The organism is Georgenia sp. SUBG003, from assembly GCF_000715355.2.
Taxonomy (GTDB): Bacteria; Actinomycetota; Actinomycetes; order Actinomycetales; family Actinomycetaceae; genus Georgenia.
In genome coordinates this window covers 3353118-3409162 of record NZ_CP180204.1, presented here as the reverse complement: position 1 = coordinate 3409162, position 56045 = coordinate 3353118, and the positions used below count along the sequence as shown (strand labels likewise).

The window sequence follows — 56045 nt, the reverse complement described above, 5'->3', positions numbered from 1 at the left end:
CGCGCCGCCCGGAGGCGCGAGGCGGCCGAGGGTCCTACGAGGTCCAAACCAATTCGGCGTACCGTGTTCCGGAAATCACACCTGGCCTCGCCGGCAGTGCCGACGACGAGGGCCCTGAGTCTGAGGAAAACGCATGTCGGAGAAGTCTGCGCCACCCACGACCGAGCTGCCACCGAGCTCCGTCGACCCCGCCGTCGCGGAGAGCGAGGACCGCAGGTGGACGCCCGCCAAGATCGCCCTCTGGGCGGCCATCGCCCTGCTCGGCGGCGTCGCCTGGTCCGTCCTGGCGATCTCCCGCGGCGAGACGATCAACGCGATCTGGTTCGTCTTCGCGGCCGTGAGCACGTACCTGATCGCGTACCGGTTCTACGCCAAGTACATCGAGCGGAAGGTCACCCGGCCGGACGACTCGCGCGCCACCCCGGCCGAGTACAACAACAACGGCCGTGACTACATGCCGACCGACCGCCGGGTCCTCTTCGGCCACCACTTCGCCGCCATCGCCGGCGCCGGGCCTCTGGTCGGGCCCGTGCTCGCCGCGCAGATGGGCTACCTGCCCGGGACGGTCTGGATCATCGTCGGCGTCGTCCTGGCCGGTGCCGTCCAGGACTACCTGGTCATGTTCTTCTCGATGCGCCGCGGCGGGCGGTCGCTCGGGCAGATGGCCCGCGAGGAGCTCGGCGTCGTCGGTGGCACGGCCGCCCTGCTCGCGACCCTGGCGATCATGATCATCATCGTCGCCATCCTCGCGCTGGTGGTCGTCAACGCCCTGGGCGAGTCTGCATGGGGCGTGTACTCGGTCGCCCTGACCATCCCCATCGCGCTCTTCATGGGCGTCTACCTGCGCTACATCCGGCCCGGGAAGGTCATGGAGGTCTCGGTCATCGGCTTCGCGCTGCTGATGTTCGCGATCATCTCCGGCCGCTGGGTCGCCGAGTCCGCCTGGGGCGCCGAGCTCTTCCACCTGGACCGCACCACGATCGCGTGGGCCATCATCGTCTACGGCTTCGTCGCGGCCGTGCTGCCGGTGTGGCTGCTGCTGGCGCCGCGCGACTACCTCTCCACGTTCATGAAGATCGGTGTCATCGCGCTGCTCGCCGCGGCGGTCGTCGTCGTCCGCCCGGAGATCAGCGTGCCGGCCGTCTCCGAGTTCGCGGGGCGCTCCGACGGCCCGGTCGTCGCCGGGTCGCTGTTCCCGTTCCTCTTCGTCACCATCGCGTGCGGCGCCCTGTCCGGCTTCCACGCCCTCATCTCCTCGGGCACCACGCCCAAGCTCGTCGAGAAGGAGAAGCAGACCCGCTTCCTCGGCTACGGCGGCATGCTCATGGAGTCCTTCGTCGCGATCATGGCGCTGGTCGCCGCGATCTCGATCGACCGCGGCATCTACTTCGCGATGAACTCCTCCGCCGCCGCCACCGGGGGAACCGTCGAGGGCGCCGTCGCCTTCGTGAACTCCCTCGGCCTGACCGGCGTGAACCTGACGCCGGACGCGCTGACCAGCCTCGCGGCGAACGTCGGGGAGGAGTCGGTGGTCTCCCGCACCGGCGGCGCCCCGACCCTCGCCGTCGGCATCGCGACGATCATGAACCAGTGGTTCGGCGGGACCGCCCTGATGGGCTTCTGGTACCACTTCGCCATCATGTTCGAGGCGCTGTTCATCCTCACCGCCGTCGACGCCGGCACGCGCGTGGCCCGGTTCATGCTCCAGGACGCGATCGGGAACTTCGTCCCGAGGTTCAAGGACACGTCCTGGCGCCCGGGTGCCTGGATCGGCACCGCGCTCATGGTGGCGGGCTGGGGCTACATCCTCATTCTCGGCGTGACCGACCCGCTCGGGGGCATCAACACCTTCTTCCCGCTGTTCGGCATCTCCAACCAGCTGCTCGCGGCCATCGCGCTGGCCGTGGTCATGGCGATCGTCGCGAAGCGCGGCACCTTCAAGCACCTGTGGGTCGTGGTGCTGCCGCTGGCGTTCGCCACCGTGGTGACCGTCACCGCGTCCCTGTACAAGATCTTCTCGCCGGTCCCGACGGTCGGGTACTGGGCGCAGCACAACGCGTTCCGGCAGGCGCTTGCCGACGGGCAGCAGAGCTTCGGCACTGCCACCTCCGTCGAGGCGATGCAGGCCGTCGTCCGCAACACGTTCGTCCAGGGCACCCTGTCGGTCGTGTTCCTCGTGCTCACGATCACCGTCATCGGTGCGGCCGTGGTCGCCACGGTGAAGTCGTTCCGCACCCGCGGCGTCCCGGAGAACGAGGACCCGCGGGTCGAGTCGCGCATCTACGCGCCGTCCGGGCTTGTCCCGACGCCGGCGGAGAAGGAGCTGGAGGCGAGGTGGAAGGCGCTCCCGGCCGAGCTCCAGCCTGCTCGGGCCCGGCACTAGCCGTGGGCGCGCTGGCAGAGGCGTGGCGCGGCGTCGTCTGGTACCTGCGGGGGATGCTCGGGGCGGACGCGTACCAGCGCTACCTCGAGCACCACACCCGGACCCACCCGGACACCGAGCCGCTCTCCGAGCGCGCGTTCTGGAAGGACAAGATGGACTGGGAGGACCGGAACCCGCAGGGCCGCTGCTGCTAGGTGTACCCGGCCGTCAGGTTGGTGACACTCGGCTGAGGGGCGGGAGGCCTCCGAGCGCGCTGTGGCGGCGTTCAGTGTTGTAGGTGTGGAGCCAGGGGGCAAGGGCGTCGCGGCGGTGCTGGTTGCTGGTGAAGACGTGGCGGTAGGCCCACTCGGTCTGCAGGGTGCGGTTGAACCGCTCTACCTTTCCGTTCTGCCAGGGGCAGTGCGGTTTGATGAACTTCTGGACCGCGCCGAGGTTGGCGACCGCGTCGATGAAGGCACGGCCGTGGCGGTAGGCGAAGGCGTTGTCGGTCATCACCCGCTCGATCCGCGTGATGCCCATGGAGGTGAAGTGGGCCGCGGCCCGGTGCAGGAAGGCGGCGCAGGTGGCGGCCGTCTCGTCCTCGTGGATCTCGGAGTAGGCCATGCGGGTGTGGTCATCGACCATGGAGTGGACGTAGTCGTACCCGATGCGCTTCTTCCGGTCCCGGTTGCCCGCGGCGCGGCCGTGGGCGCGCCAGCCGCCCCCGTCGGGGATCTTCCCCAGCTTCTTCACGTCGACGTGGACCAGCTCGCCCGGCTGGGTGCGTTCGTAGCGGGTGGCGGTGGCCTTGGAGGAGCGGATCTCCTGACCGGTCATCGGGTCCAGGTGGTGCAGGTACGCCGCGCCCGTCCGGCGTAGCACCCGGGAGACCGTGCGGGCGGGCACGCCCAGCTCGGCGCCGATCCAGTCCTGCCCGCGGCGGTGCTCGCGCCGGCAGGCCAGGATCTGGTCCACCACCGGCGGAGCGGGGGCCGGGTGGCCGGCGGGCGCGGGCGTAGCGACCGCGGGGGCCGGGTCGGGCTTCGGGACGGGGACGCGGGGCATCGTGTCTGTCATGTCCTCGCCCCTCAGCGCGGCGCCATGCGCAGGGCACCGTCCATGCGGACCGTCTCGCCGTTGAGGTAGTCGTGGCCGACGATCGCGAGCACGAGGTTCGCGTACTCGTCCGGCCGCGCCAGCCGCGGCGGGAACGGAACGCCGGTGGCCAGCCGGGCACGGAACTCCTCGTCGATCTGCCCCATCATCGGGGTGTCGACGATCCCCGGCGCGATGGTGCACACCCGGATGCCGTGCTGCGCGAGGTCGCGGGCGGCGGGCAGGGTCATGCCGACCACACCGCCCTTGGAGGCCGCGTACGCCACCTGGCCGACCTGTCCCTCGAAGGCGGCCACCGAGGCGGTGTTGACGATGACCCCGCGCTGGCCCTCGCCGTCGGGCTCGGTGGCGGCGATCCGCTCCGCGGCGAGCGCGAGCAGGTGAAACGTCCCGACCAGGTTGACGCCCACGACCTTCGCGAACAGCGCCGGGTCGTGGACGCCCTTCCTGCCCAGAAGGCGCGCGCCCGGTGCGATGCCGGCGCAGCTCACGGCGACCCGCAGCGGCGCCGGCCCGCCGGCGGCCGTCGCGACGGCGGAGGCGAGCTGGTCGTGGTCGGTGACGTCGGCGGCGAGGTGCTCCACGCCGGCGTGCCGTGGCGCCCGCTCGAGCGCGGCGGGCAGGTCGACGGCGTAGACCGCGGCTCCGCCGTCGGCCAGGGCCGCGACGGTGGCCGCCCCGAGACCCGAGGCGCCGCCCGTGACGACGGCGGCAGTACCGGAAAGTTCCATCCGTGAAGCTCCTTCGCTCACGTGCCGGGGGATCGCCCCGCACGCCGGTCAGAAACGCGGCGTCGGAGCGGGAGCTGGGTCCCCGGTTCGTGGCCTGGCCCCGTCGCCGCTCACACCGTACCGGCGACCGCCCATGACCGAAATGCGGATTCGTGCGCGACCGGCTCAGTCGCCCGGGGTCCAGTCCTGCCGACGGAGCCGCTCGAACCCGTCCAGCAGCAGGTCCAGGGCGAACTCGAACTCGAACTGGTCGTCGCAGCCGCCGCCGACCACGGACTCCGTGCGGTGCGCGGCTCCGGCCCCGGCGATCTCGGCGACGTGCGGCCAGCGCGCGACGACCTGGCGGAACATCGCCTCCCGCAGCTCGGGGTCCTCGGGCGGGGGTGCGCTGGGGAACACCTCCTGGGTGAAGCCCCACATGCGGCTGCCGAGCGCATGCATCACGTGGTGGGTCAGCACCGCCGAGAAGCCGCCGCCGCGGAACATCGCCACGAGCGAGTCCATGTGGTCGAGCACCACCGGCGAGGCGCCGGTCCGCGTCTCGATGACCGGCCGCGCCCACGCGTGCCGCAGCAGCACCCGCCGCGCGGAGAGCACCCGCTCGCGCACGGCGGTCCGCCAGCCGGCGGCCTCGAGCGGGGGGTCGATCTCGGAGACGACGACGTCGACCATGCCGTCTAGGAGCTCTTCCTTGCCGGCCACGTGCTTGTACAGCGCCATCGGGACGACGCCGAGGCGCTGGGCGAGGTGGCGCATGCTCAGCGCCTCGATGCCCTCCTCGTCGGCGAGTGCCACCGCGGCCCGGAGCACGCGGTCCCTGCTCAGAGGAGCGCGTCGCGTGGTCCCGACCTGCGCCGTCGCCATCTCGTCCTCCCCGCTGCTGAACATCGGCAGCCGACTGTACCCCTTGACGAGTGTACGTCGTACACCTACATTCTGAGGTGTACGACGTACACCTCAGCGTTCTCACCCGATCACCCGGACCCAGTCGAAAGAAGAAGAGATGACCGCCACCGCGCGCACCGAGACGACACCGAGACCGCGACCGGGCTCGCCCAGAAAGGTCGCGATGCTCGCGGGTGCGCTCTACCTGCTCACCTTTCTGGCGTCGATCCCCGCCGTCTTCGTCCTGGAACCGGTGCTGAGCGACCCCGGCTACATCGTGGGGCCGGGCGAGGACACGCGGGTCCTCCTCGGCGGACTCCTCGACATCGTCAACGCCCTCGCCTGCGTCGGCACCGCCGTCGTGCTGTTCCCGGTGGTCAGACGACAGAGCGAGGCGCTCGCCATCGGGTTCGTGGCGTCCCGCGTGCTCGAGGCCGCGATCATCTTCGTCGGCGTCATGAGCCTCCTCGCCGTCGTGACCCTGCGGCAGGACCTCGGCGCGACCGGCGGCGCGGACGCGGACTCGCTCGTCGCCGTCGGGGCCGCACTGGTCGCCGTCCGGGACTGGTCCTTCCTGTTCGGGCCGGGCCTCGCCGTCGCCAACGCGCTGCTCCTGGGCACGCTGATGTACCGGTCCCGGCTCGTGCCACGTGCGATCCCGCTGATGGGACTCGTCGGGGCGCCCCTGCTCCTCGCGTCGAACACGGCGACGATGTTCGGCGTCAACGAGCAGGTCTCGCTGCTGTCCCTGGTCGCCCTGCCCGGGATCTTCTTCTGGGAGCTGTCGCTGGGCATCTACCTGGTGGTCAAGGGCTTCCGGCCCTCTCCCCTCACTGACGGGCCGGACGTCGGCGGGTCCGCACCGGCAGACCTCCGCACCCTTGCCCGGTGACGAGAACCTTCCGTAGCGTGACGCTCCAGACGACGGAAGGGACGACGATGTCCGGCGAGCTGGCCTTCTTCGAGCTCGGCGTCCGGGACGCCGCACGTGGCCGCAGGTTCTACGAGTCGCTCTTCGGGTGGGCCTTCTCGCCCGGCCCCACCGGGGGCGACGGCGGCATGATCACCACCCCCAACGTCCCGGGCGGGATCCACGGCGGCGACGCCGGCGCGTCCCCGTACCTGTTCTTCCGGGTCGACGACATCGAGGCGGCCGTCGGACGCGTCCGCGAGCTCGGCGGGTCGGTGGACGGCACCGACCTCGACGGCGACGAGGAGGTGCAGGCCTCCTACGGCCGCTTCGTGCTGTGCCGTGACGACCAGGGATCGCCCTTCGGGCTCTACCAGGCACCGCCGGGGGCGTCCACGGCCGGCTGAACGGCCCGGGCGGCCCTGCGCCGCACCAGGAAGGTCTCGATCGCCGTCGTCGTCTTCCCCGTGCCCGGCGCGCCGACGACGAGGAGGTTCCCGGCACCGGCCGGCCAGGCAACGGCGGAAGCCTGGGCGGGGTCCAGCACCGGCGGCGCCGCGGCCGGCGCGGGCAGCACCAGCCGCAACGAGGTTCCTCGGGCCCTGTCGTCCATGTCCCCGATGCCATCACACGCCACCGACATCCGGCCCGAACGGCTCGCGGGACGGCCTGCAGGACGGCCCGCGGATCGCGTCAGCCCGCCGGCCACGGCTGGGGCAGGCACCCCTCGAGCCGCATGGTCTGCTGCAGCATGATCGGCGCCGGCTCGCCGGGAACGGGGCAGGACTCGTGTGGATGGCCGAGCAGGTGACCGACCTCGTGGTTGACGAGGTACTGCCGGTACTCGGTGATGTTCCCGCCGCCGTCGAGGAACGGCGCCGCACCGTCGGACCAGCGCTCGGCGTTGAGGACGGCGCGCGCGTCACGCCCGCAGGAGTACTCGCCCACGGTCCTCAGCGGCCGGCACAGCTCGTCCGTGAGCGCGGGCGAGGCGAGGACGACGCTGATGTCGCTGGGGCCGTCGGTGCGGGAGAAGACCACCGATCCGTCGTGCCCCCAGCCGCGCTCGTCGTTGAGAACGGTCAGGACGAAGTCGGCGAACGCCTCCCCGTCGACCGGCAGCCCCTTCTCGACCTGCACGCGGACGGGCCGCACGGTGCGCGCCTCGCGCGGCGCCTCCTGGGCCCCGGCCACGGTGAGCAGCTCGCCGGAGGCGCTCTGCGGCATCATCCCGGTCGAGGTCAGCCCCGCGCGGGCGCGGAGCGCGAGGCCGAGCTGCTCGACGGTCCGCGAGAGCCAGGGCAGGCCGACGGCCTCGGGCTTCACGGCGCTCCCGGCCTCGTCCTCGAGCATCTCGCGGGTCTCGTCGTCGTCCCGGGCGTCGTCGTCCGCGGTGGAGGGCGGTGCGGCGACGGACGGCGCGCTGACCCCCGGGGCGTCCGGCACCGGGACGGCCGCCGTCGCGGGCACCGCGACGGAACCGAGCGCCACGAGGGAGCGACGGCCAGCAGGGCGGCCGGGAGAGGACGGGAGCTGACAGGCACGGACCCATCCTCCCACCGGGCGGCCGGTCGCCCGGACCAGCCGCCGCGCGCCGGAGGTGCCGGGGAAATTCGCCGTCAGCGCACGTCACCGCCCGGGCGCGTCGGGTCACGTCCTCACGACCTACGATGGACCGAGCCCACCGGACCAGCCTCGTCCGCGCGACGCGCGCCGGTCCGTCACCCACCTGCAGGAGGTACACAGTGGAGATCACCATCGGCGTGCGCAACGTCGCGCGAGAGATCAACCTCGAGTCGACGCAGAGCCCGGAGGAGGTCCTGGCCGCGGTCGACAAGGCCCTCGCGGGGAGCACGTCGCTGGTCCTCCAGGACGAGAAGGGCCGCCACGTCATCGTCCCGGCCGGCGCGCTCGGCTACGTGGAGCTGGGGCCGGCCGAGCAGCGGCGCGTGGGCATCGGGCTGGTCTGAGCCTCGGCCGGCGCGGGCGGACGTCAGGCCGTCAGCCCTAGCCGGTCCATCCGCCGGGCGTGGCCGGCCGAGAGCTGCTTGCGCAGCCACGCGGCGTCGTCGCCGTCGCGCCCGGCCGCGCCCTGGCGGTCCGTGAAGGACCACAGCAGGGGGTGCTCGGCCAGCAGCCGCTGGGCGATGCCGAGCGCCTCGCCCACCACGCGGCGGCCCCACAGGGCCAGGCGGGCGGAGAGCTGCGGGTCGGCGGCGACCACGGGACCGAGCATGGCGACGACGAAGTCCTCGTAGCCGCTGTCCGCCACCACTTCGTCGAGCATCGGCCGCCCGTCGGGCGCGGCGGCGCGCGAGAGCAGCCGCTGAAGATCCGCGAGGACGCCGTAGGAGACGTACGTCCTCACCACCCGCTCCCACCAGTCGCCCGGCGGCGTGCGGCGGTCGAAGTCGTCCAGGACGGTGGTGTACGGGGCCATCGCCGCGTACAGGTCGGTGCCCGCCCCGCGTGCCACCGACTCCAGGTGGTCGAGCCCGGCGAGCTCCCCGGCCGCCATGCGCGAGATCGTCACCTGGGCGTGCAGGTCGGGCGCGTGCTCGGCGTCGGTCGCCAGGCGGGTGAACGCGGCGAGCTGGACGAAGCCGTGGAGCCCCACCATCTCGGCGACGTCGCCCCTCGGGGAGGTCGTCTCGGCAACGTCGTCGGGAGTGTCCAGCATGCTCCCCACCATAGTGACCCGGGCCCGCCCGGCCCGGCCGTGACCGCCACCACGGCCTCAAGGCCTGCCAGGAGCCGGTACCACCCGCTACCCTGGAGCGGTACACGGTTGCCCGGTCGTCTCGTAGAAGCCTGAATCTCAGCCGCCAGCGCGGCACGACATGATCACGATCGGCTGCCACGAGGACGGTACGACGGGCCTTACGCGCCCCGGCCGAGTCACGCCGGTGCGGTGCGGTGCCCGCTGTGCCACGACCGACAGGGCACGAACCACATGACAGAGCAGAGCACCGCCTCGGGCGTGCTGGACGCCACCGACATCCCCGCCGCCGTCGTCGTCGACGAGGCGGCCGCCGACGTGAGCGAGGACGTCTCCGTCGCCGACCTGAAGGAGAAGTCGTTCGCCGACTTCGGCGTCGACGCCCCCATCGTCGACGCACTTCGCGACGTCGGCATCACCCATCCCTTCCCGATCCAGGCGCTCACCCTTCCGGTGGCACTGGCCGGGCACGACATCATCGGCCAGGCCAAGACCGGCACGGGCAAGACCCTGGGCTTCGGCATCCCGCTGCTCCAGCGCGTCGTCGGCCCCGCCGAGGACGGGTGGGACGACGTCGACGCCGCCGGCAAGCCGCAGGCGCTCGTCATCGTCCCGACGCGCGAGCTCGCCAAGCAGGTGGCCGACGACCTGGCCACCGCCGCCCGCCGCCGCAAGTTGCGCATCGTGCAGGTCTACGGAGGCCGCGCGTACGAGCCGCAGATCGACGCGCTGAACAAGGGTGCGGAGGTCGTGGTCGGCACCCCGGGCCGCATGATCGACCTGCTCAAGCAGCGCATCCTGGACCTCTCGCACGTGCGCACCGTCGTCCTCGACGAGGCCGACGAGATGCTCGACCTGGGTTTCCTGCCCGACGTCGAGACCCTGCTCTCGCGCACGCCCGCCTCGCGCCACACCATGCTCTTCTCCGCCACGATGCCCGGCGCCGTCGTGGCCATGGCGCGGCGTTACATGACGCGCCCGACGCACATCCGCGCCCAGGACCCCCGACGACCAGGGGACCACCGTCAAGAACATCCGCCAGGTGGTCTACCGCGCACACGCCCTGAACAAGGTCGAGATGCTCGCGCGCATCCTCCAGGCCGACGGCCGCGGCCTGACGATCGTGTTCACGCGCACCAAGCGCACCGCGGCGAAGGTCGCCGACGAGCTCGCCGAGCGCGGCTTCGCCTCGGGCGCCATCCACGGCGACCTCGGCCAGGGCGCCCGCGAGCAGGCCCTGCGGGCCTTCCGCGCCGGCAAGATCGACGTCCTCGTCGCCACCGACGTCGCCGCCCGCGGCATCGATGTCGACGACGTCACGCACGTGGTCAACTACCAGTGCCCCGAGGACGAGAAGATCTACCTGCACCGCATCGGGCGCACCGGCCGCGCGGGCAACACCGGCACCGCGGTGACCTTCGTCGACTGGGACGACATGCCCCGCTGGTCCCTCATCAACAAGGCCCTCGTTCTGGGCGCCCCTGAGCCGGTGGAGACCTACCACACCTCCCCGCACCTGTTCGCCGACCTGAACATCCCCGAGGGCACCGGTGGCCGGCTCCCCCGCGGGGCCCGCACCCGCGCCGGCCTGGAGGCGGAGGAGCTCGAGGACCTCGGCGAGACCGGCAAGCGGCACGGCGGCCGGGCGCGGGCGCCGGGCGCGGATCAGCGTCGACGCCGGAAGGGCACCGGGTCGTCCACGTACGGCTCCCAGGCGGCCCGTTCCGCGTCGGTCATGCGCCGCGGCCGCTCCGTCTCCTCGTCGATGAGCACGAGTGTGGTCATCGCGCGCACGGCCGGGCCGTCGGAGCCCGCGATCTCGTAGCAGACGTCGATGCTGGCGCCGCCGAGGTGGGAGATCCACAGCTGCACCTCGACCGGGCGCAGCGTGTAGGGCAGCGGGGCGAGGTACTCGATCTCCTGCCGCGCGATGTACGTGTTCGTGCCCGAGCCCGGGCCGGTGGCGAGGATCTTGGTGCCGGGAGCGCCGTGGTGCGGGTGCGCCGGGTCCACGCCGCCGCCGACCGCGTCGAACTGCGCGTCCCCGGGCACGGAGGCCCAGAACGCGGCGATGCGGGCCTCCTCCAGCAGCGTGAAGATCTTCGCGTTGTTGACGTGCTGGTAGCCGTCGATGTCGCTCCAGCGGATGCGCAGCGGGATGGTCAGCCGTGCCATGAGGTCCTCTCTACGTCGTCGGGTGAGGGCGCGTCGGTCGCGCCGGGAAGGCCCGGACTCCGTTCACCCCGGGGGCGTCGGCGGACCTCCCCCGCCGCTGACCGAACGGCCGGTCCCCGCGGGTGCGGGGACCGGCCGTGCGCTGACGGGCGGCGCCGGGCTCGGCGCCTGGGCGGTCAGTCGCGGGTCAGCTTGCGGTAGGTCACCGAGTGCGGGCGGGCCGCGTCGGCGCCGAGCCGCTCGACCTTGTTCTTCTCGTAGGACTCGAAGTTGCCCTCGAACCAGTACCACTTGGCCGGGTTCTCCTCGTCACCCTCCCACGCGAGGATGTGGGTGGCGACGCGGTCGAGGAACCACCGGTCGTGGGAGACCACGACGGCGCACCCCGGGAACTCCAGGAGGGCGTTCTCGAGGGAGCCGAGGGTCTCGACGTCGAGGTCGTTCGTGGGCTCGTCGAGCAGCAGCAGGTTCCCGCCCTGCTTGAGGGTCAGCGCGAGATTCAGGCGGTTGCGCTCACCGCCCGAGAGCACCCCGGCCGGCTTCTGCTGGTCCGGGCCCTTGAACCCGAACGCCGAGACGTAGGCGCGCGAGGGCATCTCGACGTTGCCCACCTGGATGAAGTCCAGCCCGTCCGAGACGACCTCCCAGAGGGTCTTGTCCGGGTCGATGCCGCCACGGCTCTGGTCGACGTACGAGATCTTGACGGTCTCGCCGATCTTGAGGTCGCCGTCGTCCAGGGGCTCGAGGCCGACGATCGTCTTGAACAGCGTGGTCTTGCCGACGCCGTTCGGGCCGATGACGCCGACGATGCCGTTGGGCGGCAGCGAGAAGGACAGGTTGTCGATGAGCAGGCGGTCGCCGAACCCCTTGCGGAGGTTCTTCGCCTCGATCACGACCGAACCCAGGCGCGGGCCCGGCGGAATCTGGATCTCCTCGAAGTCCAGCTTGCGGGTGCGCTCCGCCTCGGCCGCCATCTCCTCGTACCGGGCGAGGCGGGCCTTGGACTTCGTCTGCCGGCCCTTGGCCGAGGACCGCACCCACTCCAGCTCCTCCTTGAGGCGCTTCTGCAGCTTGGCGTCCTTCTTGCCCTGGACCTCGAGGCGGGCGGCCTTCTTCTCCAGGTACGTGGAGTAGTTGCCCTCGTAGGGGTACAGCCGGCCGCGGTCGACCTCGGCGATCCACTCGGCCACGTGGTCGAGGAAGTACCGGTCGTGGGTGACGGCGATGACGGCGCCGGGGTACTTGGACAGGTGCTGCTCGAGCCAGAGGACGGACTCGGCGTCGAGGTGGTTGGTGGGCTCGTCGAGGAGCAGCAGGTCCGGCTGCTCGAGGAGGAGCTTGCACAGCGCCACGCGGCGACGCTCACCGCCGGAGAGCACCGACACGTCGGCGTCCGGCGGCGGGCAGCGCAGCGCGTCCATCGCCTGGGCGAGCTGGGAGTCGAGGTCCCACGCGTTCGCCGCGTCGATGTCCGTCTGGAGCCGGCCCATCTCCTCCATGAGGGAGTCGAAGTCGGCGTCCGGGTCGGCCATCTGCTCGCCGATCTCGTTGAACCGCTGCACCTTGCCGAGGATCTCTGCCACACCCTCCTGGACGTTGCCCAGGACGGTCTTCTCCTCGTTCAGCGGCGGCTCCTGCTGCAGGATGCCCACCGTGTAGCCGGGGGTGAGCCGGGCATCGCCGTTGGACGGGGTGTCGAGCCCCGCCATGATCTTCAGGATCGTCGACTTCCCGGCACCGTTGGGACCGACCATGCCGATCTTCGCTCCGGGCAGGAACGCCATGGTGACGTCGTCGAGGATGACCTTGTCACCATGGGCCTTGCGGGCCCGCACCATGGAGTAGATGTACTCAGCCACTGCTCTCCGCATCGCGTACGTGGGGTCTCGGCCGCCGGACGGGCGGCCGCTTCGGGAACAAGGGTAGGCCACCGGGGCCCGACGCCTCCTCCCGGGGTGCGGGCGCACCGCCCCTGGGATGCGTCACGCGTCGACGGGCGGTAGCACTGCGGCATGACGAACTCTCGCGGGGGCGCCGTGCTTCTCGACGCCGACGGCACGCTGGTCGACTCCAACTACCTCCACGTCGACGCCTGGTCCCGGGCGCTCGCTGACGTGGGGCACCCCGTCGACGCCTGGCGGATCCACCGCTGCATCGGGATGGGCTCCGAGCTTCTGGTGCGAGAGCTGCTCGGGGACGCCGCCCGGGCCGTCGGCGACCGCGTCCGCGAGATCCACTCGGACCTCTACGGCCGGACGGCCGACCGGCTCCGCAGGCTCGACGGCGTGCCGGAGCTCGTCCGGGCGCTGCGCGAGCGGGGACAGCGCGTCGTCGTGTCCACGTCCGCCTCGCCGAGCGAGCTGCGGCACATCAAGGAGGTCCTCGACGTCGACGTCGACGGCATCACCGCGGCCGCCGACGTCGAGGACCCGAAGCCCGCCCCCGACCTCGTCCGGGCGGCCCTGGAGGAGGCCGGCGTCCGGGCGGAGCACGCCGTCTTCGTCGGCGACTCCGTGTGGGACGTGAAGTCCTGCGCCGGCGCGGGCGTGCCGTGCGTCGGTGTCCTCACGGGCGGCATCAGCGCCGGCGAGCTCACCGACGCCGGAGCCGTCGCGGTGTACCGGTCCGTCGCGGAGCTCCACGACCACCTCGACGACTCCCCGCTGGCGCAGCTGTGGACACGGTGAGTCAGGCGAGGACGTAGCTCCCCTCGTCGGCCGGGACCTCGCCCGCCCCGTCGCCGAGGTCCTCGTCCAGGTCGTCGGGCAGCTCCTCGCCGGTGAAGCGGGTGCCGTCCGGTCCAGTCAGTCCGGCTCCGGCGTCGGCGCCCCCGGCCGGGACCCCGCCGTCCACGCCGTCCGGCTGCGCGGCGGCGGAGCCGCGCACGGTCTTGGTGTACGCGCTCGTGCCGTTGGCCAGGTCGGCGCCGATGGCGTCGACCGAGATGACGTTGGCCGATCGTTCACCGTTCTCGCCCTGCCACGTCTCGGTGCGCAGGGTGCCGCGCAGGATCACCGGCATGCCCTTCTTGAGGCTGCCGATGACGTTCTCGGCGAGGTCCCGCCAGGCCTTGACGGTGAACCACTGCGTCTCCCCGTCGCGGAACTCACCGGTGGCGCGGTCACGCACGCGCGGCGTCGACCCGACGCGGAACATCGCGAGGGTCACCCCGCTGGGACCGACGTGACGCACCGGGTCGCTGCCCATCCACCCACGCACGGCGATCTGGATCTCGTTGCTCATGCTCGCTCCTCGGCTCGCGGGCCGGCCGGGCGCCGGCCCATAGCGGAACGCTGCCGCGTGGTGGCGACGCGGTGCCGAGGCGCTCCGCCAGGCTGTGGATCCCGTGGCGCGCGACCGGGCTGTGGACCGTCAGCGCCCGAGCGCGGTGCGGAGCCGGCGGTGGCGGTCGAGCACCTCGCGCGGGGCCGGCTGACGCCGTCGTCGCGCAAGGGCGGACCGGACCCGCCGTCGCCGGCCGCGTGCTGACCGCCACCGGTCACGCACGCGGCCGGGCCGATGTCACAGCCGCGCGGCCTGCCCCGTCCTAGAGATGCCAACCACCAGGGATCCATCTCGGAGGACCGCACCATGACCACCACTCAAGTCCGCACCGCCCCCACGTCCCAGCAGGGCGACCGCCGCCCCGGGCGGTACGCACGCCTGACCGCGATCAGCATCGCGGCCGCCACCGCGGCGAACCTCGGCCTCTACGCCGTCGGCCGACTGACGGACGCCACGCTCCTGATTGACCCGGGCGCCGGCGCGCCCGACCACCTGATCGTCCCGGGCGACGTCGCCTGGAAGACGGCTGCCCCGCTGGCGCTCGGCGCGCTGGTGCTCGCCCTGGTCGGCCGACGTTCCCGCCGGTGGGTGACCGTCCTGATTGTGGCGGGCGCCGCCGTCGCCGCCGTCAGCGTCCCGCTCGTCCTCGCGAACGCCCACGACGCCGTCACCGGCACGCTGCTCGCGAGCATGCACACGATCACCGCGCTGGCGTACGTCGTGATCGGGGCGAGAGCCCGCAGGGACGCCGCCTGACGGAATAACGCGACGGAGCCGGCCGAGCCGCGCTCGGCCGGGGGTCGCCCCCGAGCGACCAGGACGATGCCTCCGGGCGACCGCGACCGACGCCCCCGCACCGATGTGAGGCAGGCGGACCGGTTCCTACCGTCGTCGTCATGCAAGAGAACCCCACGACGACACGGAACCGCCTCGGCCTCTCGGCGCCCACCATCGTCCTGCTCGCGGGCGTCGCGGGCATCCGGGTGCCGCTGCACGACCTCGGCGTCCTCGACGAGGGCACCGTGGCCGCCTTCCTGCTGGCCGTGGTGCCGCTCGGGATCTGGGTGGCCGTCGCCCTGTGGCGGCGGGTGCCGAACCCGGTCCTCACCCTCACCGTCGTCGGCCTGGCCTACGGCGTCGTGCTCGCCACCGTCCACCAGCTGATGTGGGACGTCGCCTTCGACGGCGACGGGCCGCGGCTCGGCGGCAACCTCGCGGGCGTGCTCGACCCCGCGGCCGAGTCGCTGCTGCTGCGCACCGCCTCGGTGCCCAGCTCGCTCCTGACCGGCGCCGCGCTGGGACTGCTCGCCGGCGCGGTGGCCTGGGCGATCCGGCGCGTGACGGCCGGTCCCCGCGGCATCGACCGCCGGAGCGGCGTGTAGGCGCGCCGCTCCGAGCAGGCGCGCGAGCGACGAACTCGCGTCCGCCGTCGTCGGATCAGTTCAGACGAGGTTCGCACCGCCGTCGTCCCGAGGAAGGTTGCCGTTCACGACGGGCTGGAAGGTTTCTCGGCGGCTGGCCAGGGGGGCCGGCCGGATAAGCCGAGGGGAGCCTGTCCGTGAACTCATTCCGTCCGTCCAGATCGCTACCTGCCCGACGACGCCGCCTGACCTTGGGCGCCGTCGCGCTCGCCGTCTCCGGCGCGGTGCTCACGCCCGTCGCCGCGGGCGCCGCGCCCGAGACCGGGTCGGCCACGACCCGGGCCGACTGGGCCGAGACCGCCTACCGGGGGCGGCGTCGACGTCGTCGCCGGCACCGACGCGACCGCCGGGACGATCGACGGCACCGTCTTCGCCGACAAGAACCGCAACTCCGTCCAGGACGGCAACGAGCAGGGGCTGGTCGGCGTGACCGTCTCCAACGGCCGGGACGTGGTCATCACCGACAGCCACGGCCGCTACGAGCTGCCCGCGTTCGACAACATGACCGTCTTCGTCACCCAGCCGCGCGGCTACCAGGTGCCGGTGGACGAGGACAACGTCGCCCAGTTCTTCTACCACCACCTGCCCGAGGGCTCGCCCGAGCTGCGCTACGGCGGCCTCGAGCCCACCGGGGCGCTGCCGGACGAGGTGAACTTCCCGCTCGCCCGGAGCGCCGAGACGCAGTCGCCCGAGCAGCACTGCGTGATCGGCGCGGACGTGCAGACCTACGACCTCGAGGAGGTCGAGTACGCCCGCAACGGCGTGTTCACCGACCTCGCCGAGCGCACCGACTACGCCGGGTGCGGCGCGCTGTTCGCCGGGGACGTCGTCGGCGACGACCTCTCCCTGTTCACCCAGACGCGCGAGCTGACCGGCATGCTCAACGGGCCCGCCCGCTTCCTGCCCGGCAACCACGACCTCGACTTCGACTCCCCGGAGCGCGAGCACAACTTCGACACCTTCCGCGCCCAGCTCGGCCCGGAGTACTACTCCTACGACGTCGGCAAGACCCACGTGGTGGCGCTGAACACCATCGAGTACCCGACGGTGGTGCCGCCGAGGAAGAGCAGCTACACCTACGGGCTCGGCGAGAAGCAGCTGGAGTGGCTGCGCAACGACATCGCCCAGGTGCCGGACAACCGGCTGATCGTCCTCGCCTCCCACAGCCCGCTGCTGGAGTTCTACTACTCCGACTCGCACCGCACGAAGCAGCTGCAGGAGATCTACGCGATCCTCGAGGGCCGCGAGGTCATCGCCGTGAGCGGGCACACCCACATGTCCGAGAACCTGCGCGAGGGCGACCTCATGGCCGGCTGGAAGGACATCGTCGGCGAGGAGGGGCTGCCCTTCACGCACCTGACCGTCGGCGCAGCGTCCGGCCACTGGTACGCCGGACGTGTGCTCGAGGAGGGCTACCCGACCGCGATCCAGCGTGACGGCACCCCGCCCGGGGTCCTCACGCTGGACATCGAGAACACCGAGGTCATCGAGCGCTACACCGTCACCGGCGGGGACGAGTCCGCGCAGCTGGCGCTGGGGCTGAACACCCCCACCTACCGCGACTGGTACGCCGAGAACGTCGCCAAGCCGCGTGGCACCGCCCCGGCGCTGGAGGACCCGCTGGCCGTCACGCGGGAGGACCTGGCCGGCACCAGCTGGCTGACCACGAACTTCTGGATGGGCTTCACCGGCTCCACGGTGCAGGTCGCGATCGACGGCGGCAAGCCCGTCGAGGCGGTCCGCACCCAGCAGCTGCGGGGCGAGACGGTGAACGTCGGCGCCGAGTGGTCCGACCCCGTGGCCATCCAGGAGCAGTTCGTCCACGGCGGCGGCCTGGCCGACCGCACCATGCACCTGTGGCGCCTCGAGCTGCCCGCCGACCTCCCGGCCGGCGAGCACACCGCCGAGGTCACCGCGACCGACGTCCACGGCCGCGAGTACACCGACAGCCTGACCTTCACGGTCACCGGGTAGTCCTCCCGGCCGGGGTCTCGTATCCCGGCCCGTACACGACGGCGCGCAGCCAGACCCACCGGGCCTGGCTGGGCGCCGTCGTCCTGTCCGCGGGGGGGCACCGGCGAGGACCGCGCCGATCACGACGACGACGCCGCTCACCAGCACCGTCGAGCCCGCGGATGCCAGGCGCAGCAGCGGCGCGTCCGTCTGGGAGAAGGCCAGCAGCCCCCACGGGAAGCCGCCGAAGGGCCACCGCGCCCGCAGCTGCTCCGTCGCGACCCAGAGCACGGCAGCCGCAAGGGGCTGCAGCCACGGGCTCGCCGCGACGAGCGGCACCCGGCGGACGAGCACCCACGCCGCGGCGAAGACGCCGACGGCCGCAGCCTCGGCGACCGACAAAGCTACCCAGCCGATCGGCTCCCCCACCGCCTCGTCCGCCCAGTACAGGTGGGGCAGGAAGAAGCCGAGGCCCCACAGGAAGCCGACCACCCACCCCCACGGGACGGAGTCGCGGCGCAGCGCCAGCAGAAGGAGCGCCACGCCCACGTACGCCATGGGCCACCAGGAGCGGTTGGGGAACGCGGTGTCGGTGGCGAGCCCGCCGACGACGGCGAGGACGACCGCCCACAGGCGCGACGGGACGGGGCGGAGCACCAGGTCAGTCTATGTGTGCGTGCCGTGGCGCCGCGGACAGCGACAGACCCGCGCGCCCCTCGGTCCGGCTGGCACCCTTGGGCGTCGAGCCGTTTTCTAACGAGCACGCGGGCCTGGTCACTGTCGAACCCGCTCGGCCGGTACCGGACGCAGCCGTTGCGGCTGCGGCCTTGCCGGCGGGGGAACAGGGCACGAACGTAGCGTCACCGGGCCTGCCGGCACAAGCCGCCCGACGACGCAGATCACCCGTGAAGCGCCAGGTCAGACGGGGTTGCCGGAAAGGACTTCCCGAAAAACTGTCGGCGTGTCGCACCGCGTGTCGTGACCGGTGGGGCAGGAGGTGCGCGGGTTCTCACGCACGGCAGCCGCGGACGTCCGAGCACGCCCCCTCCTCCGGGCGCGCGACCGTCGCGGCTCGGTGCCTGTCACACGCTCGACCACGCCACCACGCCCCGGCGCACGAGGCTCATCGCCTCGTGGGCCCGCACCGCCAGGCGCCCGCTCGGGGCCGCCACGGCCAGCTGGTCCAGCACGTCGAGAACCTGCTTGCACCAGCGCACGAAGTCCCCCGCCCCCAGCTCGGCGGCGTCGAGAGCGGCGGTCAGCGGGGCGCCGGAGGCCCACAGGTGCACCGCCGTGACGAGGCCGAGGTCGACGGGCTCGGTGACGGGGACCCCGCTGAGGCGCTCCAGCTCGGCGAGGTCGTTGCCCAGGCTCACGGTCGCGGCCAGGGCCTGCCCGAGCATGCCGTGCGGGCCGCCCGGCAGGGTGCCGGGCCCTCGCGCCTCCGGCGTCCGTGCCTGGTACACGACCGTCGAGACGATGGCGGCGAGCTCGGCGGCGGAGAGCTGGTCCCAGGCGCCCGAGCGCAGGCACTCGGCGAGCAGGAGGTCCTTCTCGGCGTACAGACGGGCCAGCCACCGGCCGGCCTCGGTCACCTCCGTGGTGCTGTCGCGTCCCTCCAGGTAGCCGAGGTGCGCCAGCACGGCGCAGACCTTGTCGAAGTCCTTGGCGATCGAGCCGGTGCGCTTCTGGATGCGCGAGAGCAGCTCCTCGTGCTCGGCCCGGGCCCGCTCCCACCGGCTCGCCCACCGCGCGTGGTCCTCGCGCTCGGCGCAGCCGTGGCAGGGGTGCGCCCGCAGCCGACGGCGCAGCTCGGTGAGGTCGGCGTCGGGGTCCGCGGGGGTGGACCGGGCCCCGGCGCGAGGGTCGGCCAGGTCAATGCGCCCCTCGGTGAGCGCGTTGCGCAGGGAGGAGGCGAGGTCGCGCCGCTGCGCCGGGTTGCGGGGGTTGAAGTTGCGCGGCACGCGCACCGTCCCGACCCGCTGCACCCCGTGCGGGAGGTCCTGCGCCGTCAGGGTGCGCAGCTGCCGCTCGTCCGTCAGCACCTGCAGCTGCGGGCCGTCGAAGCCCGCGTCCCGGGTCTCGAGCACCACCGCGTGGGCGGTGCGTCGCCCCCGCGGGTACGCGACCACCTCGCCGCGGCGCAGCCCGGTGAGCGAGCCGCGGACCGCGCGCCGCCGGTCGGCCGAGCGCTCCCGGGAGACGTCCGCCTCACGCTGCTTGATCTGGCGGCGCAGCTCCGCGTACTCGGTGAAGTCGCCGAGGTGGCACTGCATCGCCTCCGCGTAGCCGGCGACCGCCTCGGCGTGCTTGCGGGCCTGCCGGGCGAGCCCGACCACGCCCCGGTCGGCCTGGAACTGGGCGAAGGAGGTCTCGAGCACCTCCCGGGCCTGGGCCTGGCTCATGGTGGTGAGCAGGTTGACCGCCATGTTGTACGTCGGGTGGAACGCCGAGCGCAGAGGGTACGTGCGTCGCGAGGCGAGCCCGGCCACGCCGACCGGGTCGATCTCGTCCGAGTACAGCACCACCGCGTGTCCCTCGACGTCGATGCCCCGCCGGCCGGCGCGGCCGGTGAGCTGCGTGTACTCGCCGGGCGTGAGCTGCACGTGCGCGCTGCCGTTCCACTTGACCAGCGACTCGAGCACCACGGACCGGGCGGGCATGTTGATGCCGAGCGCGAGGGTCTCGGTGGCGTAGACGACCTTGACGAGCCCGGCGGCGAAGAGGCGCTCGACGGTCTCCTTGAACACCGGCAGCAGGCCCGCGTGGTGCGCCGCCACGCCGCGCTCGAGCGCCACCGCCCACGCGTCGTAGCCGAGGACGGCGAGGTCCTCCGGCGGGATGCCCGCCCCGGCGTCGTCCACCACGTCACGGATCTGGGCCGCCTCGGCCGCCGTCGTGAGCCGGATGCCGGAGGCGACGACCTGGTGCACGGCCGACTCGCACCCGGCCCGCGAGAAGACGAAGACGATGGCGGGGAGCAGACCCTCCCGGTCGAGTCGTTCGACGACGACGGGCCGCGGCGCCGGGCGGACCCGTGCGGGGAACCGGGTGTCCGCGCCCCGGCCCGCGTGCTGGAGCGCGTGGCACGACGTCGGGACCGCCCTGGCAGTCAACGCGGCGATTCTCGCCTGCGCGGTCCTCGCCCGCCGCCTCGCCCGTGCGGGCAGCCTGCCCGGGCGGCGTACTGCGGGGCGACGGCGGTGGTCACCGCCGGGCTCGCGTGGTGGCCCGGCGGCGGCACCGCGGTCCGGCTGGCCCTCGTGACCCTGGTGCTGATGACGTGGCTGACCGTCGCGGCGCTCTGGCTGCGGGCCGCGACCTCACCCGGTGCTCGCGCTGCGACGGCGGGCTGAGAGCACCACGGAGGTGCGGGGAAGCGCCCCCGGCGCGAGCGGGGCCCTTCGCGGCCCGGGGCCGAGAGACGTAGGCTTGGCGCGGCGGTCAACCGCTTCCACCGGTTCACCGCTAGGCCCACCCGGTTTCGCCACCGGGTGGGCTGCCTTCATCTCCGCCCGGCCAGCCCCTTTTCGCCGCTCGCGCCCGCTCGGGAGATCACCGGCGCGTGAGCCTCGCACGGCGCGCCTCGCCCGCATAGGTTGGCGGTGTGGTCCGTTCAGCGCTCGCCCTCGCCGCCCTCGCCACCACGGCCGTCCCCGGCCTGGACGTGGTCGCGACGCGCCCACCGCAGACCGCCAACAGCGACTACCAGACGACCGGCCTCCTCGACGCCGGAGGACGTCACTGGGTGATCCGGGCGCCGCTGCACCCCGCGGCCGGGGCCGCGCTCGAGGGTGAGGTCGCCCTGCTGGCGAAGCTCACCAAGGAGATCGACGAAGGCCGGCTGCCGTTCGACGTGCCCCGCCCGGTCGGGTTCGCGGCGCTGCCCGAGGGAGGGCGCGCCATGGTGTTCCGGGCCCTGGTCGGCCGGCCGCTGGTGCTCGACCGGCTGACGTCCGGTCCGGGCCTGTCCGCGGAGCTCGGCCGGGCGATCGCGGCCTTCCACGAGCTCGACGACGCGGTGGTCGCCGACGCCGGGCTGCCGGTGTACGACCCGGACTCCTACCGCAAGCGCTGCCTGGCCGAGGTGGACGAGGCCGCGCGCACGGGCCGCGTGCCCTCCGTGCTGCTCAACCGGTGGGAGCACGCGCTCGAGGACGTGACGCTGTGGCGGTTCCGCCCCACCCCCGTGCACGGCGACCTGACGCCCGAGCACGTGCTGGTCAAGGACGGGCGGATCACCGCGATGCTCAGCTTCTCCGAGGTGCACGTCGGCGACCCCGCCGAGGACCTCGCGTGGCTGCTGGCGGCCGCCCCGGAGGACTCCCTCGACGCGATCGAGGAGGCCTACTCCCTCGCCCGGACCGAGAGCGCCGACGCCACGCTGATGGACCGTGCGCTCCTGGTCTCCGAGCTCGCCCTCGCGCGGTGGCTGCTGCACGGGGTGCGGCACGACGAGCAGCCGGTGGTCGAGGACGCCACGGCGATGCTCCGCACGCTCGCCGCCGACGTCGTGGACGCGCCCGCCATCGGCTCCCGCGAGCCGGTGGTGGTCCCGGGCTACGACGCCGGATGGCCCGACGAGGAAGCCGATCACGTCAGCGTCGCCGGACGGGTCCACGCGAATGACGGCGGCGACGTCGACGCGGGCGACTCGGGCGAGGACGAGTACCCCGGGGCCCGCCGCGCCGATGCGGCCGAACGCACGGAGGAGCCGGCAGAGGACGAAGCCACCGACGAGCACGGCGACACCGATCCGGGCGACGAGCACGGCGACACCGATCCGGGCGACGAGCACGGCGACACCGAGCCGGGCGACGAGCACGGAGACGCCCGGGACGGCGGCACCTCGACCGGCACACGCCCTGCCTCGGCCGCCGTCACGGAGGAGCTTCACCTGGGCTCCAACCTCCCCGACTTCCTGCGGGAGGACGAGGGGCGGCGCGAGAGCTGACGGCCGGTTGGCCGCGGTGCCTCAGCCGGCCCGGCCCTCCTCGATCGCGCGGGTGATCCGGGCGACGATCTCGTCCTCGTCGAGCGAACCGGCGTGCACGGTCTCGTCGTGGGCGACGTAGTAGAACGCGGCACCCACCTGCTCCAGGGGCGTGCCGCTGGAGCGCGACCACGCGAGCCGGTACAGCGCCAGCTGCATCTCCCGCTGGGCGAGCTCCTCCGGGCCGCGCGGCGGTCGCCCCGTCTTCCAGTCCACGACGACGATCCCTCCCGGCCCGTCGAAGACGGCATCGATCCGGCAGCGGACGATCGTCCCGGCCACCGGCGTCTCCAGGTCCACCTCGATGGCCACGGGCTCGCGGCGCGCCCACTCCGAGGCCGCGAACGTGCGCTGGAACCGCTCCAGCTCCGCGTCGCTGAGGGCGGGACCCACGTCCTCGCCGCTGCCCTCGACGTCCTGGATGTCGATCAGCGCCGCGCTGCCGTAGAACTGCTCGACCCACTGGTGGAACCGCGTGCCGCGCCGGGAGACGACGGTCGGCTCGCTCGGCACCGGGCGTCGCCTGTCCCGGGCGAAGGCCCGCGGGTCGGCGACCAGGTTGACGACGGCGGAGGCCGAAAGGTGCCCGGCGAGCGTGACCTCCCGCTGACGTGCCGTGGCCTCGGACCGTTCCCTCAGCAGCAACGCCGCCTCGTGCCACCACCGGGCGGCTCGCTCGTCGCCCCCCGGCCTGCTCGTCGCCCCCGGCCTGCCCGTCGCCCGTCGCCCGCTCCGGTGCGCCTGGCCGGGCGGCGGATCGCCGCGACCGCCGGCGCGCGCGGAGCGCACGTGCTGCTGGAGAACGGCGGCAAGGACCCGATCGTCGTCGACGCCGGGGTGGACCCGGCGTGGGCGGCCGGGCAGATCGCCGTCGGCGCGTTCACGAACACGGGCCAGATCTGCACCTCGGTGGAGCGGGTGTACCTCCACGAGTCGGTCGCCGACGACGTGCTCACCGAGCTGGTGCGTCTCGCCGACGACTTGTGCGTCGGCCCGCCGGACGACCCGGGCACGAAGCTCGGCCCGCTCGTCGACGAGGCGCAGCTCGCGGTCGTCACCGAGCACGTGGCGGCGGCCCTGGCCGACGGCGCACGGTGCCTGGCCGGCGGTGCGCCGGCGGAGCGGCCGGGGTGCTTCTACCCGGCGACCGTGCTGGACGGGTGCACCGACGGCATGGCCGTCATGGCGGAGGAGACCTTCGGGCCCGTCGCCGCCGTCACCCGGGTGGCCGACTTCGACGAGGCGCTGCGGCTCGCCGGTGCGGGCCGGTACGGACTGGCCGCCACCGTGCTCACCCCCGACCTGGGGCACGCCCTGCGTGCGGCCGAGGAGCTGGAGGTCGGAACCGTGAAGGTCAACGCCGTGTTCGGCGGGGCGCCCGGCGGCTCTGCCGACCCGCGGCGGGACAGCGGTGCGGGGGCCGGGTACGGGCCGGACCTTCTCGCCGCCATGACGGTGCTCAAGACGGTGCACCTGGAGGCGGCTGACTGATCGGAGGAACCGTGGACCTCGACATCAACCAGCACGAACGTTTCCAGCAGCGGGAGTGGGCCGCGAACCGGCTCGGCTGGGTCCTGCTGGGCCTGTTCATCGTCGCGGGTCTGGTCGGCCTGCTGGGCACCGGTCCGCTCAGCTGGACCACGACGGACAGCCGGAACGGCGTGCTCACCCTCGAGCACGACCGGGTGACCCACTACGAGGCCGACGACACCATCACGCTGACCGTTGCCCCGGACGCCGTGGTCGACGGCACCGTCACGGTGCAGCTCACCGGGTCCTGGCCCTCCGGCGTCGACGTGCAGAGCATCTCGCCCGAGCCGGCGGAGCAGCGCGCCGTGCCGGACGGGCTGGTGCTCGAGGTCCCGGTCGAGGGCGGCGGCGACGTGGAGATCTCGGTCAACTTCCGCGCCCAGGAGATCGGCACGCTGAGCGGCGACGTCGCCGTCGGTGACGACACGGTCTCGTTCTCCCAGTTCGTCATGCCCTGAGGAGGCTCACATGGATGCCGTGCTGCGCGCCGCGGCCGTCTACCTGGTGCTGCTGCTGATCTTCCGCCTCTCCGGCAAGAGGTCGCTCGCCCAGGTCACCACCTTCGACTTCATCATTCTGCTGATCGTCAGCGAGGCCACGCAGCAGGCGCTTCTCGGGGAGGACTTCTCCATCACGCAGGCGGCCCTGGTGATCGCCACGCTGGTGATGCTCGAGCGGATGTCGGACTACTTCTCGTGGCGGATCCCGTGGTTCGCCAGGCTCTCGGAGAGCACACCCGTCGTCCTCGTCGAGGACGGCAAGCCGCTGGAGAAGGTCATGCGCAAGGAGCACATCTCCACCAGCGACATCCTGTCCTCCGCCCGTGAGACGCAGGGCCTGGAGCGGATGGACCAGATCAAGTGGGCCGTGCTGGAGACCTCGGGCGGCATCAGCGTGGTGCCGAGGTCCAACGCCGCCCCGGAGATGTAGCCCGCGAGGTGCCCCCGCGAGCCATCATGGGAGGACGGGCGTGCGGCCCCGCCGTGCGGCCTGTGCCAGGAGTGCGTGCGGCCTGCCCGAGAGCGAGGCAGCCGATGTGGAGGTGATGACGAGGATGGGCCCGGTGCGTCCCGGTGGACCGGCCTTCCTGACCGCGCTGGTTCTGGCGGGATGCGGGGTGCTGGCGGGGTGCGGGGCAGGCGGCGGAGAACCGTCGGCCGGCGCGCCGTCGACCGCACCCCCCGGCGCGGCACCGGCGAGCGCCGTCGTGCCGCCGGCCACTGCGGGTCCCTCCGCCACCGCCGGCCCCTCCGGCAGCGCCGCGCCCGGTGCAACGCCGTCGGCCACGGCAGGCCCGTCGGTCGCCGCCAGGCCCGGTGTCCTGGCGACCGACCTCGTCTCACCCTGGGGGCTCGACTTCCTTCCCGGCGGCGACGCCCTCGTCACCGAGCGCGACACCGGCCGGGTGCTCCGTGTCACCCCCGACGGTGCGGTGACCGTCCTCGGGACCGTCCCGGGGGTCCGCCACGGCGGAGAGGGCGGCCTGCTCGGCATCGCCGCCGCCCCCCGACGTGGCCACCAGCGGCAACGTGTTCGTGTACGCGACCACGGACCTCGACAACCGCGTCCTGCGGCTGCGGCTCAGCGACGACGTCGTCGGGCCGCCCGCGGTCGTGCTCGACGGCATCCCGCGGGCGGGGAACCACAACGGCGGGCGCCTGGCCTTCGGTCCCGACGGGCACCTCTACGTCACCACGGGCGACGCCGGCGAGCCCGGCAGGGCCCAGGACCTCGAGTCGCTCGGCGGGAAGATCCTGCGCATCGACCAGGAGGGCCGCCCGGCGCCGGGGAACCCGTTCGCCGGATCGCCGGTGTGGTCCTACGGGCACCGCAACGTCCAGGGCATCGGCTGGGACGAGGACGGCCGGATGTACGCCAGCGAGTTCGGCCAGAACACCTACGACGAGCTCAACCTCATCGAGCCCGGCGCCAACTACGGCTGGCCCCGGGTCGAGGGTGCGGGCGGCGTCGAGGGCTTTGTCGACCCGATGCGGCAGTGGTCCACGGCGGAGGCGTCACCGAGCGGGATCGCCGTGGTGGACGACGCGGTCTACCTTGCGGCGCTGCGCGGCGAGTCGCTGTGGCGGGTGCCCCTCGCCGGCGGCGGGCGGACCGGGGAGCCGGTCCGCCGGCTCGACGTGACGCCCCGGCGCGGCGGCCCGCGGCGACTCCTGCGCGGCGGCCCGCGCCGGCCCCGATCCGGCGTACGGCCGGTGCCGGCGATCCGGGAGATGATGCGCGGATGGGACCGACTCTCGTCTTCCGCTCGACGTCCAGCAAGGTCTACGCCGTCATCGCGTGGGCCGCGAGCGCAGCCGTCCTCGTGGCCGTCACGACGAACGGCGGCGCGGCCGAGCTGACGCAGTACGGCGCGGTCCCGCTCGCGCTGGCCGCGGGTGCGTGGGCCGTCTTCTGGGACCCGCACGTGACGGTTTCGCCCGACGGCGTGACGCTCGCCAACGTCTGGCGCACCGTGCAGGTGCCGTGGGGCGCGGTGGAGCGGGTGGAGAGCCGCTGGGGGCTGCGCCTGCACACCTCGCGCGGGCGGTTCAGCGCCTGGGCCACGCCGGCCCGGGGCAAGCTCGCGCTGAGCCGGCGCACCTCCGTCTCCGACGCCCTCCTCGACCCGGCGTCCTCCGCCCACCGCAACCTGCCCGGCGACGCGGAGCTGGTCGCGCGGGTCATCGAGACCCGCCTGCTCGCCGGCGCCGCGGCCGGCGGCGCGGTCGTGGCCCGGCCGAACTGGCGCACCGTCGCGGTGGTCCTCGGGTCCGTCGCGCTCGCCGTCGCCACGGTGTCCCTGCTGGGCTGAGGCACCGCGCACGCACGGTCCCGGTGCGAAGGACCCCGGCACGGTCACGAAGCACCCCGGCACCGCCGTGCCCGCTGGCGCGGCGAAGCGCCCGGCCCGGGCACGGCGGAGGGCCGGTGGTCGCCCACCGGCCCTCCGTCGTCGTCCATCGTCACGGGCTGCTCGCGCCGCCCGCGGGAGACCTCCCGCCTCAGGCGGTGAAGCCCCAGTTCTCCGGACGGGTGGTGCTGAAGCCCTCCGCGCCGAAGTTGGCGAGGTTGCTCACGGCGCCGACCAGCTGCGGGCGCTGGTACAGCGGCAGGGTGTGCACGGACTCCCAGATGAGCTTGTCGGCCTCGTTGGCCATCTCGATGCGCTTCTCGTGGTCCGTCTCGGAGTCGATCTGGGTGATCAGCTCGTTGAGCTCGGGGTTGTTGAGGTTCGCGTAGTTGGAGCCGTTGGTTTCCGGGTTGCCGTAGATCTGGGCGATGCCGTACATCGGGTACGGCGTGCCGATCCAGGAGAAGGCCATGATCTCGAAGTCACCGGCGTCGAGCGCGGTGCCGAAGTCGGCCGTCGCGACCTGGACGAGCTCGAGGTTGATGCCGACCTCCTTCAGCTGCGCCTGGGCGAGCTGGCCCTCGTTCTCCGACGTCGGCACACCGGTCAGGACGGAGAACTTCACCGTCAGCGGCTCGCCGTCCTTCTCACGGATGCCGGTCGACTCGTTGAGGACCCAGCCGGCCTCCTCGAGCTGCGCGGCGGCGGCCTCCGGGTCGTAGGCGAACTCGCCGGTGTTGTCCTGGAAGCCCTCCTGGCCCTCGACGAAGATGTGGTTGCCGAGCGGCTTGAGCAGCTCCTCCGGCAGGCCGGCGAGGTCGGACTGGGCGATGGCCTCGCGGTCCAGCGCCTTGACGATCGCCTGGCGCACCTCGAGGTCCTGCAGGTGGCCGGCCGTGGAGTTGAAGGTGAAGTGGCGCCAGTCCGGGCCGTTCGCCTGGCGGATCTCCGCGTTGGCGACGGTCTGGGCGAGCGCGTAGGCGTTCGGGTCCGGCCCGATGTCGAAGACGTCGATCTCGCCGTTCTGGAAGGCGGTGCCGGTGGCGTCGGACTCGATCGCGCGGAACTGGATCTCGTCGAGCACCGGGGCGTCGCCCCACCAGTTCTCGTTCGGCACGAGCGTGACGACCTGCTGCGCGGTGTCGAGGTTGTCGACGACGTACGGCCCGGTGAACCAGTCGCTGTTCAGCTCGAGCCACGACTCGTTGAAGGTGGCCGGGTCGGCGACCCCGTCGGCCGGGAGCACGGAGCTCAGCGGGGAGCTCCAGTCCGGGAAGGTGGACTTGAAGGTCACGACGACCTGGAACTCGTCCTCGCCCTGCTCGACGGACTCGATCGCCTCGTACGGACCGGTCTGCACGCACTGGAACTCGGCGTTCTCGCCGTTGCAGGCCGCCAGGGTGGCCTGGTAGTCCTCGACCGTGATCGGGTCGCCGCTGTTCCACTTGGCGTCCGGGTTCAGGGTCAGCGTGACGACCTGCTTGCCGTCGGTCACCTCGTCGCTGACGTCGGTGAGGTAGTTCTCGTTGGGCGTGGGCACGCCCTCGCCGTCGTAGTCGAAGTTCGCGACGCTCATGGTGTCGCGGATGTCCGTGTAGTCGGCGTTGTTGCCGTTCACGTGCATCGGGTTCCACTGGTCCGGCAGGTTCGCGACGGCGCGGCGCAGCTGCCCGCCCTCCTGCAGGTCCTCGCGGGCGACGGAGTTGATGTCGAACAGCTCCCCGTCTCCCTCGGCGACCCCGCCGGCCTCTCCGCCGGTGGCGCCACCCGTGGCGTCGTCGCCGCCGTCACCGCTTCCGCTGCAGGCCCCGAGCACCAGCGCAAATGCTGCGCCGGTCGCGAGGACCGCTGCACCCTTCTTCGTGCGCACTGTTGAACCTCCGTCGTTCCTGACGAACGTGCGCGGGTCTGCCGCTGGGCGCAGACATCGGTCTGCGGCACGTTCGTGAGGAGTACTGAACCATGGCCGTTGTGACGTTCCGCACCCCCGGACCGATATCAGCCCATCTGTGACCCAATTGAGACCGTTCGAGACGAGGGTCTCGCCCTGTGGTCCCCCGGGGTCAGAAGACCTCTACGGGCTCCGCGTAGTGGCAGGCCGAACGCTGGTCGCGCCCCATCTGCCGCAGCGCTGGGTCCTCCCCGACGCAGCGCTCCCGCTCGGTCTCGCCGAGCGTGAGGAACTTCTGGCAGCGGGTGCGGAACCGGCAGCCCGACGGCGGGTCCGCCGGCGAGGGCAGGTCGCCGGCCAGGATGATCCGCTCCCGCCGTCGCTCCTTCTCCGGGTCCGGGACGGGGATCGCGGAGAGCAGCGCCTGCGTGTACGGGTGCGTGGGGTGCTCGAAGACCTGGTCGACCTGCCCGACCTCCACGATGCGGCCCAGGTACATCACCGCGACGCGGTCGGCGATGTGCCGGACGACGGAGAGGTCGTGCGCGACGAAGAGATAGCTGAGGTCCAGCTTGGCGCGGAGCTCGTCCAGCAGGTTGATGACCCCGGCCTGGATGGACACGTCGAGCGCGGACACCGGCTCGTCCAGGACGAGCAGCTTGGGCTCGAGCGCGAGCGCCCGGGCGATGCCGATGCGCTGCCGCTGGCCGCCGGAGAAGTGCTGCGGGTACCGGTTGGCGTGCGAGGGCTCCAGGCCCACCAGCGCCAGCAGCTCGCGCACCCGCCGCTCGATCTCCTTGCGGGAGTAGCCGTTGGCCTCCATCGGTTCGGCGATGATGTCGAACACCGGCAGGCGCGGGTCCAGCGACGCCATCGGGTCCTGGAAGACCACCTGCAGGTCCTTGCGGACCTCCTTGCGGGCGCTGCGTCCCCCGAGCCCGGAGACGTCCTTGCCGAGGACGACGATCTTGCCGTCCTGGGGCGCGCGGAGGTCGAGGATCTCCAGCAGGGTGGTCGTCTTGCCGCACCCGGACTCCCCCACGAGCCCGAGGGTCTCGCCGGCACGGATGTCGAAGCTGATGCCGTCGACGGCGTGGACGGTGCCGACCCGACGGCGGAAGACCGCTCCCCGGGTGAGCGGGAAGTGCTTCTTCAGGTCGGTGACCCGCAGAACCTCCTCGCGCTGCTCCCGCGGCACCCGGTCCAGCTCGGTCTCGATGATCCGGGGCAGGGGGTAGATCTCCTTGTAGGTGAGGTCGCCGGCGGTGATCTCCTCGGAGCGGTGGCAGGCCGAGACGTGGTCGAGGCCCCTGGTGACCTCCAGCTGGGGCTCGACCTCCCGGCACACGTCCACCGCCATGGGGCAGCGGGGCTCGAACGGGCACCCCGGCGGCAGCGCGAGCAGGGAGGGCGGGTTGCCCTCCACGGGCGCCAGCGCGGTCTTCTTCTCCTCGTCGGGCCGGGGCAGGGAGCCGAGGAGCCCGATGGTGTAGGGCATCGTCGACCGGTAGTAGATGTCGTCGACGTCGCCGTGCTCGACCACGCGGCCGGCGTACATCACCGCCACCCGGTCGGCCATCCCCGCCACGACGCCGAGGTCGTGGGTGATCATGACGACGGCGGCCCCGGTCTCCCGCTGCGCGGTCCTGAGCACGTCGATGATCTGCGCCTGGATCGTCACGTCGAGAGCCGTCGTCGGCTCGTCGGCGATGATCAGGTCGGGGTCGTTGGCGATCGCCATGGCGATCATGGCCCGCTGACGCATGCCGCCGGAGAACTCGTGCGGGAACGCCCGCACGCGGACCTGCGGGTTGGGGATGCCGACGAGGTCGAGGAGCTCCACGGCCCGCGTCCGCGCGGCCCGGTCGTCGAGCCCGGAGTGGATCTGCAGCGCCTCGACGATCTGGTCGCCGATCGTGTAGACGGGCGTCAGCGCCGAGAGCGGGTCCTGGAACACCATCCCCATCTGCCGGCCACGGATGCGCGACATGTAAGCGTCGGAACGGCCGAGCAGCTCCTCGCCGTGCAGGCGCACCGAGCCGGAGACCCGCGCGGTCTCGGGCAGGAGCCCCATCACGGCCATGGACGTCACGGACTTGCCGGAGCCGGACTCGCCGACGATGCCCAGGACCTCGCCCGCACCGACGGAGAAGTTGACGCCGCGCACCGCGTGCACCGCGCCGTCCTCGGACGGGAAGCGGACGTCCAGGTCCTCGACCTGCAGGACGGGCGTCCCCTCGGTGCGCGTCGGGACGGCGCGGGCGTCCGCGCTGGTTCGGGTACGGCTGCGGCTGACGATGTTCACGCGCGTCCTCCGGACTTGGACGAGGGGTCGAGGGCGTCACGGAGACCGTCGCCGATGAAGTTGATGAAGACGAGCATCAGCACGAGCGCCGTGGCCGGGGACAGGAAGATCCACGGGTAGGTCGCGGCCATGCGCTGCCCCTCCCCGATCAGCGTGCCCAGCGAGGTCTCCGGCGCCTGGACGCCGAAGCCGAAGAAGGACAGCGACGTCTCGGCCAGCACCGCCGACGCGACGGCGAGGGTGGCGTCGATGATCAGCAGCGAGGAGATGTTCGGGATGATGTGGCGGAAGATGATCTTCGGCGTCGGCACGGACATGTACTTCGCGGCCGTCACGTACTCGAGGTTCTTGATGCCCAGGGTCATGGAGCGCACCACGCGCGCCGAGAGCATCCAGCCGAAGCCCGCGAGCAGCATGATCAGCAGGAGGACGGAGCCGGACGAGCCTCCGGCCTGCACCGAGATGATCGCGATGATGAAGAAGGCCGGGACCACGAGCAGCAGGTCGATGACCCACAGCGCGACCTTGTCGAACCACCGTCCGTAGTAGGCGGCGAACGCGCCGACGGTGGCCGCGACGAAGGTCTGGATGAGCGCGACCCCGAGGCCGATCATCATCGACTTGCGCAGGCCCTCGATCGTCAGGGCGAAGACGTCGCGCCCGGCCTGGGTGGTTCCCAGCACGTGGGCGTCGCTCGGAGGCTTGAGGAAGGCGCTCTGGTCGACCTGGGTGTAGGACCACGGCGAGACCAGCGGCCCCACGAGAGCCACGACGACGAGGAGCAGGTAACCGACCAGGCCGACCACGGCCGTCTTGTTGCGCAGGAACCGGCGCAGCACGATGCGGCCGCGGGAGAGCCGCCGCGAGTCGGGCGCACTGTCCTGCGCGATCTCCGGCAGCGTGGCGCTCAGGGGGATGTCCTGGCCGCTCTGCTCGACGTCGACGGTGATGCCGGCCGGGCCGGCGGAGTGCTTCTCGCTCATGTCAGCTCACCCTCACTCGCGGGTCGAGGAACGCCACCAGCACGTCGGAGAACGTCGCCCCGACGAGGACGCACACGCCGCCGAAGGCCGCCACGGCGACCGACCCGTTGATGTCCTGCTCCTGGATCGCCTGGACGCCGTAGATGCCCATGCCGTGCCAGCCGAAGACCAGCTCGAGGAAGATCGAGCCGAGCACCACCTGCGCCATCGTGAAGGCGAAGTACGTCCCGACGGGGATCAGCGCCGTGCGCAGCGCGTGCTTGCGCAGCGCGGCGGCCTTCCGCAGCCCCTTGGCGCGGGCGGTGCGCACGTAGTCGGCGCCGAGCGTGTCGAGCATGAGGTTGCGCTGGATCCGGCTGTACGTCGCGGCGTAGATGAGCAGCAGCGTCAGGGTGGGCAGCAGCAGGTGCTGGAGCCTGTCCCACAGCGGCGACAGCGCCGTGTCACCGTGGCGCCCGGTCTCGCCCAGGAACTCGAAGAACTGGCTGCCCGTGGCCTGGTTGTACTTGATCGCAAGAAGTTGCAGCACCACGGCGATGACCACCGTGGGGGTCGAGATGATGATCAGCGAGGCCAGCGTGGTGACCCGGTCGCTCATCCGGTACTGCCGCACTGCCATCCACGCCCCGAGCGCCACCCCGAGGACGATGCCGAGCAGCGATCCCGCCGCCACCAGGCGGAGGGAGACGAACATCCGCGTCCCGATCTCCTCGTTGACGCTGGCCCCGAAGGGCGTGCGCCCCCAGTCCCACTGCGTGACGACCCCGCTCAGCCACGTCCAGTAGCGCTCGAGGAGCGGGACCTGGTCGCTGAGGTTGTACGACCGCAGCGCGTTCTCGATCGACGCGGGGTCGACCGGGGGGGTTGCGCTGCTCGTACAGCATCCTCGGATCCAGCTGGGTGGCGGCGAGGATGTACACCAGGCTCACCGCGACGAAGAGCAGGACCACGTAGTTGAGGACCCTGCGGGAGAGGAACAGGAGCATGCTCTGGCTTTCGGCAAGGGTCGGACCCACGCCGAACGTCGGCACGTTCGTCGTGGGTCGACCTGACGGACAGCACCGGCACAGCGCTGTGACCTGGCTCATGCCGGCGTCACGACAGCGTACACGCCTCCCCCGCGGGCCTCGCGCCGAAGACCGGCTCGGAGTCCTCGAAGCGTCGCACGGCGGCCTCGGCCTCCGCGTGCCGGCCCCGGGACTCGAGGAACCGCACCGACTCGGGCAGTCCGCGGCGTACGTAGAGCGCGTACAGCGCCGGCAGCGCGCCCAGCGCGAGCGCCCACCGCCAGCCGTTCGCGGTGTCGGAGACCACGAAGTAGCCGATCAGCGCCGCCGCCAGCCAGCCCACGGCCCAGAACGCCTCGAGGACGACGACGAGCCGCCCGCGCATGCGCCGCGGTGCGTACTCGCTGACGAGTGTCGAGGCGACCGGCAGCTCGGCCCCCAGGCCGAGGCCGACGACGAGCCGGAGCGCCAGCAGTGCCCCGACCGAGGTGACGAGCGCCGACGCTCCCGTGGCGAGGCCGTAGACGAGGAGGGTGACGGCGAAGACGTTGCGGCGGCCGATCCGGTCGGCCAGCAGACCGCCCAGCGAGGCACCGACGGCCATGCCGACGAACCCGATGGACCCGACGAGGCTGAGCTCGGTGTCCGTCAGCCCCCACTGCACGACCAGGGCGGCCATCACGAACGAGACGAGACCGACGTCCATGGCGTCGAGGGCCCAGCCCACGCCGGAGCCGACCAGCAGCCGGCGGTGCTCGCGGGTGAAGGGCAGCCGGTCGAGCCGCTCGTTGCGGGTGGGACGGGTGGTCCTCACGGGGCCTCCGTAGATGGGCGCGGCGTCGTACGTGCCGGACGGAGCTCAGTGCCGCCCACGCGCCGCTGCCACCTTGAGGACGGCACGCTCGACGGCGAAGACGGGGTCCCGTCCGAGCCCCTTCACCTCCGCGTCCGCCGCGGCGACGGCCGTGATGGCGGTCGCCAGGCCCTCGGGCGTCCAGTCCCCGAGGTCGCGCCTGGCGCGGTCCACCTGCCACGGGGCGAGACCCAGCTCGCCGACGGAGACCCCCGACCGGCCCCGGGTGGCGGCGACCTTGGCGAGGGTGCGGAGCTTGACCGCGAGCGCGGCGACTATCGGCACGGGCCCGGTGCCGGTCGCGACGGCGTGGCGCAGGAGCGCGACCGCCTCGCCGGCCTGGCCGGCGACGGCGGCGTCGGCGACCCGGAAGCCGGTGGCCTCGACGCGGCCGCCGTAGTAGCGCAGCACGACGTCGGTCGTCACCGTGCCGGTCGTGTCCGCGATGAGCTGGCTGGTCGCCGCGCCCAGCTCGCGCAGGTCCGCGCCGGTAGCCTCGACGAGCGCCTGGACGGCGTCGGGCTCGATGCGCCGGCGCGCCCGGCGGAAGTCGGCCCGGACGAAGTCGGCCTTGTCGCCGTCCCTCTTGACCTGGTCGCAGACCACCACGGGATGGCCGGCCGCCGCGACGGCGTCGAGGAGCTTCTTGCCGCGGGTGCCGCCGTTGTGCCGCAGGACGAGCCAGACGTCGTCGGGCACGGCCCGCAGGTAGACGAGCGCGTCGTCGAGGAGGGCGTCGGTCATCGCCTCCGCGCCCTGGACCACCACGCAGCGGCGCTCGCCGAACAGGGACGGGCTGGCCACCATCTCCAGCTGCCCGGACTCGTACGCCGCAGCCTCGATGGTGGTGACCTCCACCTGCGGGTCGGCCTCGCGGGCCTGGTCGAGAAGCCGGTCGACGGCGCGGTCGGCGAGCAGGCCCTCGGTGCCGCGCACGAGCACGACGGGGGCGAGCTCGACCTGGTCCCAGGTCAGTGAGGGGGCGGTCCTGCGGCGGGCGGGTGGCACGTTCATAGCCTGCCACGCCGCACCGACACGGCGGTCCGCCGCCCACGTCGCCCCCCTCTCCGGCCACCGTCCCCACGCGGGTCACCGTCTCCGCCGTCTCCGGCCACCGTCCCCACGCCGGTTGCCGTCTCCGGCCGCCGTCCCCACGCCGGTCGCCGTCTCCGCCGCGGACGGCAGCGGCCCGCAGCTGGGGCGGGGATCTCACCCGCCCTCGCCGGGACAGCGCGCCAGCGCCTCCAGCCCTGCCGGGGAGCTGGTACGGACCACGGCCACGGGCCCGCAGAGGTCGGTCCGCAGGACGGGCCCCGAGCCTGCGTAGAGGTCGATCGCAGCTGCGGAGGGGTGCCCGTAGTCGTTGTCCTGTCCGACGCTCACGACGGTCAGGCGCGGCGCCAGCAGGTCCGCGAGCCCCTCGTCCTGCCGGGCTGAGCCGTGGTGAGCCATCACCACCACGTCGTACGGCGCCACCCGCGCCTGTCGCAGACGGCGCGCGAGCCTGGCCTGGCCGTCGAGCTCCGCGTCGCCGAGCGCCGCGGCGCGCAGTCCGGGGGCGTGGAGGCTCAGCACGAGGGACAGGTCGTTGACCGCCGCGTCCCCGGCCGCGGCGGTGACGGCGGCCGCGTCGGGCCCGGAGCCACCTCCCATCCGACCTCCCCGGCGCTCCCCCGCGCGGTCGGCGCGCCGGCGACCGGGCGGTCCACCGGCACTCCCGCGGCGGACAGCTGATCCAGCGCTGCGTCCACCGCCGCCGCCGGCTCCCGCCCCGGCCCCAGGAGCGCACGGCGCACCTCCACCGCGGCGAGCACCTCGGCCAGCCCGCCCACGTGGTCGGCGTGGGCGTGCGTCAGCACCAGCACGTCCAGGGTCTCCACCCCGGCGTCCCGGAGGCAGGCGGCCGCCCCGCCACCCGCCGGCCCGACGTCGACCATCACGGCGGCGCCGGGCCCCGAGCGGACGAGGAACGCCGCGCCCTGGCCGACGTCGCACTGCACCGCGGCCCACCCCGGCGGCGGCCAGCCGTCCGGCAGCAGTCGGCCGACCGCCTCGCGGGGGCCGGGCAGGACGAGCGGGACGAGCGCGACGGCCCACGGCCCCTCCGGACACATGCCCGCCCCCCGGCTGCCGGGTCAGCGGTCGTGACCGCCCGCCCCGCCGGGAGTACCGTCCACGGTCATGACCGGGTTGCCCGTCGCACCGTTCCGGCTGCCGGCCGCGCCGGACCACTCCGACGGCACCACACTGGCGTACGGGCGGCGCCCGGCATCGAGCGTCTCGAGGCCTCGCTCCGGGGCACCGCCTTCGCCACCCACAGCCACGACACCTACGCCGTCGGGGTGACCCTCGCCGGGGTCCAGACCTTCGCCTACCGCGGCGACCACCAGGTCGGACTGCCGGGCGAGGGGCACATCCTTCACCCGGACGAGGCGCACGACGGCGTCCCGGGCACGGAGGACGGGTTCGGGTACCGGATCGTCTACCTCAGCCCGCACCTGGTGCAGCAGGCGCTCGGCGGTCGGCCCGCCACTGCCGCCGCGGGGAGATCTCCAGCCCGGGCCGGTCGAGGGCGGCCCGCACCTGGTCCACCGCGCCGGCGTCCACGGCGGCGTCGAGGGGCAGGCCGCCGCACAGGTCGCACCGCCCGCACCGCCAGCCCTCCACGAGATCGGGGTCGTCGAGCTGGCGGCGCAAGAAGGCCATGCGGCACTCGGGCGGGGCGAGGCGCTGGTAGTCCACCATCGCCTGCTGCTCGTCCTCGCGGGTGGCCTCCACCCGGGCGTAGCGCCCGGCGTCGTAGACCCACTCGGTGCCCGTGGCCTCCCACCCGCCCCGCACCCGGCGTACCGCACCGTCGACGTCGAGGACCTTCAGCATCGTCTCGAGCCGGTTGCGCCGGAGGTCGACCTGCGTCTCCAGCCGCGCGGTCGACATCGTGCCGCCCTCGGCCAGCGCGGCGAGGGTCTCGCGCACCGCGGACTCGGGCGGGAACCCGAGCGAGCCGAAGTAGTTCCAGATGTCCCTGTCCTCCTGGCCGGGCAGGAGCACGACGTCGGCGCGCTCCACGCCGCGACCTGCGCGGCCGACCTGCTGGTAGTACGCGATGGGGGGAGGAGGGGGCGCCGAGGTGGACGACGAAAGCCAGGTCGGGCTTGTCGAAGCCCATGCCCAGCGCCGACGTGGCGACCAGCGCCTTGACGCGGTCGGCCTTCAGGTCCGCCTCGAGCTGCTCCCGCTCGGCGGTGTCCGTCTGCCCGGTGTAGGCCGCCACCTCGTGGCCCGCGGCGCGCAGCTGCTCCGCGACGCCGTGCGCCGCGGCCACGGTCAGGGTGTAGACGATGCCGGAGCCGTTCCACCGGCCGAGCTGCTCCCCGAGCCAGGCGACCCGGCCGGCGTGGTCGGGCAGCGGAAGGACACCGAGGTGCAGGGACGGCCGGTCCAGCGAGCCGCGCAGCACGAGCACGTCCTCGTCGTGCCGACCGACACCGAGCTGCTCGGCCACGTCACGGCTGACGCGGGCGTTCGCCGTCGCCGTCGTCGCGAGCACCGGGATGCCGTCCGGCAGGTCCGAGAGCAGGGTGCGGATCCGGCGGTAGTCGGGGCGGAAGTCGTGACCCCAGTCGGAGATGCAGTGCGCCTCGTCCACGACCACCAGGCCCGCGCTCGCCGCGAGGCGGGGAAGCACCTCGTCCCGGAAACCGGGGTTGTTCAGCCGTTCCGGCGAGCACAGCAGGACATCGACCTCGCCCGCGGCGATCGCCGCGTGCACGTCGTCCCACTCCGTGACGTTCGACGAGTTGATGGTGACCGCGCGGATGCCGGCGCGGGAGGCGGCGGCGATCTGGTCACGCATGAGCGCCAGGAGCGGGGAGACGATGACGGTCGGCCCGGCCGGCGGGCGGCCGGCTGCGCCGGCCCGCAGCAGCGCGGTCGCCACGAAGTAGACGGCGGACTTGCCCCAACCGGTGCGCTCGACGACGAGCGCACGGCGGCGGTGGGCGACCAGCGCCTCGCGTGGCCGGCCCGGCCGCTGCGGAGGGCCCCACGCCTGCGGGCGCCGCCCCGCCGCCGGACGGCACCCGGCCGTCGGCGGACGACAGCGGTTCCTCGACCACGGAAGGTGAGCGGTGATGGCGTCGTTCGCGCAGATCGGCAACGATCTCTACACAGGCCGGCGGTCGTTCGACTTCATCGGCCGCCGCCGGACCTGGTTCGTCGCCGCCGCGGTGCTGATGCTCGCGTCGGTGCTCGTCGTCACCGTCAAGGGCATCAACCCCGGCATCGAGTTCCGCGGCGGTTCGCAGTTCACCGTCTCGGGTGCCGCAACCACGAGCCAGGAGCCCGCGAACAGGGTGCTCGAGGACCTCGGCGCCGGCGAGCCGCCGCGCGTGTCCGCCGTGGGCAGCGACTCGGTGCGCGTGCAGACCGAGCGTCTCACCAACGAGCAGACCACCGAGGTCCAGGGTGCCCTGGCGGAGGCGTACGACGTCCCGCCCGAGGATGTCGCCGCCACGTTCGTCGGCCCGACCTGGGGAGCCGACGTCACCTCGAAGGCCGTCCAGGGCCTGATCATCTTCCTCGTGCTCATCACGGTCGGGATGGCGCTGTACTTCCGCACCTGGACGATGGCGCTGGGCGCCGTGGGAGCGCTCCTCCACGACCTGGTCGTCACGGTCGGCGTCTACGCCGTGGGCTTCGAGGTCACGCCGGCCTCCGTGATCGGGTTCCTCACGATCCTCGGCTACTCCCTGTACGACACGGTCGTGGTGTTCGACAAGGTCCGCGAGAACAACGCCGACCTGTACACGCAGGACAAGTACACGTACGCCGAGGGCGCCAACCTCGCCGTGAACCAGACGCTCGTGCGCTCGATCAACACCTCGGTCACGGGACTCCTGCCGGTCGCGTCGATCCTCTTCGTCGGTGCCTTCCTGCTCGGAGCCGGCACGCTGCGGGACATCGCGCTCGCCCTGTTCGTCGGCATGACGCTCTCGTCCCTGTCCTCCGTCTTCCTCGCCGCCCCTCTCGAGGTGGCGCTGCGGGAGCGGAACGACGCCGTCGTCAAGCACACGAAGATGGTCCTGGAGCGCCGCGAGCGGCGCCGGGCGGCCGCCGGAGAGACGGCCGAGGGCGCGCCCGTCGACCTGGGCGCCCGCACGGAGGACCTCACCGGCGTCGGTATCGTCGCCGGGCACCACCTCGGCAACGCGGCCCAGCCGCGACGTCGCAAGAAGGGACGATGATGACAGCACCGGCGCCGAGCTTCCCCGGGGAGCTCACGGACCTCGTGCGCGAGCACGTGCGCGAGATCCCCCGACTTCCCGGCACCCGGGGTGCTCTTCCGCGACATCACGCCGCTGCTCGCGGACGGCCCGGCCTTCGAGGGGCTCGTCCGCGGGCTCGCCGAGACCTACCGGGGCCGCGTCGACGCCGTGGCCGGCCTGGAGTCCCGCGGCTTCATCCTCGCCGCGCCGCTCGCCATCGCGCTCGGCGTCGGCATGATCACCGTCCGCAAGGCCGGCCGCCTGCCCGGCCCGGTCATCGGCGTCGACTACGCCCTCGAGTACGGCACCGCGCGCATGGAGCTGCGGCCGGACACCATCGAGCGCGGCCAGCGCGTCCTCGTCATCGACGACGTGCTGGCCACGGGGCGGCACCGGTGCTGCGGCGATCGAGCTCGTCGAGCGCAGCGGCGGCGAGGTCGTCGCACTCGCCATGCTCCTCGAGCTCGCCGCGCTCGGCGGTCGGCGCAAGCTCGACGGCTACCAGGTGGACTCCGTCCTCGTGTACTGACCGGCGCGTCCGGAGCGCGCCGGCGGCTCCCGCCGCACGCGGGGTCCCTTCACCCGGAGGGAACCGATGCGTGCCCCTCCGCGGGTTCGCCGTAGGATCGTGCAATGGCAGGTGATCGGGTCCCGGCGCCGGGCGAGGTGAACGGCACCGACACGGTGGTGCCCGGCTCTCGTGTGCGCTCCCGTCTGGTGTGGCTCGGCTCACGCGGACACTCCAACCCGCCCGCGATCGAGCCGTTGCTGCGCGCCGTGCGCGCGAACCACCCCAAGGCGGACACCCAGCTGATCGTCCGGGCGTTCGAGGTGGCCGAGCGGGCTCACCGCGGCCAGATGCGCAAGAGCGGCGATCCCTACATCACGCACCCCCGTCGCGGTCGCGACGATCCTCGCCGAGCTCGGCATGACCCCCCTCGACGCTGGCGGCGGCGCTGCTGCACGACACCGTCGAGGACACCGACTACCCGCTCGAGCAGCTCCGCAGAGAGTTCGGCGACGAGATCGCTCTGCTCGTCGACGGCGTGACCAAGCTCGACAAGGTCACCTACGGCGACGCCGCCCAGGCGGAGACCGTGCGGAAGATGGTCGTGGCGATGGCCAAGGACATCCGCGTCCTGGTCATCAAGCTGGCCGACCGCCTGCACAACGCCCGCACCTGGAAGTACGTCCCGGCCGCCTCCGCGGAGCGGAAGGCCCGCGAGACCCTCGAGATCTACGCCCCGCTCGCCCACCGACTGGGCATGAACACCATCAAGTGGGAGCTCGAGGACCTGTCCTTCGCCACTCTGTACCCGAAGGTGTACGAGGAGATCGTCCACCTCGTGGCGGAGCGGGCGCCCGCCCGCGACGAGTACCTGCGAGCCGTGCGCCTGCAGATCGAGGACGACCTCCGGACCGCGCGCATCAAGGGCATCGTGACCGGCCGGCCCAAGCACTACTACTCGATCTACCAGAAGATGATCGTCCGCGGTCGGGACTTCGACGACATCTTCGACCTCGTCGGCATTCGCGTCCTGGTGGACACCGTTCGGGACTGCTACGCCGCGCTGGGCGCGATGCACGCCCGGTGGACCCCCCCTGCCTGGGCGGTTCAAGGACTACATCGCGATGCCGAAGTTCAACCTCTACCAGTCTCTGCACACGACCGTGGTCGGTCCGAGCGGGAAGCCCGTCGAGATCCAGATCCGGACCCACGACATGCACCGGCGCGCGGAGTACGGCGTCGCGGCGCACTGGAAGTACAAGGAGAATCCCAACGCCAAGGGCGCCAAGGGCGAACCGCCGCTCGCCACCGAGGAGATGGGGTGGCTGCGCCAGCTCGTCGACTGGCAGCGCGAGACGGCAGACCCGGGTGAGTTCCTCGACTCCCTGCGCTTCGAGATGTCGGGCGCGCAGGTGTACGTGTTCACGCCCAAGGGGGACGTGCTGGCGCTGCCGGCGGACGCCACGCCGGTCGACTTCGCGTACGCGGTGCACACCGAGGTGGGTCACCGGACCGTCGGTGCCCGCGTCAACGGCAAGCTCGTACCGCTGGACTCGCACCTCGAGAACGGCGACACGGTCGAGGTCTTCACGTCCAAGGCAGAGGGCTCCGGGCCCAGCCAGGACTGGCTGGCGTTCGTCAAGAGCCCCCGCGCCCGGAACAAGATCAAGGCCTGGTTCACCAAGGAGCGGCGCGAGGAGGCCATCGAGGCCGGGAAGAACCAGCTCGGCAAGGCCATGCGGAAGCAGAACCTGCCGATCCAGCGGCTGATGAGCCACGACTCGCTCTCCGCGCTGGCCACCGAGATGCGCTACGCCGACGTGTCTGCGCTGTACGCGGCGATCGGCGAGAACCACATCTCCGCCACGAACGTCGTCCAGAAGCTCGTGCAGTCCATGGGCGGGGAGTCCGGCGCCGAGGAGACGCTCGCCGAGGCGACCATGCCGGGCGAGCACCGCCCGCGCGCCCGGGCGGGAGACACCAGCGTCGTCGTCGAGGGGATGTCCGACACCGACATCTGGGTGAAGCTGGCGCGGTGCTGCACGCCGGTGCCCGGCGACCCGATCGTGGGCTTCATCACCCGCGGGTCGGGGGTGTCGGTGCATCGTGCCGACTGCGGCAACCTCGAGGGCCTGCGGTCGCAGCCGGAGCGCATGGTGGGTGTGAGCTGGGCGAAGAGCGCCCAGAGCTCCTTCCTCGTCCAGATCCAGGTGGAGGCGCTCGACCGCAACGGCCTGCTCTCGGACGTCACCCGGGTCCTCTCCGAGAACCACGTGAACATCCTCTCGGCGGCGGTGAGCACCTCACGGGACCGTGTCGCGCTGAGCAAGTTCGTCTTCGAGATGGCGGAGCGTCGCACCTGGGTCATGTCCTCGCCGCCGTGCGGAAGATCGACGGCGTGTTCGACGCCTACCGCGTGACCGGCACCCGCAGCGCCCGGACGCCCGCGCCGGAGTTCGGCCACTGACCTGGCCGGGGCCACCGGCCGGCCGGCCCGGACAGGTCCGTCCGGTGCCGCCCCCCTCGTCGCCCCGGCGTGCTGTGCAGCCGCCGCGGCCGCCGCCAGGCCGACGACGAACGCCGTCAGGGGCGCGCCGGGACGGCTCGGCCCGTGGGCGACCTGACCGATGAGGCGAAGCATCGCCGGCGTGCTCGCGCTCACCAGGTCCCGGTCGACCCCGAGCTCGGCGCAGACGTCGTCGAGCCAGGCGTTCATCGCGGTCATCTTCCGGGTCTCGTCCCCGCGGCCGGCCCGCTCCGCCGTCACGTCCCCGGGCTGCTGCGTGCTCACTTCTCCCCCACGACCTCGTTCAGCCACTGCCAGGCCGCGACGGTGGCCGGGAACCCGCGCGTCGTCATCCCGAGCAGCACCACCTGCTCGACCTCCTCCACGCTCGCACCCGCAGCGAGCGCCTTGCGCACGTTGGAGCGCACCGCGCCCCCCCGCCTGGGCGCCGATCGCGATCCCGAGCTTGACCAGGCGGGTGGTCCGCTCGTCGAGCGGGCCGGCGGCGTCCACGGCGGCCGCGAGCGCGTCCTGGCTGCGGGCCACGTCGGTGAACCGCCGCCGGAAGCCGGTGTAGACGTCGGGCAGGTGGTCGGCCATGGGTGCTCCTTCCGCAGGGGCCTCACCGGTGTGGTGACGCCTTCATCGTGGCACATCCGACCCGCACCTCCCGCGCCGTCACCGGGACCATCGCCCTACGTTCCGGCCACCGGCGGGCGGATTAATGACGTGTGTCCGTCGCCGACCCACCGGGAGGAACCATGACCACGCAAGCCACCGAACGACGCGGTCTGGAGCGACGTTCGTTCCTGAAGTGGTCCGCCGCGGCCGGTGGTACCACGGCGCTCGCGGGCGCCGGCGCGCACTTCGGTCTCCTCCCGGGCGTCGGCCCGGCCAACGCCGCGACGGCCTCCACCTCCGGGGTGGCCGACGTTGTGTGGTCCTCGTGCAACGTCAACTGCGGGTCCCGCTGCCCGCTGCGCATGGAGGTCCGGGACGGGCAGATCGTCCGCGTGCTGCCCGACAACACCGGTGACGACGAGCTCGGCACGCAGCAGATCCGCGCATGTGTCCGCGGCCGTTCCATCCGGCACCGCATCTACAACCCCGACAGGCTCAAGACCCCGATGCGCCGCAGGCCGGGCTCCAGGCGCGGCGCGGGCGAGTGGGACGAGATCACCTGGGAGGACGCCTTCGACGAGATCGCGGCCACCATCCAGCGACTGATCAAGGACTACGGCAACGAGTCCATCTACATCAATTACGGCACCGGCACGCTCGGCGGCACGATCGCGTGCAGCTGGCCGCCCAACGCGAGCCCGTTCGCCCGCCTGATGAACTGCGCGGGCGGCTACCTCAACCACTACGGCGACTACAGCGCCGCCAACATCGAGCAGGCGGCTCCGTTCACCTTCGGCAGCTGGGTCAGCTCGAACTCCTTCGACGACGCCAGGAACGCCCAGCTCCAGGTGATGTTCGGCAACAACCCGCTCGAGACCCGCATGTCCGGCGGCGGGGAGACGTTCGTGTCCCAGCAGACCAAGAAGCTCCACGACGTGCGCACGATCATCATCGACCCGCGCTACTCAGAGTCCGTGGCCGGACTCGCGGACGAGTGGGTGCCGCTGCGGCCAGGAACGGACGCCGCCCTGGTGGCCGGCATGGCGCACGTGATGATCACCGAGGACCTGGTCGACCAGCAGTTCCTGGACACGTACTGCCAGGGCTTCGACGAGGAGCACATGCCGGACGGCGTACCAGCGGGCAACTCCTACAGGTCCTATGTCATGGGCGAGGGCGCGGACGCGACGGCGAAGACGGCCGAGTGGGCCGCGGCGATCACCGGCGTGCCTGCCGCCACGATCACCCGCCTGGCCCGCGAGATCGCCGGCGCCAAGCCGTGCGCGATCTCCCAGGGCTGGGGTCCCCAGCGCACCGCCAACGGGGGAGAACCAGGCCCGGGCCATCTTCACGCTCGCCGCGATGACGGGCAACGTCGGCCTCGCCGGCGGCGGCACGGGCGCCCGGGAGGGCAGCTACGCCCTGCCGATGGCGAACCCGTGGGTCAAGTCGAACCCCGTGCAGACGTCGATCTCGGTCTTCGGCTGGACCGACGCGATCGAACGGGGGCCGGAGATGACCGCCCTGGGCGACGGCGTCGTCGGCAAGGACAGGCTCGACGTACCGATCAAGATGGTCTGGCAGTACGCCGGAAACGCGCTGGTCAACCAGCACGCGGACATCAACCGCACCGTCAAGTTGCTCGAGGACGACACGAAGTGCGAGCTGATCGTCGTCGTCGACAACCAGATGACGGTCTCCGCGCGGTACGCGGACATCCTGCTCCCCGACGTCTCCAACGCCGAGCAGCTGGACGTCGTCCAGCAGGGCAACGCCGGGACCATGGGCTACGCGATCGTCGCCGACAAGGTGATCGACCCGCTCTACGACTGCAAGACCACCTACGAGATGTGCACCGAGATCGCCAGGCGGCTCGGCGTGGAGCTGGAGTTCACCGAGGGGAAGACCCAGGAGGACTGGGTGCGCCAGATCGTCGAGGAGTCCCGCGCGGGGATTCCCGACCTCCCCTCCTTCGAGCAGCTACGGGAGATGGGGGTCTGGAAGGTCAAGGGTGAGTCCACGATCGCGCTGAAGGACTTCCGCGACGACCCGGTCGCCAATCCGCTGCCCACGCCTTCGGGAAGGATCGAGATCTTCTCCGAGCCGCTGTGGGAGATGTCGAAGACCTGGGAGCTGCCCCCGGGCGACCGCCTCACCGCCCTTCCCGAGCACGTCGCGACGTGGGAGGGGGCCGAGGAGGCGAGGGCCAACGACACGTACCCGCTGCAGTGCATCGGGCACCACTACAAGCAGCGCACCCACTCGACGTACGGCAACGTCGACTGGATGAAGGAGGCCCATCCGCAGGTGGTGTGGGTCAACCCCCTCGACGCCGAGGCCCGCGGCATCGCCAACGACGACCGGGTGGCCGTGTTCAACGACCGCGGTCGCATCGAGCTTCCCGCCCGGGTCACCCCGCGGATCGCCCCGGGGGTCGTCTCGGTACCCCAGGGCGCCTGGTACAGCCCGGACGACAACGGCGTGGACGTCGGCGGGTCGGTCAACACGCTCACCAGCTGGCACCCGACGCCGATCGCGAAGGGCAACGCCCAGCACACCAACCTCGTGAACATCGAGAAGGCCTGAGGACGGAGAACAGACCATGGCCCAGCAACTCGGATTCTTCTTCGACCAGACCCTCTGCACGGGGTGCAAGGCATGCTCGGTCGCCTGCAAGGACAAGAACGACCTTCCGGTGGGGGTGACCTGGCGCCGCGTGGCGGAGTACACCGGCGGCACCTGGCAGACCGACGGCGACACCTTCGTCCCGAACGTCTTCTCCTACTACACGTCCGTCGCGTGCAACCACTGCGAGAACCCCATCTGCGTCGAGGTCTGCCCGACCACCGCGATGCACGTCGGCGAGGACGGGATCGTCACCGTCGACGAGGACAGGTGCGTGGGATGCCGGTACTGCGAGTGGGCGTGCCCCTACTCGGCGCCGCAGTTCAACCCTGAGACCGGGCACATGTCCAAGTGCGACATGTGCGCCGACTACCGGGCCGAGGGCGAGGATCCCGCCTGCGTGGCCGCCTGCCCGTCCCGCGCCCTCGACTGGGGCCCGATCGACGAGCTGCGCGCCAGGCACGGCGATCTCGCCGCCGTCGAGCCGCTGCCCGATCCGTCCATCACCCGGCCGCGCCTGGTCATCTCGCCCCACCGCGACGCCCAGCCGACGGGCGCCGGCGTCGGCGCCGTCGCCAACCCCGAGGAGCTGTGAGCCGTGAACCTCCACGAGCTGCCCATGATCGTCTTCACCGTCCTCGCACAGATGAGCGTCGGCGCCTTCGTGGTCCTCGGCGTGGTGCAGGTCCTCGCCTCGCGCCGCTACGGCCGTGCGGCGGTGGACCGGGTCACCGACCCCGCGCTCTACGCCATCGGCCCGACGCTCGTGCTGGGCCTGATCGCGTCCATGTTCCACATGAACGACGTGATGAACACCCTCAACGTCGTCCGCCACGTCGAGACGTCCTGGCTCTCCCGCGAGATCGTCTCCGGCGTCGCGTTCGCCGGGCTGGGGTTCCTCTTCGCCCTCGCCCAGTGGTTCCGCTGGGGCTCCACCCTGCTGCGCCAGATCCTCGCCGTGGTGACGGCCGTGACCGGACTGGTGCTGGTGCTCTCGATGAGCATGATCTACTACTCGCTCTCCACCGTCCCGGCCTGGCACACGTGGGCGACGCCGGCGCAGTTCTACGCGACCACGTTCCTCCTCGGCTCTCTCGCCGTCGGAGCCGCGTTCATGGGCACGGTGCTGTGGCGCCGGCGGACCGCCGCCCGTTCCGGCGGCACGTACGAGGCCGACGCACCCACCCGCGAGCTGCTGTCCACCACGCTCCGGGGCGTCGGGATCGCCGCCGTCGCGCTGCTCGGTGTCGAGTTCCTCATCATCCCCCTGCACCTGACCAGCCTGTCGGCGGCCGGCGGCGTCGCCGCGGAGTCGGCGGCCGTGTTCTCCGGCGGCTGGTTCGTCGCACGGCTCGTGCTGGTCTTCGCCGGGGCCGGTCTGCTGGCGGTGTTCCTGGTCCGGCGTGCCTCCCCCGGCTCGCGGGCCGTGCCGCTCGCGGTGCTCTCCGCGGCCGCCCTGGCCCTGGTGCTGGGCGGGGAGCTCATCGGCCGGTCCCTGTTCTACGACTCGATGATCCGCATCGGCATGTGAGGAGCGGTCATGACCACGACACCTCTGGCCCCCGGTGCGCCGCCCGTCGACCCCACGCCCGTGGCCACGCTGCTGGAGCATCGCGACGCCCTCGGGCCCACCCTCGACACCTTCGCCGCGGCCTTCACGACGCTGTCCTCCCTCCTGTCCGCCGCGCCGCCGGCGGCGGTGCTGGCCCGCGTGCGGGACGCCGATCTCCTGCGTGACTGGCCGCTGCCGGACCACCCCGACTCCCGACGCGGCCTCTCGCTGCTCGCCGAGTCGGCGGCCGCCGGCGAGGACGAGACGCTCGTGCGCCGCGACTACAACAGGCTGTTCCGGGGCCCGGAGCGCATGAAGGCACCTCCCTACGAGTCGGTGCACCGCTCGCAGGAGCGCCTGCTGTTCGAGCGGGAGACGATGCAGGTCCGCGCCGCCTACGCGGAGTTCGGACTGGTCGCTCCCCGCCTCAACACCGAGCCCGACGACCACATCGGCCTGGAGCTGGGCTTCGTCGCCACGCTGGCGGTCCGGGGGATGGACGCGATCGAGGCGGGGGACGACGTCGAGCTCGCGCGGGTCCTGCGCGGGTTGGTCGCCTTCCTCGACGAGCACCTGCTCGCCTGGGCGCCGCACTGCCTCACGCAGGCGGCAGGAGGCTCCGCCACGTTCTTCTACCAGGGCGTCGCCGCGCTCGGCCTGGGCACCCTCGAGCAGGCCCGGGCGGCGTTCCTGCGGTGAGCGCGGCCCGCGGCCTGCGGGGCGTCCAGGCGTGGCTCGGGCGGCAGCCGGAGGATACGGCGCTGGAGCTGGTGTGCGCCGAGCACCCCGGGCCCTCCCTCGGCGAGCGTCGGCGCACCGTGGTCCGGCTGGAGGGATGCGCTGCCCAGGTCGCCGGGCACGAGGTGGTCGAGCTGCTCCTGCTCGGTGCCTCGGACGTCCTCGTCCGTCTCGACGGCTGCGCCGCCGAGGCCGCCGCGCGGGCGCACCTGACGCCGCTCGTCGACCTGGTCGGGGCGTCGGGCGCCCCCCGCCCCCGCGGGCGCCGGTCCCCCGGCGTCGGGCACGACGAGGCCCGGGCCCACGTTCGTGGGCCCGGGCCTCGGGGAGTGGAGATGGCGGGAATCGAACCCGCGTCCGACGGCGAAGAACCAGGGCTTCTCCGGGTGCAGTCTGCTGCTGATTTTCTCGGCCCCAGCGATCACGCAGACAAGTCGCTGACGGGCTCAGTCACCTAAGTGTTCCCGCAGCCCCGGTGACGTGGACTACGAGCAGTGGCTCTCTAGATGACGCCAGGATCCGGGACGAGAGCTAGCCCGGGCTGACGGACTTCGAGGCTCGCTCAGGCGGCGAGGGCGAAGTCGGTGCGCTTGGAATCGGCACCTATTGGTTTGCAGAGAGCGTTGACGAGATGACTCTGCATCCTCGACCCGCTTCTCCTGGAACGACGACCATCGTCGAAACCGATCATCCCCATGTGCAGTTGTCAATCCGGCCGCACCCTCGCGGGCTCGTCCGGCTTCCCCATGCTAGTGGGTCAACGACCCCGGTGGCACGTTCATTCCCGTCCGGCCCGGTGCGACGCGGGTCACTCGCCCCGGCCCGCCACCAGTCCGCCCGCCGGGTCGGCGCCGGTCCGCCCGCCCAGCTGGGCGTCGACCAGCTCCTTGACCCTCCCCAGCAGCTCGATCGCGCGCAGGGACTCGCGCTGGGGCACCCCCGAGAGGTCCATCTGGAAGTTCTGCCGGTCGTGCCCGAGGTAGCCGTGGAGCCGCACGATCTTGTCGGCCACGGTCTGCGGCGAACCGATCACGAAGGCGCCGTGCGGCCCCGACTGGGCCTCGTACGAGATCCGGTCGGGGATGGCGAAGCCCCGCTCGCGGGCCAGCCTGGTGCCGGTGTCGAGGAAGTACGGGTAGAACAGCTCCCTCGCCTCCTCGTCCGTCTCGGCGACGAAGCCGTGCACCGAGACGGAGACGGAGCGGCGGCCGGCCGGGTGCCCCGACTCCTCGTGGGCGCGGCGGTAGAGCTCCACGAGCGGCGCGAACCGGCGCGGCTCGCCGCCGATGACCGCGTAGCTGACCGGCAGTCCGAGCCGCCCGGCCCGGACGGAGGAGGCCGGGGAGCCACCGGTGGCGACGGCGATGCGCAGGCGCTCCCCCAGCCCGGGCTTCACGGCCGGCCTGGGCAGGACGTGGGCGTCGGTCAGCGCCGGCCGGAACCTCCCGGACCAGGTGACCGGGTTTCCCGCGTCGATCCGCAGCAGCAGGTCGAGCTTCTCCTCGAAGAGCTCGTCGTAGTCCTCCAGGCGCGCACCGAAGAGGGGGAAGGACTCGATGAAGGAGCCCCGCCCGGCGAGCAGCTCGACGCGGCCTCCGGAGAACTGGTCCATGGTCGCGAACTCCTGGTACACGCGCACCGGGTCCTCCGTGGACAGCACGGTGACGGCGGAGCCGACGTGGATGCGGCTCGTGCGGGCCAGCGCCGCCGAGATCACCGTCGAAGGCGCGGAGATCGCGTAGTCGGGACGGTGGTGCTCGCCGATGCCCACGTGGTCCAGGCCCACCTCCTCGGCGAGCACGGCACGGTCGAGGATCTCCCGGACGCGCTGCCCGGCGGTCACCTCCTGCCGCCCCGGTCGCGTGTCGAGGTCGCCGAAGGTGTAGATGCCGAGCTCCATGACCGGGCGAACGCCGGGGCCCCGCCGGCTGTTCCCGCACCTCCGCCGTCACCCCGGGCACGCGGTCGGGTCGCGACCGCGCGCGTTCCTTGTAGATTCACCGGAAGAGGCGGGCCGACGACGGGGATGAGGTCATGCACACCCAGCTCGAGGTGGAGCGCAAGTTCGCCGTGGACGAGACCTTCCGGCTCGACCGCGTGCAGGTGCCCGACGGCCTCGTGCTCGACGGCGGCGCCGAGCTCCAGCTGGACAGCACCTACGTCGACACCCCGGACCTGCGCCTGGCCACCCGGGGCATCACGCTCCGCCGTCGGACGGGGGGCGTGGACGACGGCTGGCACCTCAAGCTGCCCAGCGGCCCGGACGGCCGGACGGAGGTCCGTGAGCCCCTCGGGCCTCAGGGCACGACCCCGCCGGACCGGCTCCGGCACCTCGTCGCCGTCCACGTCCGGGACGCCCGGCTCGTGCCGGTGGCGCGGATCCGCACCCGCCGGGCGGTCCACCTCATCAGGAACGGCTCGTCGGACGCTCCCGTCCTCGCGGAGCTGGTGGACGACCGCGTCACCGGGGAGGCGCTCGGCGACCGGGTCACCGTGACCGGCTGGCGCGAGCTGGAGGTGGAGCTGGCCGGCGGCGAACCCGGTCTCCTCGACCGGCTCGAGGAGGTGCTGAGGGACGCCGGCGCCGAGCTCTCGCCCGTGCCCTCGAAGCTGCTGCGGGCGCTGGGCGACCGAGCACCGGCGCGCGTTCCGCCTCCGAGGCTGCGCAGGCGGTCGACGGCGGCCGACGTGGTGCTGGCCTACCTCGCCGCCCAGGCGCGGGCACTGACGGAGGCGGACCCGGGCGTGCGGCTGGGCACCCCGGACGCGGTGCACCAGATGCGTGTCGCCTCCCGGCGGCTGCGCTCCGCCCTGAAGACGTTCCGCGACGTCCTGGACCGCGGCCGGACGGACACGCTGCGCGCCGAGCTGCGCTGGCTCGCCCACGTGCTGGGCGACGCCCGCGACACGGAGGTCATGCACGCGCGCCTGCGTGCGGAGCTGCTGGCCGGCCCCCGACGACGACGCCCGGGTGGTTGCGCTGCGCCGGGTGGACCACGAGCTCGGCGAGCGCTACGGGCAGGCGCTCGGCGCCGCTCGCAGGGAGCTGGACGGGGCACGGTACTTCCGGGTCCTGGACGACCTCGACGCGCTCCTCGCCGACCCCCCGCTGACCGCCCGGGCGGGCCGCCCGGCCCGCACCGAGCTGCCGCGCCGCGTCCGCAGGGCCTACCGCGACGTGCGCCGCCACCACGACCTGGCGGAGGCCGCACCGTCGGAGGCCGGGCGGGAGCTGGCCCTGCACGAGGTGCGCAAGGCGGCCAAGCGGGCACGCTACGCCGCGGAGGCGGTAGAGCCGGTCGTGGGCGAGGCCGCCGGAGGGTTCGCCGCCGCCATGGAGGACGTGCAGGACGTGCTCGGCGAGCACCGGGACAGCATCGTGACGCAGGAGGTCCTGTCCGGCACGGTGGCGCGGGCCCGCGAGGCGGGCGAGGACACCTTCGCGCTGGGGCGGGTCTTCGGGCTGGAGGAGGCGCACGCCGCCGCGGCCGAGGCGAGCTACGCGGAGGCGTGGCGGGCGGCGTCGAGGAGGAAGCTGCGCCGCTGGACGAGGTGAGCGGGCGCCGTCAGGGGTTGCGGCTGCAGCACCCCGGCGGCGACGCGCCCGGCGCCGTCAGTCCCGGCCCTTGCGCGACGTCAGCTCGTCGACGAGGAGGGAGCCGGCCATGCCGAGCATGAACACGTCCTTGGCGATGCCGGTGCCCTCCTGGGTGGGCTTGACGCTCGAGCCCTCCTCGGTCAGGCCGGGCGTCCGGGTGTACATGTAGAGCAGCGAGCCGGAGAACCCGGCGAGGCCGAGGGCCGCCACCCAGGTGGGCACGAGCGGGACGAGCAGCGCCGCCCCGAGCGCGATCTCTCCCGCGGAGACGAGCTTGCCGAAGTCCTTCGGGGACATCTGCCTCAGCTGCGGGAAGGCGTTGGCGGCCATCCCCTGGAGGCCAGCAGCCGCGTCGTCGGGAAGGCCCCGTTTGCCCAGTCCGGAGTTGAGGATGAACGCGCCCGCGGCGAGGCGGGAGGGGACGTGACGGAACTTGATCGGCAGACCCATGACTGAACTCCTGATCCGGTGGACGCCGCCACGGTAACCCCGCCGCCCGGGCGGCGCACTCCGCCCCGCCCGCGCGGGTCAGCGGTTGAGCCGCAGGCTCATCGCCCGCTGCGCCTCGCGCGCGTCCTGCTTCTCGCGCAACGACTGGCGCTTGTCCCACTCCTGCTTGCCCCGCGCGAGCGCGATCTCGACCTTGGCCCGGCCCTTGGTGAAGTAGAGCTCGAGCGGCACGATGGTGTGCCCCTTCTCGCGGCTCTTGACCGCCAGCTTGGTGATCTCCTCCTTGTGCAGGAGCAGCTTGCGCTTGCGGCGCGGGCCGTGGTTTGTCCACGAGCCCTGGGCGTACTCGGGGATGTGGACGTTGTGGAGCCAGGCCTCGCCGTGGCGGTCGACCTCGATCCAGCCGTCCACGAGCGACGCGCGTCCCATGCGCAGCGCCTTGACCTCGGTGCCGGTCAGCGACAGGCCCGCCTCGAACGTCTCGTCGATGTGGAAGTCGTGACGCGCCTTCTTGTTGCGCGCGACCACCTTCTTCGCGTCCGCCTCGGCCTTGGCCCGCTGCGCCGCGGTGGGCTTCTTCGCCCCGGGTGCCTTCGTGCCGGCCACGGTGGACCCCTCTCTCCTGCTGCTCGTTCCCGCGCGCGCCACGCGGCGCGCCCGGCCCCGTCCTGCGGAGCCGGCCCTCAAGCCTATGCCAGCGGCGCCGTCCGGCTCGACCGGATTTGCCGACGGCGGACGCGGCTCTCGCCGGCTCTCGCCGTCGCCCCCCGGCGTCCAGGAGCGGCAGGTCGGGCACCGTCCAGGCGTACGGGTCGGGTCGCCGCAGCCGCCTGGCCTCGTCGGGGCTCAGCCACGGCGCGCACCTGCACAGGTAGGCGGGCACGTCCCACAGGTCGGCGACGACGTCGGCGGGGTCGAGGATCGGCCAGGCCCGGTCGAACGCGCGGAGCAGGCCCCCGTGCTGCCCCAGGGCGCGGCGGAGCAGGGCCGGCGGGACGTCCTCCTCGTCGCACTTCTCGACGAGGATGTCGACGAGCGCGTCCCAGATCTCCTCCCTGGCCTCGTTGTGGGGCGTGCCGGGGTCGGGCGCCGCGAACGCCTCGGCCCAGTCCCTCGGGCCGAGCCAGAGGTCGAACCAGTCGGTCTCGACCGGCATCCCCTCGGCGGGCGGTTCCTCGTACAGACGGACGGCCGGCTCGACGGCCTCCACCATCTGCGCGGACGACTTCAGGCGGGCCACCTCCGGGTCGGCCTCGGTCGCCGCCGCAGTCCCCTCGGGGACGAGATCCCTCAGGGTGCAGGTCCGCACACCCTCCTCGCCGAGGCCGGGCAGCACGTCCGCGACATAGACCAGGTAGGGCTGGTGCGGACCGACCACCAGCACGCCGCCGTGGCTGGCGAGGCGGGGCTCGGAGTAGAGCAGGTAGGCCGAGCGGTGCAGGGCGACGACGGTCTTGCCGGTGCCCGGACCGCCGTCGACGACCAGCGCCCCGCGGGCACCCGCGCGGACGATCGCGTCCTGGTCCGCCTGGATCGTGCCGAGGACGTCCCGCATCCGCGACGAGCGGCTGGCACCGAGGCTGGCGATGAACGCGGACTCGTCGTCGGGCGCGGCGCGGCCGGCGAGCCCGTCCGCGACGAGCACCTCGTCCCAGTAGTCGATGATCCGTCCGCGCGTCCAGCGGTACCGGCGGCGGCTCGTGAGCCCCATGGTCCTGGCGCGGGTCGCGCCGAAGAACGGCTCGGCGGCCGGTGACCGCCAGTCGACCAGCAACCGGCGGCCGGCGGCGTCCGTGAGGCCGGCCCGCCCCACGTACACGGGCTCGTCAGCGCCGTCCGCCCGGACCATGCGGCCGAGGCACAGGTCCGCCCCGAACCGGCGCAGCACGCGCAGGCGGGCCGTCAGCCGGTGCACCTCGAGGTCACGGTCCATCGCCTCCTGGCCGGTTCCGCCGGGCGCGCGGCGCGCGGCGGCGAGGCGGTCGGTCAGATCGGCGGCCGACCGCTCGAGGCTCTCCACGACTGCGGCGAGATGCTGCTCGTCGGCCGCGATCAACGCCGGGGGCGGCCTTGGCGGCGAGGCTGGGGGGGAAGCTGGAAGACGCTGGCGGCACTGGCGGCACTGGTGGCAAGGGGGTTCACGTCGGTCCGATCCCTCGGGAGGGCGCCGCCTCCGGGCGGGACAGCGGCCTTGGACCAGCGATTCTCCGGCTCCCCGGGGGCCTTGCCACAAGCCCCCGCGGCCGCTATAGATTGAAAATGCGGGGAGGATCCGCCGTCACTCGTTGGGCATGAGGATCCACAGGAGCGGGTAGACGACGAGCGGGCTGCCGGGCAGCACGAACAGCAGCACGAGGAACAGCACCCGGGCCACCCACGGGTCCAGGCCGAACCGTCGGCCGAGCCCGGCGCACACACCGCCGAGGAGGCGGTCGTTCCTCGGGCGGACGAGGCCCTGCGAGCGGAGCGAGTCGTGCACGTTCATGGTCATCCTCACGGGTCGGGAATCGTGTGGTTCAACGGTGCCCCGGCATGTCGGCGCGCACATCGGGGACAACCCCCGTTCCGCCCCTGAGATCGGGCCGGACTGCCGCGCGTCTCGCCCGGAGCCCGGCCGGGTCCACCGCCTGGGCGAGCGTGGCGCCCGGTCGCGCCCGGGCGCGGTCCGTCTCGCGCACCGGACCGCCACCTGCGGCGTTCTCGTCGTCACCGTCCCCGGCGGTGTCGTCGTCCCCCCTCGTCCGCGTCGGGGACGAGGCCGGTAGCGGATCTCGACCGGGTAGGTGCGTCCGGAGACCTCCACCACCGGTGCCGGCCGGAGCAGCTCGCCGTCGGGCCGACCGCCCTCGTGCTCGCCGAAGTGGGCGGCGAAGCGCTCGGAGTCGATCGTGGCGGAGGTGATGACCAGCCTGAGGTCGGGCGCCGCGGGAGGAGCTGGGCGAGGTAGCCGAGCAGGAAGTCGATGTTGAGGCTGCGCTCGTGGGCCTCGTCGATGATGAGAGTGTCGTAGCGGCGCAGCAGCGGGTCCTGCTGGATCTCGGCGAGCAGGATGCCGTCGGTCATGAGCTTGACGAGCGTGGTGGCGGAGACCTGGTCGGTGAACCGGACCTGGTAGCCGACGGCGCCGCCCAGCTCCACGCCGAGCTCCTCGGCGATGCGCTCCGCGACCGTGCGCGCGGCGATCCGGCGCGGCTGCGTGTGCCCGACGGTGCCGGTGATGCCGCGGCCCCGGTGCGGGCCGGACGGCCCGCACCGCGCGGGGGTCACTCCGCCGACGCGGCGGCCTCGGCGATCGCCGTGACGTACTGGTCGAGCCCCCACTCGACGGACAGCGCCGTCGGCGGGGACATGGCCGCCACGAGCTCGTCGCCCGTGATGTTCGCTACCGCCCCCGCCTGGACGGCGGGAATGGCCTGCGCGTAGGACTGCCCGAGGAAGGTCTCGACCTCCTCGTCCGTGCTGGCGTAGTTGACCAGGATGTCGGACTCGAGGCGGTCGGTCTCCTCGTAGCTGAGCGAGTACACGAAGCTCTCCTCGTCGGTCGCGAGCTCGTCCACCGCAGGAGCGCTCTCGAGACCGAGGTCGAGCAGGAAGTCGACCCGCGAGTCCTCGGGCTTGTAGACGTAGAACGTTCCGCCGACGTCCCAGACGGCGGCCACCGTCCTTCCCTCGAGCTCGGGGTGCGCCGCGGCCGCGTCGCCGATCCGGGTGTCGAGCTGCGCGACGAGGTCGTCGGCGGCGCTCGCCTCGCCCAGCGCGGTTCCGACGGTCGTGATCACCTCGCGCCACGGCGTCGTCCACGGTTCCTCGGGGTAGGCGACGGTGGGCGCGATCTCGGAGAGCACGTCGTACTGCTCGGCGGTGATGCCGGAGTACGGCGCGAGGATGAGGTCGGGGGCGAGGGCACCGATCTCCTCGTACGCCGGCTCCTCGACGCTGGCGGGGATCATCGTGGGCTCGGCGCCGGCCTCCTGCAGGGCCTCGGCGACCCACGGCAGCTGACCTTTCTCGTCCGCGGCGTAGGTCTGCGCCTCTATACCGGCCGGGACGACGCCGAGGGCGAGGGCCGCCTCCGTGCTGCCCCAGCCGAGCGTGACGACGTCCTCCGGCTTCTCGGTGATCTCGGTCGAGCCGAACGCGTGCTCGATCGTGACGGGGCTGAAGTCACCGCCGCCGGCCCCCGTGGTGGCGGTCTCGTCGGCTGTGCCGC

General features: G+C 72.7%; 46 protein-coding genes, 1 other RNA gene and 13 pseudogenes (1 of these 60 only partly in view). 28 read left to right on the top strand and 32 right to left on the bottom strand.

Annotated elements, in window-relative coordinates; genetic code table 11:
* Positions 1 to 133 precede the first annotated feature (133 nt).
* Complete coding sequence (locus tag DA06_RS17715) at positions 134 to 2383, top strand: carbon starvation CstA family protein (protein WP_043502580.1); 2250 nt, start codon at positions 134 to 136, stop codon at positions 2381 to 2383.
* A gap of 2 nt (positions 2384 to 2385) precedes the next feature.
* Positions 2386 to 2577 (top strand): YbdD/YjiX family protein, encoded by a 192-nt coding sequence (locus tag DA06_RS17710; protein ID WP_043502578.1) that lies wholly within the window; start codon positions 2386 to 2388, stop codon positions 2575 to 2577.
* 13 nt (positions 2578 to 2590) lie between these two features.
* Here the strand turns inward: DA06_RS17710 and DA06_RS17705 are convergent.
* From DA06_RS17705 to DA06_RS17695, 3 genes and pseudogenes are all read right to left on the bottom strand, one after another.
* Positions 2591 to 3334: pseudogene (locus DA06_RS17705) on the bottom strand (IS481 family transposase); the annotation flags it as partial.
* 116 nt (positions 3335 to 3450) lie between these two features.
* The gene (locus tag DA06_RS17700) at positions 3451 to 4209 is read right to left on the bottom strand and encodes an SDR family NAD(P)-dependent oxidoreductase (RefSeq protein ID WP_043502566.1); all 759 of its coding nucleotides are present in this window, start codon (positions 4207 to 4209) and stop codon (positions 3451 to 3453) included.
* Between the two features lie 165 nt (positions 4210 to 4374).
* The gene (locus DA06_RS17695; protein ID WP_418605595.1) at positions 4375 to 5097 is read right to left on the bottom strand and encodes a TetR/AcrR family transcriptional regulator; all 723 of its coding nucleotides are present in this window, start codon (positions 5095 to 5097) and stop codon (positions 4375 to 4377) included.
* A gap of 115 nt (positions 5098 to 5212) precedes the next feature.
* Here DA06_RS17695 and DA06_RS17690 point away from each other — a divergent pair, with 115 nt between their 5' ends.
* Positions 5213 to 5986 carry a DUF4386 domain-containing protein gene (locus DA06_RS17690; RefSeq protein WP_043502563.1) on the top strand — a complete coding sequence of 258 codons (774 nt, stop codon included), beginning with the start codon at positions 5213 to 5215 and terminating at the stop codon, positions 5984 to 5986.
* Positions 5987 to 6033: 47 nt separating this feature from the next.
* Positions 6034 to 6411, top strand: a complete 378-nt coding sequence (locus DA06_RS17685) for a VOC family protein (RefSeq protein ID WP_043502568.1) — start codon at positions 6034 to 6036, stop codon at positions 6409 to 6411.
* Here DA06_RS17685 and DA06_RS17680 read toward each other — a convergent pair.
* Both DA06_RS17680 and DA06_RS17675 read right to left on the bottom strand, forming a co-directional pair.
* A complete protein-coding gene (locus DA06_RS17680) occupies positions 6375 to 6617 on the bottom strand; it encodes a hypothetical protein (protein ID WP_418605594.1) in 243 nt (80 codons plus the stop codon). The two genes, DA06_RS17685 and DA06_RS17680, sit on opposite strands and share 37 nt — an antisense overlap.
* A gap of 80 nt (positions 6618 to 6697) precedes the next feature.
* Positions 6698 to 7495, bottom strand: coding sequence for a DUF3152 domain-containing protein (locus DA06_RS17675; RefSeq protein ID WP_043502555.1), 798 nt, complete (start codon positions 7493 to 7495; stop codon positions 6698 to 6700).
* A 254-nt stretch (positions 7496 to 7749) separates the two neighbouring features.
* Here DA06_RS17675 and DA06_RS17670 point away from each other — a divergent pair, with 254 nt between their 5' ends.
* Positions 7750 to 7974, top strand: a complete 225-nt coding sequence (locus tag DA06_RS17670) for a DUF3107 domain-containing protein (RefSeq protein WP_043502553.1) — start codon at positions 7750 to 7752, stop codon at positions 7972 to 7974.
* 23 nt (positions 7975 to 7997) lie between these two features.
* Here the strand turns inward: DA06_RS17670 and DA06_RS17665 are convergent, their stop codons facing one another.
* Positions 7998 to 8684 (bottom strand): ferritin-like fold-containing protein, encoded by a 687-nt coding sequence (locus DA06_RS17665; protein ID WP_052436919.1) that lies wholly within the window; start codon positions 8682 to 8684, stop codon positions 7998 to 8000.
* 273 nt (positions 8685 to 8957) lie between these two features.
* Here DA06_RS17665 and DA06_RS17660 point away from each other — a divergent pair.
* Positions 8958 to 10366, top strand: a pseudogene (locus DA06_RS17660) (DEAD/DEAH box helicase); the annotation flags it as partial.
* Between the two features lie 22 nt (positions 10367 to 10388).
* Here DA06_RS17660 and DA06_RS17655 read toward each other — a convergent pair.
* Positions 10389 to 10898 (bottom strand): acyl-CoA thioesterase, encoded by a 510-nt coding sequence (locus DA06_RS17655; protein ID WP_043502546.1) that lies wholly within the window; start codon positions 10896 to 10898, stop codon positions 10389 to 10391.
* A gap of 176 nt (positions 10899 to 11074) precedes the next feature.
* Positions 11075 to 12757, bottom strand: a complete 1683-nt coding sequence (gene ettA, locus DA06_RS17650; protein ID WP_043502544.1) for an energy-dependent translational throttle protein EttA — start codon at positions 12755 to 12757, stop codon at positions 11075 to 11077.
* Positions 12758 to 12910: 153 nt separating this feature from the next.
* On the opposite strand from ettA, the gene DA06_RS17645 reads away from it, so the two are divergent.
* Positions 12911 to 13585: an HAD family hydrolase gene (locus DA06_RS17645; protein WP_043502541.1), complete on the top strand. Its 675-nt coding sequence runs from the start codon at positions 12911 to 12913 to the stop codon at positions 13583 to 13585.
* Position 13586: 1 nt separating this feature from the next.
* On the opposite strand, the gene ssb is transcribed toward DA06_RS17645, so the two are convergent.
* On the bottom strand, positions 13587 to 14141 hold the full coding sequence (ssb, locus tag DA06_RS17640; protein ID WP_052436918.1) for a single-stranded DNA-binding protein: 555 nt from the start codon (positions 14139 to 14141) through the stop codon (positions 13587 to 13589).
* A gap of 348 nt (positions 14142 to 14489) precedes the next feature.
* Here ssb and DA06_RS17635 point away from each other — a divergent pair, with 348 nt between their 5' ends.
* From DA06_RS17635 to DA06_RS17625, 3 genes are all read left to right on the top strand, one after another.
* The gene (locus tag DA06_RS17635; RefSeq protein ID WP_043502537.1) at positions 14490 to 14939 is read left to right on the top strand and encodes a DUF6069 family protein; all 450 of its coding nucleotides are present in this window, start codon (positions 14490 to 14492) and stop codon (positions 14937 to 14939) included.
* A gap of 140 nt (positions 14940 to 15079) precedes the next feature.
* Positions 15080 to 15565 carry a hypothetical protein gene (locus DA06_RS17630; RefSeq protein ID WP_043502534.1) on the top strand — a complete coding sequence of 162 codons (486 nt, stop codon included), beginning with the start codon at positions 15080 to 15082 and terminating at the stop codon, positions 15563 to 15565.
* A gap of 465 nt (positions 15566 to 16030) precedes the next feature.
* Positions 16031 to 17578 carry a calcineurin-like phosphoesterase C-terminal domain-containing protein gene (locus DA06_RS17625; protein WP_418605592.1) on the top strand — a complete coding sequence of 516 codons (1548 nt, stop codon included), beginning with the start codon at positions 16031 to 16033 and terminating at the stop codon, positions 17576 to 17578.
* 123 nt (positions 17579 to 17701) lie between these two features.
* Here the strand turns inward: DA06_RS17625 and DA06_RS17620 are convergent.
* Both DA06_RS17620 and DA06_RS17615 read right to left on the bottom strand, forming a co-directional pair.
* Positions 17702 to 18214, bottom strand: a pseudogene (locus DA06_RS17620) (apolipoprotein N-acyltransferase); the annotation flags it as partial.
* Positions 18215 to 18639: 425 nt separating this feature from the next.
* Complete coding sequence (locus tag DA06_RS17615) at positions 18640 to 20673, bottom strand: DEAD/DEAH box helicase (RefSeq protein ID WP_418605591.1); 2034 nt, start codon at positions 20671 to 20673, stop codon at positions 18640 to 18642.
* Positions 20674 to 20760: 87 nt separating this feature from the next.
* Here DA06_RS17615 and DA06_RS17610 point away from each other — a divergent pair, with 87 nt between their 5' ends.
* Complete coding sequence (locus tag DA06_RS17610) at positions 20761 to 20913, top strand: hypothetical protein (protein WP_418605590.1); 153 nt, start codon at positions 20761 to 20763, stop codon at positions 20911 to 20913.
* Between the two features lie 251 nt (positions 20914 to 21164).
* Positions 21165 to 22511: a phosphotransferase gene (locus DA06_RS17605; RefSeq protein ID WP_418605589.1), complete on the top strand. Its 1347-nt coding sequence runs from the start codon at positions 21165 to 21167 to the stop codon at positions 22509 to 22511.
* A gap of 21 nt (positions 22512 to 22532) precedes the next feature.
* On the opposite strand, the gene DA06_RS17600 is transcribed toward DA06_RS17605, so the two are convergent.
* Positions 22533 to 23195 carry a RecB family exonuclease gene (locus tag DA06_RS17600; protein WP_043502520.1) on the bottom strand — a complete coding sequence of 221 codons (663 nt, stop codon included), beginning with the start codon at positions 23193 to 23195 and terminating at the stop codon, positions 22533 to 22535.
* 9 nt (positions 23196 to 23204) lie between these two features.
* Between DA06_RS17600 and DA06_RS17595 the strand changes: the two genes are divergently transcribed.
* The 5 genes and pseudogenes from DA06_RS17595 to DA06_RS17575 all read left to right on the top strand — a co-directional run bounded on the left by DA06_RS17595 (position 23205) and on the right by DA06_RS17575 (position 26440).
* Positions 23205 to 24041, top strand: coding sequence for an aldehyde dehydrogenase family protein (locus tag DA06_RS17595; RefSeq protein WP_418605587.1), 837 nt, complete (start codon positions 23205 to 23207; stop codon positions 24039 to 24041).
* Between the two features lie 11 nt (positions 24042 to 24052).
* Positions 24053 to 24538 carry a hypothetical protein gene (locus DA06_RS17590; RefSeq protein WP_043502512.1) on the top strand — a complete coding sequence of 162 codons (486 nt, stop codon included), beginning with the start codon at positions 24053 to 24055 and terminating at the stop codon, positions 24536 to 24538.
* 10 nt (positions 24539 to 24548) lie between these two features.
* On the top strand, positions 24549 to 25010 hold the full coding sequence (locus DA06_RS17585) for a DUF421 domain-containing protein (protein WP_043502510.1): 462 nt from the start codon (positions 24549 to 24551) through the stop codon (positions 25008 to 25010).
* A 115-nt stretch (positions 25011 to 25125) separates the two neighbouring features.
* Positions 25126 to 25530, top strand: a pseudogene (locus tag DA06_RS17580) (hypothetical protein); the annotation flags it as partial.
* An 85-nt stretch (positions 25531 to 25615) separates the two neighbouring features.
* A complete protein-coding gene (locus tag DA06_RS17575; protein ID WP_418605584.1) occupies positions 25616 to 26440 on the top strand; it encodes a PQQ-dependent sugar dehydrogenase in 825 nt (274 codons plus the stop codon).
* Here the strand turns inward: DA06_RS17575 and DA06_RS17570 are convergent.
* From DA06_RS17570 to DA06_RS17530, 9 genes and pseudogenes are all read right to left on the bottom strand, one after another.
* Positions 26364 to 26873 (bottom strand): hypothetical protein, encoded by a 510-nt coding sequence (locus DA06_RS17570; protein ID WP_418605583.1) that lies wholly within the window; start codon positions 26871 to 26873, stop codon positions 26364 to 26366. The genes DA06_RS17575 and DA06_RS17570 overlap by 77 nt on opposite strands.
* Before the next feature lie 209 nt (positions 26874 to 27082).
* Positions 27083 to 28801 (bottom strand): ABC transporter family substrate-binding protein, encoded by a 1719-nt coding sequence (locus tag DA06_RS17565; RefSeq protein WP_043502502.1) that lies wholly within the window; start codon positions 28799 to 28801, stop codon positions 27083 to 27085.
* A gap of 193 nt (positions 28802 to 28994) precedes the next feature.
* Positions 28995 to 31127: a dipeptide ABC transporter ATP-binding protein gene (locus tag DA06_RS17560; RefSeq protein WP_418605582.1), complete on the bottom strand. Its 2133-nt coding sequence runs from the start codon at positions 31125 to 31127 to the stop codon at positions 28995 to 28997.
* Positions 31124 to 32110 carry an ABC transporter permease gene (locus DA06_RS17555; protein ID WP_043502499.1) on the bottom strand — a complete coding sequence of 329 codons (987 nt, stop codon included), beginning with the start codon at positions 32108 to 32110 and terminating at the stop codon, positions 31124 to 31126. Before DA06_RS17555 ends, DA06_RS17560 begins: the two co-directional genes overlap by 4 nt.
* A 1-nt stretch (position 32111) precedes the next feature.
* Positions 32112 to 32804, bottom strand: a complete 693-nt coding sequence (locus DA06_RS17550) for an ABC transporter permease (RefSeq protein WP_418605581.1) — start codon at positions 32802 to 32804, stop codon at positions 32112 to 32114.
* A 437-nt stretch (positions 32805 to 33241) separates the two neighbouring features.
* Positions 33242 to 33946 (bottom strand): annotated as a pseudogene (locus DA06_RS17545) (MFS transporter); the annotation flags it as partial.
* A gap of 30 nt (positions 33947 to 33976) precedes the next feature.
* Positions 33977 to 34984, bottom strand: a complete 1008-nt coding sequence (holA, locus tag DA06_RS17540) for a DNA polymerase III subunit delta (RefSeq protein WP_052436914.1) — start codon at positions 34982 to 34984, stop codon at positions 33977 to 33979.
* Between the two features lie 195 nt (positions 34985 to 35179).
* Complete coding sequence (locus tag DA06_RS17535) at positions 35180 to 35545, bottom strand: hypothetical protein (RefSeq protein ID WP_418605580.1); 366 nt, start codon at positions 35543 to 35545, stop codon at positions 35180 to 35182.
* Positions 35539 to 36084: a ComEC/Rec2 family competence protein gene (locus DA06_RS17530; protein ID WP_418605579.1), complete on the bottom strand. Its 546-nt coding sequence runs from the start codon at positions 36082 to 36084 to the stop codon at positions 35539 to 35541. The genes DA06_RS17535 and DA06_RS17530 overlap by 7 nt, the downstream gene beginning before the upstream one ends.
* A 30-nt stretch (positions 36085 to 36114) precedes the next feature.
* On the opposite strand from DA06_RS17530, the pseudogene DA06_RS17525 reads away from it, so the two are divergent.
* Positions 36115 to 36456: pseudogene (locus DA06_RS17525) on the top strand (AraC family ligand binding domain-containing protein); the annotation flags it as partial.
* Between the two features lie 43 nt (positions 36457 to 36499).
* Here DA06_RS17525 and DA06_RS17520 read toward each other — a convergent pair.
* A pseudogene (locus tag DA06_RS17520) lies at positions 36500 to 38105 on the bottom strand (RecQ family ATP-dependent DNA helicase); the annotation flags it as partial.
* Between DA06_RS17520 and secF the strand changes: the two are divergent.
* The 3 genes and pseudogenes from secF to DA06_RS17505 all read left to right on the top strand — a co-directional run bounded on the left by secF (position 38104) and on the right by DA06_RS17505 (position 42212).
* A complete protein-coding gene (gene secF / locus DA06_RS17515; protein WP_043502478.1) occupies positions 38104 to 39216 on the top strand; it encodes a protein translocase subunit SecF in 1113 nt (370 codons plus the stop codon). The pseudogene DA06_RS17520 and the gene secF overlap by 2 nt on opposite strands.
* Positions 39216 to 39766, top strand: a pseudogene (locus DA06_RS17510) (adenine phosphoribosyltransferase). Before secF ends, DA06_RS17510 begins: the two are co-directional and overlap by 1 nt.
* A gap of 104 nt (positions 39767 to 39870) precedes the next feature.
* A pseudogene (locus tag DA06_RS17505) lies at positions 39871 to 42212 on the top strand (RelA/SpoT family protein).
* Between the two features lie 69 nt (positions 42213 to 42281).
* Here the strand turns inward: DA06_RS17505 and DA06_RS17500 are convergent.
* Both DA06_RS17500 and DA06_RS17495 read right to left on the bottom strand, forming a co-directional pair.
* Positions 42282 to 42461, bottom strand: a pseudogene (locus DA06_RS17500) (DUF6457 domain-containing protein); the annotation flags it as partial.
* A gap of 71 nt (positions 42462 to 42532) precedes the next feature.
* The gene (locus DA06_RS17495) at positions 42533 to 42679 is read right to left on the bottom strand and encodes a carboxymuconolactone decarboxylase family protein (RefSeq protein WP_418608341.1); all 147 of its coding nucleotides are present in this window, start codon (positions 42677 to 42679) and stop codon (positions 42533 to 42535) included.
* Positions 42680 to 43012: 333 nt separating this feature from the next.
* Between DA06_RS17495 and DA06_RS17490 the strand changes: the two are divergent.
* From DA06_RS17490 to DA06_RS17470, 5 genes and pseudogenes are all read left to right on the top strand, one after another.
* Positions 43013 to 44137, top strand: a pseudogene (locus DA06_RS17490) (molybdopterin-dependent oxidoreductase); the annotation flags it as partial.
* A 97-nt stretch (positions 44138 to 44234) separates the two neighbouring features.
* The gene (locus DA06_RS17485; RefSeq protein ID WP_418605578.1) at positions 44235 to 45458 is read left to right on the top strand and encodes a molybdopterin dinucleotide binding domain-containing protein; all 1224 of its coding nucleotides are present in this window, start codon (positions 44235 to 44237) and stop codon (positions 45456 to 45458) included.
* Between the two features lie 16 nt (positions 45459 to 45474).
* Complete coding sequence (locus tag DA06_RS17480) at positions 45475 to 46092, top strand: DMSO/selenate family reductase complex B subunit (protein ID WP_043502470.1); 618 nt, start codon at positions 45475 to 45477, stop codon at positions 46090 to 46092.
* A 3-nt stretch (positions 46093 to 46095) separates the two neighbouring features.
* Positions 46096 to 47028, top strand: a complete 933-nt coding sequence (locus DA06_RS17475) for a dimethyl sulfoxide reductase anchor subunit family protein (protein ID WP_043502468.1) — start codon at positions 46096 to 46098, stop codon at positions 47026 to 47028.
* 9 nt (positions 47029 to 47037) lie between these two features.
* Positions 47038 to 47748: a molecular chaperone TorD family protein gene (locus DA06_RS17470; protein ID WP_052436913.1), complete on the top strand. Its 711-nt coding sequence runs from the start codon at positions 47038 to 47040 to the stop codon at positions 47746 to 47748.
* Here the strand turns inward: DA06_RS17470 and DA06_RS17465 are convergent.
* From DA06_RS17465 to DA06_RS17455, 3 genes are all read right to left on the bottom strand, one after another.
* The gene (locus tag DA06_RS17465; protein WP_418605576.1) at positions 47682 to 48092 is read right to left on the bottom strand and encodes a hypothetical protein; all 411 of its coding nucleotides are present in this window, start codon (positions 48090 to 48092) and stop codon (positions 47682 to 47684) included. The two genes, DA06_RS17470 and DA06_RS17465, sit on opposite strands and share 67 nt — an antisense overlap.
* Before the next feature lie 22 nt (positions 48093 to 48114).
* Positions 48115 to 48482: a transfer-messenger RNA gene (gene ssrA, locus DA06_RS17460) on the bottom strand.
* Between the two features lie 113 nt (positions 48483 to 48595).
* A complete protein-coding gene (locus DA06_RS17455; RefSeq protein WP_052436912.1) occupies positions 48596 to 49687 on the bottom strand; it encodes an LLM class flavin-dependent oxidoreductase in 1092 nt (363 codons plus the stop codon).
* Between the two features lie 134 nt (positions 49688 to 49821).
* Between DA06_RS17455 and DA06_RS17450 the strand changes: the two are divergent.
* A pseudogene (locus DA06_RS17450) lies at positions 49822 to 51343 on the top strand (CHAD domain-containing protein).
* Positions 51344 to 51400: 57 nt separating this feature from the next.
* On the opposite strand, the gene DA06_RS17445 reads toward DA06_RS17450, so the two are convergent.
* Both DA06_RS17445 and smpB read right to left on the bottom strand, forming a co-directional pair.
* Positions 51401 to 51835 carry a membrane protein gene (locus tag DA06_RS17445; RefSeq protein ID WP_043502453.1) on the bottom strand — a complete coding sequence of 145 codons (435 nt, stop codon included), beginning with the start codon at positions 51833 to 51835 and terminating at the stop codon, positions 51401 to 51403.
* A 78-nt stretch (positions 51836 to 51913) separates the two neighbouring features.
* A complete protein-coding gene (gene smpB / locus DA06_RS17440) occupies positions 51914 to 52441 on the bottom strand; it encodes an SsrA-binding protein SmpB (protein WP_043502452.1) in 528 nt (175 codons plus the stop codon).
* A gap of 352 nt (positions 52442 to 52793) precedes the next feature.
* Here smpB and DA06_RS17435 point away from each other — a divergent pair, with 352 nt between their 5' ends.
* A complete protein-coding gene (locus tag DA06_RS17435) occupies positions 52794 to 53591 on the top strand; it encodes a hypothetical protein (RefSeq protein ID WP_418605574.1) in 798 nt (265 codons plus the stop codon).
* Between the two features lie 522 nt (positions 53592 to 54113).
* On the opposite strand, the gene DA06_RS17430 is transcribed toward DA06_RS17435, so the two are convergent.
* The 3 genes and pseudogenes from DA06_RS17430 to DA06_RS17420 form a co-directional block, all read right to left on the bottom strand.
* Entirely contained in the window at positions 54114 to 54320 is a 207-nt protein-coding gene (locus DA06_RS17430; RefSeq protein ID WP_043502447.1) for a PspC domain-containing protein, read from the bottom strand.
* Positions 54321 to 54590: 270 nt separating this feature from the next.
* Positions 54591 to 55063: pseudogene (locus DA06_RS17425) on the bottom strand (ATP-dependent helicase); the annotation flags it as partial.
* A 35-nt stretch (positions 55064 to 55098) separates the two neighbouring features.
* Positions 55099 to 56045, bottom strand: the 3' portion of a protein-coding gene (locus DA06_RS17420) for an iron-siderophore ABC transporter substrate-binding protein (RefSeq protein ID WP_043502437.1). It continues 73 nt past the right edge of the window; 947 of the gene's 1020 nt are visible here — the last part of the coding sequence; its start codon lies beyond the right edge, outside the window; its stop codon occupies positions 55099 to 55101.

What these genes read in the sequence shown, in the direction of transcription:
- DA06_RS17715 (WP_043502580.1), top strand. Translation starts at nt 134, where the DNA reads ATGTCGGAGAAGTCTGCGCCACCCACGACCGAGCTGCCACCGAGCTCC.
- DA06_RS17700 (WP_043502566.1), bottom strand. Translation starts at nt 4,209, where the DNA reads ATGGAACTTTCCGGTACTGCCGCCGTCGTCACGGGCGGCGCCTCGGGT.
- DA06_RS17695 (WP_418605595.1), bottom strand. Translation starts at nt 5,097, where the DNA reads ATGTTCAGCAGCGGGGAGGACGAGATGGCGACGGCGCAGGTCGGGACC.
- DA06_RS17690 (WP_043502563.1), top strand. Translation starts at nt 5,213, where the DNA reads ATGACCGCCACCGCGCGCACCGAGACGACACCGAGACCGCGACCGGGC.
- DA06_RS17685 (WP_043502568.1), top strand. Translation starts at nt 6,034, where the DNA reads ATGTCCGGCGAGCTGGCCTTCTTCGAGCTCGGCGTCCGGGACGCCGCA.
- DA06_RS17680 (WP_418605594.1), bottom strand. Translation starts at nt 6,617, where the DNA reads ATGGACGACAGGGCCCGAGGAACCTCGTTGCGGCTGGTGCTGCCCGCG.
- DA06_RS17665 (WP_052436919.1), bottom strand. Translation starts at nt 8,684, where the DNA reads ATGCTGGACACTCCCGACGACGTTGCCGAGACGACCTCCCCGAGGGGC.
- DA06_RS17655 (WP_043502546.1), bottom strand. Translation starts at nt 10,898, where the DNA reads ATGGCACGGCTGACCATCCCGCTGCGCATCCGCTGGAGCGACATCGAC.
- DA06_RS17645 (WP_043502541.1), top strand. Translation starts at nt 12,911, where the DNA reads ATGACGAACTCTCGCGGGGGCGCCGTGCTTCTCGACGCCGACGGCACG.
- ssb (WP_052436918.1), bottom strand. Translation starts at nt 14,141, where the DNA reads ATGAGCAACGAGATCCAGATCGCCGTGCGTGGGTGGATGGGCAGCGAC.
- DA06_RS17635 (WP_043502537.1), top strand. Translation starts at nt 14,490, where the DNA reads ATGACCACCACTCAAGTCCGCACCGCCCCCACGTCCCAGCAGGGCGAC.
- DA06_RS17630 (WP_043502534.1), top strand. Translation starts at nt 15,080, where the DNA reads ATGCAAGAGAACCCCACGACGACACGGAACCGCCTCGGCCTCTCGGCG.
- DA06_RS17585 (WP_043502510.1), top strand. Translation starts at nt 24,549, where the DNA reads ATGGATGCCGTGCTGCGCGCCGCGGCCGTCTACCTGGTGCTGCTGCTG.
- DA06_RS17555 (WP_043502499.1), bottom strand. Translation starts at nt 32,110, where the DNA reads ATGAGCGAGAAGCACTCCGCCGGCCCGGCCGGCATCACCGTCGACGTC.
- DA06_RS17550 (WP_418605581.1), bottom strand. Translation starts at nt 32,804, where the DNA reads ATGTTCGTCTCCCTCCGCCTGGTGGCGGCGGGATCGCTGCTCGGCATC.
- holA (WP_052436914.1), bottom strand. Translation starts at nt 34,984, where the DNA reads ATGAACGTGCCACCCGCCCGCCGCAGGACCGCCCCCTCACTGACCTGG.
- DA06_RS17530 (WP_418605579.1), bottom strand. Translation starts at nt 36,084, where the DNA reads ATGTGTCCGGAGGGGCCGTGGGCCGTCGCGCTCGTCCCGCTCGTCCTG.
- secF (WP_043502478.1), top strand. Translation starts at nt 38,104, where the DNA reads ATGGCGTCGTTCGCGCAGATCGGCAACGATCTCTACACAGGCCGGCGG.
- DA06_RS17485 (WP_418605578.1), top strand. Translation starts at nt 44,235, where the DNA reads ATGACGGGCAACGTCGGCCTCGCCGGCGGCGGCACGGGCGCCCGGGAG.
- DA06_RS17480 (WP_043502470.1), top strand. Translation starts at nt 45,475, where the DNA reads ATGGCCCAGCAACTCGGATTCTTCTTCGACCAGACCCTCTGCACGGGG.
- DA06_RS17470 (WP_052436913.1), top strand. Translation starts at nt 47,038, where the DNA reads ATGACCACGACACCTCTGGCCCCCGGTGCGCCGCCCGTCGACCCCACG.
- DA06_RS17455 (WP_052436912.1), bottom strand. Translation starts at nt 49,687, where the DNA reads ATGGAGCTCGGCATCTACACCTTCGGCGACCTCGACACGCGACCGGGG.
- DA06_RS17445 (WP_043502453.1), bottom strand. Translation starts at nt 51,835, where the DNA reads ATGGGTCTGCCGATCAAGTTCCGTCACGTCCCCTCCCGCCTCGCCGCG.
- DA06_RS17430 (WP_043502447.1), bottom strand. Translation starts at nt 54,320, where the DNA reads ATGAACGTGCACGACTCGCTCCGCTCGCAGGGCCTCGTCCGCCCGAGG.